Raw genomic sequence first — 57,671 nt, forward strand, 5'->3', positions numbered from 1 at the left:
TGCATAACGAGGGTCTTCAATAATGGCTAAGCGTTCCATTTTTGAAACTTCAATTGTTACACAATCAAACTCAACCATTACTTTACCTATAATGCTATAAATTCCTTTACCTCTAAACGGATATTTGGCTGCAATAGGCGGAAAGTGAACGGTGTCTAAAAAATCGCCATCGCGATCCAAAAAGGTTCCAAAATGCATTATTTTTCCATTGGCTGTTTTAGTGTTTTTTGTGGTTATTAAATAGCCTTCAATAATAATCAACTTATTTTCAAGCTTTATAAGGTGTTTGGCTCTTAAGTTACTAATCGAAGGTTTTTCTAGTAAAAAGAAAGGATTACAAAGTGAAAAACCGAGTAATTCAATAGAATCGAAAGCGTTTTCAAGGTCTGTACTTGGCAATTCTGGTGTATTATAGTTAATTCGTTGGGTTTTAAATAGTGTAATGACGTCGTCTTGAATTACGGTTTTACTAATCTTTAAATGGGCTTCCCAGAGCAATTCGCGTTTATTGATATTTGTAAATCTAAAGGCGTTGATTTTTATTAAAATAGATATCTGCTCAATAGAAATGGGTACACGCTCAATAAAATCATCTAAGGACTGAAACGTCCCGTTTTTTTCACGTTCATTAAGTATACGATGGATGGTTTTAGATTCTAGAGACTGCAAAAACATAAAGCCTAAATAAATGGTTGTTCCTTTTATAATAGCTTGGTTAAACGAACGATTAATACATGGTGCTTCAATGGTTGCATTGTGCATTCTTGCTTCGTGGACGTAGAGTTCTGTACTGTAAAATCCGCCAAAATTATTGATGGTCGCCGTCATGTATTCCAACGGATAATAGGCTTTTAAAAACAAACTTTGGTAGCTTTCTACAGCATAAGAAGCAGAATGCCCTTTGGCAAACGCATAACCTGCAAAACTTTCTATTTGTCGCCAAACGTCTGCCACTAAGGCTTCAGGCTTCCCATCTTTTATACAATTGTCGAAGAATTTTTGCTTCACTTTTAAAAACTCATCTCGTGAGCGGAATTTTCCAGACATACCACGACGCAACATGTCAGATTCGCCTAAATCTAATCCGCCAAAAAGGTGTGCTACTTTTATCACATCTTCTTGGTACACCATAATTCCGTAAGTTTCTGGCATAATTTTCTGCAAAACAGGATGTGCTTCTTTTCGTTTTTCGGGATAACGATAACGCAGAATATATTCGCGCATCATACCACTTTTGGCTACACCAGGTCTAATGATAGAACTCGCAGCAACCAAGCCCAAATAATTATCGACTTGCAATTTTTTTAAGAGCATACGCATAGCTGGCGATTCTACATAAAAACAACCAATGGCTTTAGCGTTTCTGAGTAAATCTTTTATGCGTTCGTCTTTTTTAAACCCTTTAATATCATGGATGTCAATAGGTGGTTGTTCCGTATAATTGGCATCAATAATTTCTACAGCTTCCTTTATTTTTCCTAAGCCACGCTGACTTAAAATATCGAATTTATACAAGCCAATATCTTCGGCAACTACCATATCAAATTGTGTGGTAGCAAATCCTTTTGGTGGCATAAATGTGGCGCAATAGTAATGAATAGGTTGTTCTGAAATTAAAATACCACCAGCATGAATCCCTAAATAATTAGGAAACCCTTGAATGTAGGTTGCGTATTTAATAACCAATTGCGAGAGTTTATCGAGTTGGTTAAGCTTATATTTTCCTCGGGTTAATTTGTCCATTTCTGCCTTTGGTAAGCCAAAAACTTTCCCTAATTCGCGTACAGAAGCCTTAAATTTAAAGGTATTATAAACCGCAATAAGCGCTGTATGTTTAAAGGTTTTGAAAATATAATTGGTAATATCATCTCTATCGCGCCAAGAAAAATCGAGGTCAAAATCGGGTGGATTCTGGCGAAATAAATTAATAAAACGCTCAAAATATAAGTCGAGCTCAATTGGGTCTACATCTGTAATCCGTAATAAATACGCAATAATACTATTGGCACCACTACCACGACCAACATAGTAATAATCTTTGCTGCGTGCGTATTTTAAGATTTTCCAATTGATTAGAAAATAAGACACAAAGTTTTGTTGTTTTATAATGTTAAGTTCTTTTTCAATGCGGTCGTACACTTTTTGTTCTACATCAGTGCCATAACGATAGGGAATGCCATCGTAAGTCAATTGTTTTAACAGTTGGTAATCTGAAGTTTCATTGTCTGTGAGGCACTTTTGGTTTTTAGGCGCTACGTTTTCAAAATTAAAATCGGTTTTACAGCGTTGTAACAGTTGTTCGGTATTACTAATTAGTTTTGGGAATTCGGCATAAGTTTCACACAATTCATTGTAAGGTAACATCACGTCGTTTTCGCTGCCTTCTTCAGACTTTGGTAGTTTACTCAACAGTGTATTATTATCAATAGCACGTAACAAACGATGCGTGTTAAATCCTTTTTTATTTTGAAAGGAAACCGTTTTTAAAACCACAAGTTTATGTTTGAATTGATTCCATTTTGAAAATTTAAGCCGATTAAGATTTTGAGGTGTAATACCTAAAAACTCATTTGGTTTTAATTCGAAATCTTTTCCGGATTGATACGGATAAATCACGAAACTATCTTGTATCGCTTCATCTGGTCGTTCAGGAATTTGTAAGTCTGAATTATGAAGAAATTTTGAGAGGTAGTTATTGATACTGTGAAAGCCATTATTGTTTTTAGCAATAAGAATAAACTGTTGTTTGGCGCGGTTTCTAAAATCTACACCAAGGACCGATTTTATTTTGTATTTTTTAGATAAACGCATCACATCTAAGCAAGCCGATGTGCTGTTAATATCTGTTAATGCAAGGGTTTGTACGCCATTTTCTGAAGCAATAGCGAGTAATTGTTCTGGTTTTATGGTGCCATAACGAAGACTAAAATAAGTGTGACAATTTAAATACATAATAAAAAAAGCTAGATTGTAAAATTAGCTACTATATGTAGTTTTTGTTGCTTATATTTGTAGTAATATTTAAAATAGTGAATAGTGAATAGTGAATAGTGAATAGTGATTAGAGATTAGTGATTGATGAAGGTAGAAGAGAATATGAATTGTAGGGGCTTGCACTGTTAGTATGGCACTTAAAAAAAATGATTAATAAAAATAAAATTATAAATGAAACCCATTCAGGCCAACATAAAACATTTACGCGCGCTTAGAAAGCTGTCTCAAGAGCGTTTTGCAGACGAACTTAATTGGACACGCTCCGTTGTGGGTTCTTACGAAGAAGGGCGTTCTGAGCCACCAATAGACCGTTTAATAGACTTATCTAATTTTTTTGATATTCCTATTGATATTTTGGTAAAAAACGATTTGCGTAAAGCAAAAGATACCTCGTTTATAGAAGTAGGAAATAAGCGTGTGTTGTTTCCGGTAACGGTTAGCGAAAACAATGAAGATTTAATTGAAATTATACCAGCAAAGGCCTCTGCAGGTTATTTATCTGGTTATGATGACCCAGAGTATATAGAGCAACTTCAAAAAATTAAATTACCATTTTTACCAACAGGTACACACAGAGCATTTCCTATTAAAGGCGATTCTATGCTGCCTGTAAAAGATGGATCGTTTATAGTAGCGAAGTTTGTAGATGATATTACAGATGTTAAAAGCGGACGTACATATATTGTACTAACCAAAGATGATGGTTTAGTTTATAAACGGGTTTATATACCTGAAGGTGATACTACGAATTTGTTATTGAGTTCAGATAATAAAGCATATCAACCGTATTTGGTTAAGCGTGAAAATATATTAGAAATTTGGGAGTTTACCTGCTGCATCAACACTCAAGAGTATGATGAAAAGGAATTGAAGTTAAGTAGCATTATGATGTTGTTTCAGGAGTTGAAAGTAGAGTTAGAGGCTGTGAAGCAGATGTAGATAATTTCAAATAAGACCGCTTTGCTATTAGAACAAAGACTAATGATTTGCGGAAATTACCGAATTAAACATAAAAAAGCGCGAAATATGTATTTCGCGCTTTTATAATTTATATACTGATTGAATTAATCGGCTAAAATAATTAGCTTATTATCTTTCATTTCAAGTGTTCCAGAATTGATAGCTAACCAAACGCCTTTATCAGATTTAGTGAACTTTTCTTCAACCTCTTTTTCAAGAGTAATAGAACCAGCAACTTTTACATGTCCTTCCTTAAGAATAGAGACAATAGGCGCGTGGTTAGTTAACATTTCAAACTCACCATTTACACCAGGAACTGTTACTGAAGTAACTTCTCCGCTAAATAATGTAGCTTCTGGTGATACAATTTCTAAATACATAGTAAAACTTGTTTTACTACCCTGAATTTAGTTCAGGGTCTTTTTAATTTTTATTCTGGTTCTTTTGAGAATACTGAAATAAGTTCAGCTCTTGCTTTGGCTTAAGCTTCGGCAAGCATTTTCTCTCCTGCTTCAATAGCTTCTTCAATAGAACCTTTAAGGTTAAATGCCGCTTCTGGTAAGTGATCTAATTCACCATCCATAATTTGGTTAAACCCTTTAATCGTTTCTTTAATGTCTACTAATACACCAGGAATACCTGTAAATTGCTCAGCTACATGGAAAGGCTGTGATAAGAAACGTTGTACACGTCTTGCTCTACCTACGGCTAATTTATCTTCTTCAGATAATTCTTCCATACCTAAGATGGCAATAATATCTTGTAATTCTTTATAACGTTGTAATAACTCTTTTACTCTTTGCGCACAGTTATAGTGATCATCTCCTAAGATATCTGCAGTTAAAATACGAGATGTAGAATCTAATGGGTCTACAGCAGGATAAATACCAAGCTCTGCAATTTTACGAGATAATACTGTTGTTGCATCTAAGTGCGCAAACGTTGTTGCTGGAGCAGGATCCGTTAAATCATCCGCAGGTACGTAAACCGCTTGTACAGATGTAATAGACCCTCTTTTTGTTGATGTAATACGCTCTTGCATTGCACCCATTTCTGTTGCTAATGTTGGTTGGTAACCTACCGCAGAAGGCATACGACCTAATAATGCAGACACCTCAGAACCAGCTTGTGTAAAACGGAAGATATTATCTACGAAAAATAATACATCTTTACCTTGCCCTTCACCAGCACCATCACGGAAATATTCTGCTATAGTTAATCCTGAAAGTGCCACACGAGCACGAGCTCCAGGAGGCTCATTCATTTGTCCGAATACAAAAGTTGCTTTAGAATCTTTCATAGCTGATTTATCAACCTTTTGTAGATCCCATCCACCTTCTTCCATAGAATGCATAAAATCATCACCATATTTGATAATTCCTGACTCTAACATTTCACGCAATAAATCGTTTCCTTCACGTGTTCTTTCACCAACACCTGCAAATACAGAAAGTCCACCGTGACCTTTTGCAATATTGTTAATCAACTCTTGAATTAATACTGTTTTACCAACACCAGCACCACCAAATAAACCAATTTTACCACCTTTTGCGTATGGCTCAATTAAATCGATTACTTTAATACCAGTAAATAAAACTTCAGTAGATGTTGATAAATCCTCAAATTTAGGCGCTTGTCTGTGAATAGGTAAACCTGCTTCACCAGCTTTAGGTAAATCACCTAATCCATCAATGGCATCACCAATTACATTAAAAAGACGTCCGTAAACATCATCACCAATTGGCATTTGAATTGGAGCACCAGTTGAATGAACTTCTGTTCCTCTACTTAAACCATCTGAAGAATCCATAGCAATAGTACGTACAGTATCTTCACCAATGTGAGATTGTACTTCTAATACTAATTTTGAACCATCTTGGTTGTTAATTTCTAACGAATCATAAATCTTTGGAAGCTCTGAACCAGCAGCGAATTCTACATCGATAACTGGACCTACGATTTGTGCAACTTTACCTGTAACTTTTGACATTACTTATATGTTTTTGTTTTGCAATAGTTTAAATGTGAAAAAACAGTTAACTCCATCTAGTAGAGTGCATGCGTTTTTTGCGCTGCAAAGATATGAGTTTTAATTTAAATACCACATCAATTTTTTTGCTTTTTTAAACATAGAAAACGCTCCCAATAGGAGAGCGTTTTTATAAATATATTTAATTTGAATTTACTGTAATGTTGGTGGGTAATTTGTAGGATATTCACCAGCATCAATTAAATTACCTGATGCTTCAAAATTAGAACCATAAGTTAAATCTATAGCTTTCATCATTTCATTTGCCATTAAAGCATAACCTCTAGATGTTAAATGTACACCATCTAAACTAATTAATCCTCCTGTAACTAGGTCTGTAGTTAGAATAAAGTTACCTGATTGAAAACCAGTGGTTGATGCTTGCTGTAAAATAGATTTAAAATCTACCAAAGCTAAGCCTTTAGTTGCAGCTATTGCTTCAATTGTAGTATTGTAAGCATCTGTTGCTGTTTGTATTGCTAATTGTTCGCTTGGAATTAATACCCATTTATCTTCTAAAGGAAGCGTAATACCTTCCGTTGCAAACTGAGCAGCAAGAGCTGTTGGTAAACCTTGTAATTCTAAAGCGCTAGCATAATCTTCATTTACAGTGCCTATTACAGAACTACTAGGTAAAACAAATAAATCATCTTCAGTAGCTTGCCTTGATTGTCCGTAACTATTACCTAATAAACTAGCAACTAGTGGTGCGGCTTCTGCCGGTAATCCAAATTGTGCAATAAAAGCAGGAAACGTAGGGCTAGCAACTAAAGTTTCTGTAATTATTGAAGAAATATCTGTAAGAGTTTCGTCTTTTATAACAACAGGACTTGCAGCAGTTTCAGAGAATACAATAGCTCTACTAGAATCTACAGCATTAAAAATTGGATTTAAAGCACCAAAAATTGAATTTAATAATGGTATTTGTGGGCCAAAGGCGTCGTCTGTTGGATCCAAAGGATTGTATGGTACCGTTGTAAAATGAGCTAAAGATGTAATATAAGGTAGATTTGCAATAACTCCTTTTGCACCATTAGCTGTTAATGCATCTACACTTGCACTAAATGACGCAGCAAATACATTAGGGTCTGTAATATCATAACTTCCATAAGTTGAAGGGTCTAAATTTCCTGTTTGGTCAACTCCAATTCCTCCTGAAGTTGCATAACCTAACACGTCATTTCCTCCAATTTCCGAAAGGGTAAAAAATGTTGGGTTTTGGGCTACTGCATCTCCTAAAACTGTTGCGGCAGCTGAGGATGCCATTCTTCCGAAATATGGATTTAATGTACCGTATCCTGCAATACCGAGATGAAAACTTTTAGCACCAGGAATTCCATAATTATTAAAATTACCTGTTAATACATCAGTAACTTGTGTTGTTGGTGTTGCAGGAAGGGTTGCAGGACCGCTTCCATCAAAGTATAATCTTGGATCAGATACTACTGTTGTACCTAAAACAAATCCTCCAATATTATCATTCATTAAAGGTTGTGTAAAATCACCGCCACCTACTAACGCAAATTTTTGTGATAATAAATTTGGAAATGAACTTTCTTGACCTGCAATAAACAATGCGTTATCTGTAAAGCCTCCAGAAAAAGATGCACCTACAGCAATATATGTTGAGAAATCTGCCGAACCAGCTGTTAGTTCTGGATAAATAACTTCTTCTGTAGGATTATCTAATTGATCTTCGAAATCTGCTTCATCATTACATGCTGTAAACCCTAAAAGGACAGCTGATAATAATATATATTTTATATTTTTCATTATGCTAATTTTATAAGTTATTAATTGTCCAAGACACGTAGTACATTGATCCTATGTAACCAGATCCAAATACAGTGAAGTATTCTTGTCCACCAATGTTAGTACCACCTATTTTTACTATAGATTTTAACTTTGGAATTTTGTAATTAACCTGTGCATCAAATGTGTGGAATTCTGGTACAATACCATCACCAAAAGTTGCTTCCCAGAAATAGTCATCACTAAATTTATAGGCAACATTAAATCCAAAGTTTTTGAATAATTCTGTATTACCAAAATGCGCTTTAAACTTATGCTCAGGTGTATTAAAGTATGTTTCAAAATTAGGATTTGCAGCTTGATCGAAATCTTGCTTAGTAAATGTGTAACTACCTCCTAGATCAAAATCTCCGAATATTTTTGTTGATAACCCTAAAGATGCACCATAAGAATTAACATCTACATCTGAGTTGGTATATGTACTATACGTTACAAAATCACTATTTGCAATCGCAGCAATTGCTGTTCCGTCGGTTACAGAACCGTATAATGGTGCTATAACTACTTCTGAAGAAATGAAATCTTGATATTTGTTGTAATAAGTACTAAAATCAACAGTTAGCTTATTAAATTTACCTCTATAACCAACTTCAAAAGATGTTACTTTTTCAGGTGAAACTAAATCTGGATTAGCAATTTCTAATACCGTAGGGTCACCAGTTTCTGACAATTCTTGAACCGAAGTTGCTGAATAAGAATTATTATATGCTGCAGCACCTGTTTGTGTATACGTATTACCATCGTTTCCGGTGTAATCTCTAGAATAACGATCTAAATTATCTGGAGCACTACCAACTAAAATTGCTCTACCTGCATCTAATCCTATAAATAAATCTTGAGTGGTAGGATTTCTAAACCCTGTTTGGGCAGAGGCTCTTATGTTATGGTTTTCATTTAGTGTTAAACCTAACGATAATCTAGGAGAAACAAATCCATCAAAAAATTCTGATTTGTCATAACGAGCAGAAGCTGTAACTTTTAAAGCCATCATATCGTTTAATTCTACATTCTTTTGAAGTTGGGTGTAAAAACCGTATTCGTTGTATTTAATTGGACCATCGAAATCTGTATAAATTGATCCTAATGAATTAAGATCGTATTGTCTAAATGAACCTCCAACTTGAATATCTGCAAAATCGATTAGATGACTAAAGTTGTAGTTACCATCTGCATGGTAATATTTAGATTGATCTTGAAATTTTGAACCAGTGGCTAAATCTGGATCTTTAATAATTCTATCAAAAGCATTATTAAATTCTTCAGAACCTGGCTCAAATCGTCCAGTTTCTGCTGCTGCTCTTGCTGCGGCATGCGCTTGTTCATCTGTAGCACCACCACCAAGGGTTGCAGCTACATAGGTGTTGATGTAATCTCCAAACCATTCTTCATCACTTTTCCAAGATCTGTTAATATTGATACCAGTGAATACCATATCATAAGAGTCACCAGCTCTATCAGCTACAACATAACCTCTTAAGAAGTAATTATCATTTTTTACTTCTAATTTATGTTGTTGTTGAAAAAAACCGTCAATATTATATCGGTTTGTACCTTGGTAGATTGTTGTACCAGTACCTACTTTACCAACATATTGTATTTCGAAATTACTACCATCAATAGGTCGGAAATATAATCCCCAATCTGCTTTTACGCTCTCGGCTTTATGTTCTGTTAAATCACGTTCATTATAACCTGTTCTACTTACAAAAACATCTGGTACAATTCCGGTTCCACCTGCTAAATCATTTAAATTGGCAGAAACTTCATCACCATAAACATTGATACCATTATAGTTTAGGTTAGTAGCTCTTGTACCTCCAAACGTATCGCTATCTACCTCACTTGTAGCCGCCCAATCTGTTCCGTGTAGGTAGCCGAAGTTAACTTTAGCGGCAAATTTATCACTAAATTTATAAGCCATTCGTATACCTAAATCCGTATACTCGTTATCTCCAGCAGCCTTTTGAGACGTTATACCTTTTTTAACAAAAGCACTAATACCTTGGTGATCAAATGGATTTTTACTTTGCATAAAAAGAATACCATTAAATGCATTTGCACCATAAAGTGCAGAAGAGGCTCCAGGAAGTAATTCTACACTTTGAACATCAGTTTCAATCATACCAACTAAGTTTCCTATTGGGAAGTTTAGAGCTGGAGTTGAATTATCCATACCATCTACTAATTGCATAAAGCGTGTATTAGCAGTGGTTGCGAAACCTCTTGTGTTAACCGATTTAAATGTTAAACTACTTGTATTAACATCCACACCTTTAAGGTTTTCTAATCCAGCATAGAAATCTGCGGAAGCAGTATTTTTAATTTCTTTTAAACCAAATCGTTCTACTGTAACCGGAGATTCAAAAATACGTTCTGGAGTACGTGATGCTGAAATAACTACTTCATCTAGTTCATTTCCTTCAGATAATGTGATTTCAAGAGTTTGATTGTTACTGGTAATCTCTATTGTTTGAGATTCGAATCCAGCATAACTTATTTGAATTGAAAAAGGAGGGACTTCAGATACTGTTAAAGTAAAGTTTCCATCAAAATCCGTTACTGTGCCCGTACTTGTACCAAGTAGTACAATATTTGCGCCAGGTAAGGGAAGCCCAGTATTGTCATTAATTTTACCTTTTACTGTGGTTTGGGCAAAAGATACCACACAAAAAAGCATTGTGAAAAGCTTTAAGATTGTCTTCATTTTCGAATATTAGTTAATTTATTAGACGAGCAATTTAATTAAATATATGGTAATTTGGTAAGAAATCTGTAAAAAAGTATGCGTGCATAACAAAATATTGAAAAATAAACGCCTTAAAATTGCATATTTCACAATCTTAAGACGTTTAAATAAACCTCTTAAAGTATAGTTTCAGTTACTCTACTGTCACTGATTTTGCTAAATTTCTTGGTTGATCTACATTTTTATTAAGCATTACAGCAATATGGTAAGATAATAGTTGTAATGGTATTGTAGTAAGAAGTGGTGTTAAACATTCTATAGTTTCTGGTACTTCAATCACATGGTCGGCTAATTCTTTAACACTAACATCTCCTTTAGTAACTATACCAATAATTCTACCTTTTCTAGATTTTATTTCTTGAATGTTACTAACCACTTTTTCATAATGCCCTTTTTTAGTAGCAATTACAATAATTGGCATTTGCTCATCTATTAATGCTATTGGTCCATGTTTCATTTCTGCAGCAGGATAACCTTCTGCATGTATATAGGATATTTCTTTTAGTTTTAAAGCACCTTCTAAGGCAACAGGGAAATTAAATCCACGTCCTAAATACAAGCAGTTTTTTGAATCTTTATAGATATCTGCAACGGTTTTAACGTAAGCATCTGATTGCAACGCTTCTTCAACCTTACCAGGTATAGTTTCTAACTCAATGAGGTGATGTCTAAACTCTGAGCTAGACATTGTTCCTTTAGCTCTAGCTAAACGTAATGCCATTAAAGTTAATACGGTTATTTGTGTGGTAAATGCTTTAGTAGATGCTACACCAATTTCTGGTCCGGCATGGGTATAAGCACCTGCATCAGATTCTCTTGCAATTGACGAACCTACAACATTACAAACACCAAAAACAAAAGCGCCTTTAGATTTAGCTAATTTTATTGCGGCTAATGTGTCTGCTGTTTCTCCAGACTGTGAGATTGCTATAACAATATCTTTTTCAGTTATTACAGGATTTCTATATCTAAATTCTGAGGCATATTCTACTTCAACAGGTATTCTTGCTAAATCTTCAAAAATATATTCAGCAACTAGTCCTGCGTGCCAAGAGGTTCCACAAGCTACGACTATAATTCTATCTGCTGCTAAGAATTTTTTCATATTGTCTTCAACACCAGCTAATTTAATTACAGCCTCGTTACTTAATAGACGACCTCTAAAAGTGTCTAAAATGGCGCTTGGTTGTTCATAAATTTCTTTTAGCATAAAGTGATCGTAACCACCTTTTTCAATTTGCTCTAAATTAAGTTGAAGCTCTTGCATGTAAGGGTCAACTAAGGCATCAGTCTTAATTTTTCTAATTTTTATGTCTTTACCTCTACGAAGAATAGCCATTTGTTCATCTTCTAAATAAATGGCATTTTTTGTAAATTCTATAAACGGAGAAGCGTCACTTGCAATAAAATATTCATCTTCACCAATTCCAATAGCTAATGGGCTACCTAATTTGGCGACAACAATTTCATTAGGTTTATTTTTATCAAAAACAGCAATAGCATAGGCACCAACAACTTGGTTTAGCGCTATTTGTACAGCTTTACCAAGTTTTAGGTTTTCATTTTTCTTTACGTCTTCAATGAGATTAATTAAAACTTCAGTATCAGTATCTGATTTGAAAGTGTAACCACGGTTTATTAATTCTTTTTTTAATGAATCATAATTTTCAATAATACCGTTATGAATGATAACTAAATCTCCAGAGTTGGAGTAATGTGGATGAGAATTTACATCGTTAGGGACTCCGTGCGTTGCCCAACGCGTATGGCCAATTCCTAAAGTCCCAGATGTAGAAATTTCATTTTCTAATTTTTCTTTAAGGTCTGCAACTTTTCCTTTGGTTTTAGAAAGCTTAATAGATTCGCCATCGTATAAAGCAATACCAGCACTATCATAGCCACGGTATTCTAGTCTTTGAAGTCCTTTTATAATAATGGGATAAGCCTCTCTATGGCCTATATATCCAACAATTCCACACATAGGTTATTTTTATTAATTTGGTTTAATCACAATCTTGACCTTCTGGGCAACAATTTTCACCATTAATGCAAGTGTAATATATTTCTAAATAAACTTTTTTACTTTCTTCACTGGTACTATTACCATGTAAAATAATTCCTCTTGGAGAAACCGTTGAACTTGCGGGTACTTTAAAATCAATATCTGAATCGGTTTGAACTTTTCGTTGTGTATATAAATCTTCTATATTCACATTTAACGAAACGGCTAAACCTAACTCAACATTTGTAGAGTCTCTAATTAATAAATTATTAATATGTTCAGTTATTCTAAATTTATATTTAACTCCAGCACTTGTTGGGTCGTCTTCATCTTCACGCTCTAATGGTCCAAGATGGTTTATCTTTGAAAACGAAGGTAAGCCATTATTGGTGCCATCTAAATAATAATCTACCAACGGTATATTATTATCTATGTCATACAAGAATAGGCGATTAGGTTCGTTAACTGGGTTGGAAACTTGGTCTACATAAAAAACAAGATTAGCTTCATTTATTAGTCGTTTGGAGCTTTCAAAAGTTCCGTCAGAAGGATCTAGGTTTACAAATTCACTTCTAAAATGGTCAAAATTGGTAATGCCTGCATCTTCATCATAGAAGCCTTCGAACAATTTTATTGCGGCTATTGCCCCTTCACCACCTTTTAAATAAATTTTACTATCACCCAATTCTGCATCACCTTCATTTATTGGTTGTAGGTATTCATTATCAAAAAAGTTTATTTTATTTGGACTAAAATTCAGTACATAAGTACCTGTATTTATGGTCTCTTCTTCTTCACCATCGTCTCCAGTTGTTGTGGTGATGTTTTTATAGTAGATTGTAACATTTGCATCGGTACTACCAGTGTTTAGAAGTAAAAAACTACCATCATTTGCACTATTAGGTTCTGCTTTAAAATATAAGCCTCTAAAATATTCCGCAAAATTATTTTGACTACTTAAAACAGCGTTATCTTCCATATCTAAAATTTTAGATTGCCAATACGTAGGGTCAAGTCTTAGTCTAATACCCGGAGCTTGTCTTTCGATTACCTGAGGTAAATCGTCTTCATCGTCTTCGTTATCTTCTTCTTCTAATATAAATACGTCACTATTTATAGTAACTTCGTTATTTGTTCCATTATAATAAGAGGTTTGAGGCTCATCTAAAAAAACGAATTCATGACCTTCTAAATTAGAAATAGCCTCAGACGTAGATGCTGTTTTATTAGAAAAATAAATTTGATTATCGTTAAAATCACCAGTTGGGTCAAAATCTCTAATAAAATAGTTGTTTTCAAATATTCTTAATCTAAGGTTTTCATAATTTTCAGATTTAGGTAAGATGGAATCGATTTCATAAATGATATTACCGTCGTCATCAAAATCTGATGCTGTACTGTAAAATGGAATGGTAACAACAACAGAATCTATGCTAGCATTATCTCCAAATGTTGGGTCTAATGTGCTTGGAGTTAATTGGGTTACAAAACTAGCCGTAGTTCTTCCATAAATATCATCGTAAATTCCTAAGGTGCTTAAATTTAAACCAAAATCATTGGATTGTACGGGATTAATAGGTTTAGTGTATGTTATTATTTCATTAGTGTTAGATTCAATTCTAAAACTTGTAGCATTATCAGGATTTATAACATCAGATTCAATGGTAGAAAAATCATGATCACAAGCTATAAATGCTAATATTATTAGGCCAAACGATATTATCTTTAAGATAAAATTATTCTTTTTCATAAAATATATTAACTGTTAAGTACAGTATTGGTGTAAAAATCGGTGTATGGATCTGCAAATTCTTCAATAGAAAAATAATCTAATACTGGTTTTGTTAAATCGTTTATATAAGATTCTAATTCTGCTGGTAATTCTTTAGATCCCTTTATTATAGCATCAGAATTATCTATTGCAATTTTCATTAGGTTATTATAGTCTGGTTCCTTTAATAATTTGGATGCTTCTGCATCAATACCGTCAAAATTAACTTTATCTATCATAGTATTATCTAACGTACCTTCAAAACTTTGATTGTATACAGAGGTTACAATTTTACTTTCTGTAAATAGTGGTTCTGTTTTGTAAAACTCTTTTAAGTATAAAGGTAATAGCGAAGCTAACCAGCCATTAACGTGTATAATGTCTGGAGCCCAGTTTAATTTTTTAACAGTTTCTATTACACCTTTTGCAAAGAAAATGGCGCGTTCATCATTATCTGAAAACAATTTACCATCTTCATCAGTTAAAGTTGCTTTCCTTTTAAAATAATCTTCATTGTCAATGAAGTAGACTTGAATGCGTTCTTTTGGTATGGATGCTACTTTAATAATTAACGGCATATCCAAATCGTTAATTACTAAATTAATACCAGAAAGCCTTATTACTTCGTGTAATTGGTGTCTTCTTTCGTTGATATTACCAAAGCGAGGCATAAATATTCTTATCTGACCTCCTTGTTTGTTTACCATTCGAGGTGCTTCAAAAGACATTGAAGAAATCTCTGTTTCTGGTAAATATGGAACGACTTCAGAGGACACATATAATATTCGTTTATCTTTCATAAATCTGCTGCTTTTGAAAATTGAGAGTAAAAAACATGCAAAATTACAAAATTTTGGGCAGATTGCTAGTATTATATTATGTTTGCACGCATTAATTTTTAGTGGTCGTAGTGAAAAATTTCGAAAATAAATCTGATTTATCAGAATATCTAAATAGTCTAAGAGCTCATATTGGTACTATTGGCTTTGTTCCAACTATGGGAGCACTCCATAAAGGGCATTTATCTTTGGTAAAAAAAGCACTAGATGAAAATGATTATGTTGTTGTAAGTATTTTTGTAAACCCAACTCAATTTGATAATGAAGAGGATTTAATAAAATACCCAAGGACATTAGATAAAGATGTGACCTTGCTAAAAACGGTTAATAAAGATAGGATTATCGTTTATGCGCCTAGTGTGGAGGATATTTACAATACAAATGTTAGATCTAATTCATTTAGTTTTGATGGTTTAGAGTTTGAAATGGAAGGTGCTTTTAGAGATGGGCATTTTGATGGTGTTGGTACTATTGTTAAACGTTTATTTGAAATTGTAGAACCAACAAAAGCTTATTTTGGAGAAAAAGATTTTCAGCAATTACAAATTATTAGAAAACTTGTAGAACTGTACCAATTGCCAGTTAAAGTAATAGGTTGTCCTATACATAGAGCTACAGACGGTCTAGCAATGAGTTCTAGAAATACGAGGTTAACAAAAGCCCAAAGAGAAATGGCGCCATTTATTTATAAAACATTAGTAAATGCCAAAATAATGTTTGGCACAAAAAGTGCTAAATACGTAACAGAGTGGGTTGAAAAGCAATTTAGTAAACAGCCGCTATTAAAGTTAGAATACTTTATTATTGCTGATATAATTACGCTGAAACCTATAAAAAGAAAATCAAAAAAGAAATCATATAGAGCTTTTGTGGCTGTATATGCGGGCGATATAAGACTTATTGATAATATCGCATTAAATTAATTATCTTTGCCATATGCAAATACAAGTAGTAAAATCGAAAATTCACCGTGTAAAGGTTACAGGTGCTGCATTAAATTATATTGGTAGTATTACTATTGATGAGGATTTAATGGATGCTGCAAATATTATTCAGGGTGAAAAAGTTCAGATTGTTAATAATGACAATGGAGAACGTTTAGAAACCTATTGTATACCAGGTCCTAGAAAAAGTGGAGAAATAACTCTAAACGGTGCAGCAGCAAGAAAAGTTGCTATTGGTGATACCTTAATTTTAATTACTTATGCGTTTATGGATATTGAAGACGCTAAAGTATTTAAGCCATCACTGGTGTTTCCTGATGAAGCTACAAATCTTCTAAATTAGAAAGTTGAGTAAGCTTAAATCTATCCTAAAAGTTGTTTTACCTCTTCTCTTAGGTATTGGTTTGGTATGGTATTCCTTATCTAAAATTTCAATTTCATTATTAATTAAGTATTTTAGAGATGCTGATTATAGTTGGATAATTCTTGGTGTTTTTCTTGGTTTACTGAGTCATGCATCAAGAGCATATCGTTGGCTTTTTATGGCAGAACCACTTGGTTATAAACCAAAGTTTTTAAATAGTTTTATGTCTGTGTATTCGGCATATCTTATAAATTTAACAATACCAAGAGCTGGAGAAATTGCCAGAGCAACCATTATTTCTAACTACGAAGAACTCCCTTTTGATAAAGGTTTTGGTAGTATTGTTGCAGAACGTGTTGCAGATACAATTATGTTATTTCTAATTGTAGCTATTGCATTTTTTTTAGAATTTCAATTTATATACGAGTTCTTTTCATCAAAATTTAATTTTTTAACGTTAATAATAGGTGGAATTGTTCTGGTTATTGTAGCCATAGCTTTATTACTGTTTTTTAGAAAAAGTAATTCAAAGTTGGCAATAAAAGTGAAATCGTTTTTATCTGGGATAATAGAAGGTGTGTTAAGTATTTTTAACATGAAAAAGAAATGGGCATTTATTGGCCATACCATTTTTATTTGGGTTATGTATGTGCTAATGTTTTACATCACTACTTTTGCCCTCCCGGAATTGCATAATATTTCACTGGCCGCTGTACTTATTGGTTTTATATTGGCTAGTTTTAGTATAGCCGCAACAAATGGTGGTATAGGCTCTTTTCCAGAAGCAGTGGTAATTGCCTTTTCTTTGTTTGGTATGGCAACAGAACCAAGTAGAGCTTTTGGTTGGATAATGTGGTCTACACAAACATTAGTTATTATTGTGGTAGGTGGTTTATCCTTGCTATATTTACCTGTATATAATAGGAAGAAAAGCTCAGTATAGAAATATTTATTAAATTGCTATAATTATTTACAACAAACATGAAGAATTTTTATTTCCTTCTTTTAGTGCTATTTTTTGCAACAAACTTGAATGCACAAGCAATATATAAAACTCTTAATTCTTATAAGCTAGGGGCTGATCGAGAGTTAAAAATTCAGTTACCTAGAAACTATAACCCAGAAGAAAAGCGTAATTACCCATTAATTATTGTTTTAGATGGTGATTACTTATTTGAGCCAATTGCTGGTAATATAGATTATCAGTCCTATTGGGAAGATATACCAGATTGCATAGTTGTTGGCGTAAAACAAGGAGATTCTAGAGAAGATGATTTGTTATATGACGAGGAGACTTATTTTCCTAAAGAACAAAGTGCGGCTTTTTATGAATTTATATCTTCAGAATTATTGCCATACATTGAAGGAGAATATAAAGCATCTAATTTTAGAATTATAGTTGGGCACGATCTCAGTGCAAATTTTATTAATTATTACTTATTTAAGGATAAACCAATATTTAGAGCTTTTATTGCATTAAGTCCAGATTTTGCCCCAGAGATGACTACTAGGTTACATCAGCGATTAAAAATTTTAGATCAAGAAACATTTTATTATTTGGCTACTGGAGATGCTGATGTAAAGGCCTTGAGGACTTCAATAATTAAAAGCGACTCATTAATTTCTTCTATAGAAAATGAAAAAGTGCTTTATAAATTTGATGATTTTGATGATGCAAATCATTATGGCTTAGTAGGACAAGGAATTCCCAAAGCATTAAACCAAATTTTTGGGCTTTTTAAACCCATAAATGCCAGAGAATATAAGGAGAAAGTACTGACTTACGAGGAATCGCCTTACGATTACCTTATAAAAAAATACCAAGACATCGAATATTTTTACGGTTTTGAAAAAAAACTTATTGAGAATGATATTAGAGCAATTGCAGCAGCAAGTAATAAAAAAGATGACTTCTATTCTTTAGAAAAGTTAACAAAATTAGTGAAGAAAGTTTTCCCTGAATCTATGTTAAGTGCCTATTATTCAGGTATGTTATATGAAAAAGAAGGGAATTATAGAAAAGCTTTAATTCAATATAAATCGGGTTTATTATTACAGCCTTCTCAATTTATTGATAAGGAAATTATGCTCGAAAAAATGTACGATACTCAAGAAGCATTAAACGATTAAGTGCATTTCATCGAAAAAAATTGACTATTTAACGATAATTGACTATGTTTGGAGTCCCAAAACTAAACCTACTCAATTATGAGAAAAGCTATTTTAATAGTATTTACATGTTTTATTTGTTCGTTAACATATGCGCAAATATCTTACGAAGAAATTTCGTCTTCTAGATTAAATTCTAAACGTCAACTAAAAATTAAGCTTCCTGTAAATTATGATGCAGAAGCAGATATTAAGTATCCTTTAATCATTGTTTTTGATGCCGATTATTTATTTGAGCCCGTAACTGGTCAGGTAGATTTTCAGACCCATTTTGATGATATGCCAAGCTCAATCGTTGTTGGTATTATGCAAGGTGAAGAGCGTGTTTATGATAGTTATTATGAGCCGCAAACAGGATTACCTACCGAGTCTGGCATAAGATTTCACGAGTTTATTTCAGACGAATTATTACCGTATTTAGATGATAAGTACAACACAAGTAACTTTAGAGTGGCTGTTGGCCATGATATTATGGGTAATTTTATAAACTCGTATTTATTTAAAGAAGATTTAGAATTTCAGGCTTACGTATGTATTAGTCCGGATTTTGTTGGGTCTTTAAGAAACTTTGTTTCTAAACGTTTGGCACTTTATAAGACAGATGTGTTTTATTACATGGCTACTGCAGAAAAAGATATTCCACAAATCCGTCAAAATATACTATCAACCAATGAGCAAATAAAAACGGTAGAAAACAAATATCTAACTTATTATTTTGATGATTTTGATGGAGAAACGCATTACACGCTTGTAACTGGTGCAATTTCTAAATCATTTGATAAGATTTTTTCTATATATAACCCGCTTCGTGAAAAAGAATTGGAAGAAAAAGTGCTGCCATATGAAGGAACTTTAGATGAATATTTGGTAAATAGATATAAGAGAATAGAAAAACTATTTGGTATTACAAAGGAAATAAGTGAGGAAGAGTTAGAAAAAGTAGCTAAAGTTGCCGAGAAAAGAGAGGATTTCAAATCTTTATTTAAATTAGGGCTTTTAGCTAATAAATTGCATCCAGAGACTTTATTGGGTACATTCTACTTAGCACAATCTGCAGAAAAATTAGGAAAAACTAAGAAAGCTAAAAAACTATATGAAGAAGCTTTAACATTAAATGATGTTAGCCATGTAGATAGAGATTTTATTTTTTCTAAAATAGATGAACTTAATTTATCATTAGTAGATACAGATGATGAAGAGATAGAAGAAAAGGTAGACGAGATAGACGATGAAGAGAAGTAACAAGCATAAGAATTCAACAGATTACTTTTTCGAATATATTTTTAAGAAATCAAAGGATTTTTTAATGTCTAATCTGCCGTTAAAATTATCTACAATAAAAATTTTAGCAATTATGTCGTGGTTTAAAGATGTTAACTAAATTAATATTTGTTGGTTTAAAAAGTTAAATCTTATGATATAAATATATACATAGACCCAAACATGTCGTTGAAAGAAATTCTTTAATTTAGCTATTTTAAAAATTGATAATCCTAATCTAATATTTAGGTTTATAAAACTAGAACATGGCTAAAGTTAAAACAACTTTTTTTTGTCAGAATTGTGGAAGTCAGTATGCCAAATGGCAAGGGCAATGCATGTCTTGTAAAGAATGGAATACCATTGCAGAAGAAGTAATTCAGAAACCAGAAAAAAGCGATTGGAAAACACCAAAAGCAACAACTAAACGCGTATCAAAACCATTATTAATTAATGAAATTGATACGTCTCAAGAAGCGCGTTTAGATATGGAGGATGGTGAGTTTAACCGTGTTCTTGGTGGCGGAATGGTTAATGGATCTTTAACCTTATTGGGTGGCGAACCAGGTATTGGAAAAAGTACACTTTTGCTTCAAATCGCCTTAAAATTACAATATAAAACACTTTATGTTTCTGGAGAAGAAAGTCAGAAGCAGATAAGAATGCGTGCGGAACGTATTAATCCTAATAGCAATAATTGTTACATTCTTACAGAAACCAAAACTCAAAATATATTTAAACAGATTGAAGCTTTAGAGCCAGATATTGTTGTAATAGATTCAATACAAACGTTGCATAGTGATTATATTGAATCATCTGCTGGTAGCATTTCTCAAATAAAAGAGTGTACAACCGAGCTAATAAAATTCGCAAAAGAAACCTCTACACCAGTGCTATTAATTGGCCATATAACAAAAGATGGGAATATTGCAGGTCCAAAAATTTTAGAACATATGGTAGATACTGTTTTGCAGTTTGAAGGTGATCGAAATCATGTATTCAGAATTTTAAGAGCTAATAAAAACCGATTTGGCTCTACTAATGAACTTGGTATTTACGAAATGCATGGCAAAGGATTACGAGAGGTTTCTAATCCGTCTGAGATTTTAATTTCGGAAAAAGACGGCGAGCTTTCTGGTAATGCAGTGGCAGCAACTATTGAAGGTTTAAGACCTTTAATGATTGAAGTACAAGCTTTGGTAAGTACAGCGGTTTATGGTACGCCACAACGATCTGCAACAGGTTTTAATGCAAAGCGCTTAAATATGTTATTGGCGGTTTTAGAGAAACGCGCAGGTTTCCGATTGGGCGCAAAAGATGTATTTTTGAATATAACAGGAGGCATCACAGTAGATGATCCTGCAATAGATTTGGCTGTTGTTGCGGCTATTTTATCCTCAAATGAAGATGTCGCTTTAGAAAGCGACTATTGTTTTGCAGCAGAAGTTGGCTTGTCTGGTGAGATTAGACCAGTACAACGTGTTGAACAGAGAATATTGGAAGCAGAAAAACTAGGATTTGCTGTTATTTTTATTTCAAAATATTGTAAGATAACGTTAAAAACCTCGTCTATTAAAGTGAAATTTATTTCAAAGATTGAGGATTTGGTTAATGAATTAGTTTAATTTGTAAGAATTTATTTGCAAATAAAAACGTTTTATCGTATTAAATTGTTTTTTGACCGCGATTTTTTTTAAAAATCATTTTTAAATCCTATCCTTGTATTGTAAAAACAACAGATAACTGCCCCCTCAAGTCTATCTAAATTTATGCTATTGGTTTATGAAAACTTATACTCTGTCTGTTAATAGAAACAATTTTCTTTTGTTTCTGAGTCTTTTGGTTTATTCTTCCTTATTGTTTGGTCAGTATTGTACGCCAACCAATATTAATAATTATAATATTTATTACATTTCTGAAGTTTCACTTGGCACAATGAATAATGCTAGTAGTGGTACTACTGGAGGTTATGGATATTATTCTAGCGCTTCAAATATAAATGTTAACGCTGGTGAAACATTGACAGGTACCGTCAAAGTTGTTCTCAATGGATGGAATACTAATATTCATACATTAGCGGTATGGGCCAACTTTAATGTAAATGATGATGAGGATTTTGAAGATGTTGGCGAAGAATATATAATTACTTTTCAAGATTCTAACAATACAGGAGGTACAAAAGTAGTTGAAGTACCAGTAAGTATAGCCATACCTTCAAATGCACAAACAGGACTTTCTCGTATAAGGATAGGTTTAAGAGATGGTACAGAAGCAGGTTATTCGTCTTGTAATTATAATTATAAATCTGGCGAAATTGAAGATTATAACTTAAACATTAGTTCTGGTACTAGTGGAGGAACTTCGCCAGGATTAATAGTGCCTGAATATTGTGATCCGGCTAATATTGGCTCATACAATGTAATGTACATTTCAAACATAAACATTGGCGCTATTAATAACGCATCGACAGGAACTACTGGCGGTTATACAGACTACTCAACAAGCGTACCTGCAGAGGATGTCGCTATCGGTGAAACATTAACAGGAACAGTAAGTGTAACGCTTAATGGCTGGAATACAAATACAAATACGGTTGCTGTATGGGTTAATCTAAATGAAAACACAGATGATGATTTTGAAGATGCAGGAGAGCAATTTTTATTTACGTTTCAAGATAGTAATAATGTAGGAGGTACTAAGGTGGTAGATGTTCCGATTAGTATTTTTGTTCCTAATGGTACAGATCAAGCTCTTTCAATACTTCGTGTAGGTGTTAGAGGAGGGTCGGATACTAGTTTTAATTCTTGTGATTTTGGATACACTAATGGAGAAGTAGAGGACTATTTAATAAATTTAGGAAGTAGTACACCAGAACAAGATATTGCATTATATGGTAATTCACAGTCAATAGCTTATGGATCTACAACAACTACAGAAGCAAACTTTACTAATTTTGGTGTTAAAGATATTAGTTCTGGCGTATATTCTCAGATTTTCGAAATTACAAATGATGGTATTTTAGACCTTACATTAACAGCACCTTTTGTTAGCCTTTCAGGTGATTCTGAATTTTCTATAATAAGTTTTCCAGATGTATCAAACTTAGTTTTGTCTCCAGGCGAAACTACTACATTTACTATAGGATTTGATCCTAGTACTGAAGATAGTTTTTCTGCAACATTAAGTGTTTATTCAGATGATCCAGATGAATCTGTATTTTCATTTTTAATAGAAGGTGATGGCGCGCAATTATATGCAGATACAGATGGTGATGGTATTGCGGATATTTATGATTTAGATGATGATAATGATGGATTATCAGATTCGTATGAAGCATCTTTATGTATTTCGAGATCAGTTGCAAACCAAACATATGTTTATTTCCTTAATGAAACTTTTGGTACTGGTACAAGCCGAACAGAAATAAATGGTCAGTATGTTGGGGCAACAACAGATTATTGTTTTGAAAATGGAACGGGTTCTAATTGCCCTGACCCAAGTAATTATCACAACCCAAGTGTTAATGATGGAGATTATACCGTGTCATATACAATACATAATAATAATGGTAATACTAATGATGATTTAGCAATATGGGCAGAAAGCGATTGGTCTACTGGAGCAGATCATACGCCAGGTGATACAAATGGTAGAATGGCTGTTTTTAATGCAAATGAAGATCCAAGTGTTTTTTATAGTCAAGAAATAATTGGTGCAACACCAAATGTAGATATTGAATTTGGTTTTTACGTTGTTAATTTAGATAAAACCGAACGTATAAATCCAATAATTAGAATAACAGTTTATGATAATTCTGGTAATGTTATAGCTAGTGAACTTTCAAATGAAGTACCTCATTCTGATGGGAATTTAGAAGGTGATTGGCATCTAATAGCACTTTCTGCGTTTCAAACTTCTGAAACAGATTTCACAATAGAATTAAGAAATGAAAATATTGGTGGTTTGGGTAATGACTTAGCCATTGATGATATTTATGTTAGACAATTACTTTGTGATTTAGATGGTGATGGTGTTGCAGATGTTTTAGATTTAGATAACGATAATGATGGAATTCCTAATGTGGTGGAACTTGGTTTAATTGACGATAATTTTGATGCTACAGTGTTTGGAGATTCAACCAATCCTTGGGTAGATATAAACGGCAACGGAATGCATGATGCTTATGAAAATGTTACACCACTAGATACAGATGGAGATGGTGTTCCAGATTTTATAGACTTAGATAGTGACAATGATGGAATTTTTGATAGTTTAGAAAATGATGGTTTTGGAGATATAGATATTACTGGTGATGGTTTAGGAGATGGTTCAGATTATCAAGACACTATAGAGAATATTCTTAATGACGATCAAGATGGAGATGGTATTCTCTCTCTAATTGATGACAACGATGATGATAGTGATACAGAAACTTCTAGTGATCATGGTACATTTAGTTATAGTTTACCCGTTGACTCAGATGGAGATGGGCTTCCAGATTATTTAGATATAGATAGTAACGATGCTAGTAATGATATTACTAATGGTAGTGATATAGATAGTGTATTAATATTCTCTGATTATGATAGTAATAATGATGGGATTGTCGATGGTTCAAATGATTTAGATGGAGATGGACTATTAGATACTTTTGATACAGATAATAATTTATTTGGTTCACCAAGAGATTTTGATGACTCATTTAGTTTGTATTTTGATGGACGAAATGACTATATCGAAGAATCTACCAACATTATACATGGGTTAAATAAAGTTACCCAAATGGCATGGGTAAAGTTAGATTCAGATTTTAATATAGCAGGAGCATTAATTGGTCAAACACATTATTGGCTATATATTGATAATAGTAGAAGGTTAAGAGTAGAGATTAATGGAACTACTATTAATGTTGGTTCTAGTAATAAAATAAATTTAAATGAGTGGGCACATGTTACAGCTGTATATGACGGACAGGCACTAGATAATAATCTCAGTTTGTATATCAATGGAGAACTTGTTTTAAGTTCAGATTCAGTTACAGGACCTATATTAACCGATGTCAATAATGAAGCTTACAGAATAGGTAGAAAGCCATATAATTCAGGAAATCAAGTTTATTTTAAAGGAGAAATTGATGAAGTAAGAGTGTTTAACACTAATCTTACAGAAGAAGAAATTCAACGTATTGTTTACCAAGAATTAGATGAAACTGAAAATTTTAACCAAGGAAAAATAATACCAAAAGATATATCCTCAAACAATATTGGTTCTAACCTTATTAGATATTATAAAATGGACGTGTTTAAAGATGATGTCACTGATGATAAAGTTACATCTTCAATAGATTTATCTGCAGGTGCAAGATTGTATAATATTAAGCATATATATCCTCAAACAGCACCATTACCTTATGTTTCTAGTCAAGATGGTAATTGGTCAAATCAATCAACATGGTTACATGGAGATGTTTGGGATATAGAGGATGTAGATTCTAACAAAGATTGGTCAATTGTACAAATAAATAGTAATGTAGAAACAACGGATTCTCATACCAATTTGGGTTTATTAATAAATTCAAATAATGAATTAAAAGTGGTTAATGATAATTTTATAGAAAATAATTGGTATTTAGAACTTAATGGTGCGTTAGATTTAACATCAGATTCTCAGTTAGTACAAACAGAATTTAGTGATTTAGTTACTTCTATTAATGGTAGGATTTTAAGACGTCAAGAAGGTACAGCTAATAAATATTGGTATAATTATTGGGCTTCTCCAATTGGAGAAATGGGCCAGACAGCCCTAATAGATAACAATACAAGTGCTAATAATATTGCAAATTCAACATATAGTCTCAATATGTTAAAATTTGATGAGACTAATAATGTTGAATTCACCCACCAATACGATGAGCAAGACAAGGTTAGCAGATATTGGTTACATACCTATAAAAATGGTTTAAATTATTACGATTATGAGTCAATTAATGAAAATACAATTTTACAACCTGGTGTAGGATATACGCAAAAAGGAACCGGAACATCATCTAATAGCCAGCAATATTTATTTGAAGGAAAACCAAATAATGGTACCATTTTAGTTAATGTTACAGATGTAGGAGGCAATGGTTCTGTACCTACTGTTTCTAAGACAGATTACTTATTAGGTAATCCATATCCTTCAGCAATAGATATTCATGAGTTTATAGATGATAATGTTGGCATTATTGATGGGACATTAAATTTATGGCAACAATGGAGTGGAGACTCTCATATTTTAAATGAATATAATGGAGGTTATGCCCAGGTTAATAAAACAGGCTCAGTTAGAGCTTATCAATTTGTAGGTCTTGAGGGAGATAACAATGGAAGTCAAGACGGAACAAAAATACCAACAAGATATTTGTCAGTGGGACAAGGTTTTATGGCAGAGATAGTTTCTACTGGTAATGTAACTTTTAAAAACAGCCAAAGATTATTTATTAAAGAAGTTGATGCAGATGGTACTTATGATAATGGTTCTGTTTTCTTTAGGGGAACCGTAGCCGATGAAGAAGAGGTCAATTCAAAAAGTTATATTTCAGAAGAAAATTTAATGCAAAAGATTAGATTAGAATTTAATTCAGTTGACGGACCTTCAACTAAAAGAGAATTACTTCTTGGATTTAGCGAAGCTACAAGTGATCAATACGATTATGGTTATGAAGCTAAAAATGTTGCTGAAAACGAGGATGATCTCAGCTTAATTTTAGCAAATGAGTTAATGACAATCCAAGCTTATGCACCAATAAATGAAGATAAAGTAATTCCTTTAAGCTTAAAAACTTCAGGAACTTATAATTATACATTAGAAGCTACTGAAATTGAAGATATATCTGAAGATCAAGAAATTTATGTAAAAGATAATTTAACTGGAGAATACTTCGATTTAAGAAATGGATTGCCTTTTCAATTTTCATCAGAGCATGGTGATTTTGATGATAGATTAGAAATAGTTTTTAAAAATAGTTCTGAAACTCTTTCTCAATCAGACGAGATAATATCATCGTTAGATTTTTATTATGCTATTGGTCGCAACAAAATTGTAGTATTAAACCCATATAATATTGATATAACTGGCATAGAAGTATTTAATACATTAGGGCAATCGGTGTATTCTTTTCAAGAATATCTAGATGGTTCTTACAAAGAGTATGATATTCCTAAAACAAGTGCTGGTATATATCTTGTTAAGCTTACTTCTACTAATGGAGAACTAACAAAAAAAATAATTATAAAATAAAATAAAGGATATTGAATCATTTTCAATATCCTTTATTTGTATTCAATTTTTGTGTAACAACGTATCTGCTTAGTGTTATGCTATTCATTTAAATAAATCTTTCTAGTTTTCTAGTCTAAATTTTAATAGTCTTTTTTCCTCAAAATTCATTATTTTCGCACCTCGAAAAGAAAACAGAATAATGAGTACAAAGTTCCCTGAATATAAAGGACTTAACTTGCCAAAGGTTGCGGAAGATATCGGTAACTATTGGGAAGCTAACAACATCTTCGATAAAAGTGTAACTACAAGAGAAGGAAAACCACCTTTTGTGTTTTTTGAAGGACCACCTTCAGCCAACGGACTACCTGGTGTGCACCACGTTTTAGCTCGTGCTATTAAAGATATTTTTCCACGTTATAAAACCATGAAAGGTTTTCAGGTAAAACGTAAAGCGGGTTGGGATACACACGGTTTACCGGTAGAACTTGGTGTAGAGAAAGAACTTGGTATTACCAAAGAAGATATTGGTAAAAAAATCACAGTAGAAGAGTATAACGAAGCTTGTAAAAAAGCCGTAATGCGTTATACTGATATTTGGAATGACCTTACACAGAAAATGGGTTATTGGGTAGATATGGACAATCCATATATTACGTACAAATCTAAATACATGGAATCAGTTTGGTGGTTGCTAAAACAGATTTACGAAAAAGATTTAATATACAAAGGTTATACCATTCAGCCCTATTCGCCAAAAGCAGGAACAGGATTAAGTTCTCATGAGTTGAACCAACCAGGAACGTACCAAGATGTTACTGATACAACGGTTGTGGCACAGTTTAAGGCTAATGCAGAGTCGTTACCAGATTTTCTTCAAAATGAAGGCGATATTTTCTTTTTAGCTTGGACAACAACACCTTGGACCTTGCCAAGTAATACCGCATTAACGGTTGGGCCAAAGATTGAATATGTCTTAGTGGAAACCTATAATCAATACACCTTTAAACCTATGAATGTGGTGTTGGCTAAAAATTTAGTCAATAAACAATTCGATGGAAAATATAAACGTGTTGAAACTAAACCAGAATTAATTGAGTACAAAGAAGGTGATAAAAAGATACCTTACTTTGTAGTAAAAGATTTTGTGGGTAAAGATTTAGTTGGCATCACATACGAACAATTATTACCATACGCCTTACCAAACGATAATCCTGAAAACGCCTTCAGAGTCATTTCTGGAGATTTTGTAACGGTCGAGGACGGAACGGGTATTGTACACACCGCACCAACGTTTGGGGCAGATGATGCCATGGTAGCTAAGCAAGCTACACCAGAAGTACCACCAATGTTGGTAAAAGATGAGAATGGTAATTTAGTACCATTAGTAGATTTACAAGGAAAATTCAGACCAGAATTAGGAGAATTTGCTGGTAAATACGTAAAGAATGAATATTATGATGATGGCGAAGCACCAGAACGTTCTATAGATGTTGAGCTTGCCATTAAATTAAAAACAGAAAACAAAGCCTTTAAGGTTGAAAAATATAAGCACAGTTATCCAAATTGTTGGAGAACTGATAAGCCAATTTTATATTACCCATTAGATTCTTGGTTTATTAAAATCCCAGATGTAAAAGGTAGAATGCATGAGCTAAATACCACAATTAACTGGAAACCTAAATCTACAGGAGAAGGGCGTTTTGGTAATTGGTTAGCAAATGCAAACGATTGGAATTTATCACGTTCGCGTTTTTGGGGAATTCCATTACCAATCTGGAGAACCGAAGACGGAAAAGAACAATTATGTATAGGTTCTGTTGCCGAATTAAAAGAGGAAATAGCAAAATCTGTTGAAGCAGGCATAATGTCTGAAGATATTTTTGCTGACTTTGAAGTGGGTAACATGTCTGAAGCCAATTATGAAACCATCGATTTACATAAAAATGTAGTGGATAAAATCGTATTAGTTTCAGCATCAGGTCAACCAATGACACGCGAAAGCGATTTAATTGATGTTTGGTTCGACTCTGGTTCTATGCCTTATGCACAGTGGCATTACCCATTTGAAAACAAGGATTTTATTGATAAAAACGAAGCCTTTCCTGCAGATTTTATTGCAGAAGGTGTAGACCAAACGCGTGGTTGGTTTTATACGCTTCATGCTATCGGAACTATGGTTTTCGATTCTGTGGCTTACAAAAATGTTGTGTCTAACGGATTAGTTTTAGATAAAAACGGCCAAAAAATGTCTAAGCGTTTAGGTAATGCTGTTGACCCTTTTGAAACCTTATCTAAATATGGTGCAGATGCCACACGTTGGTATATGATTAGTAATGCCAACCCTTGGGATAACTTAAAATTTGATAGTGAAGGCATTGCTGAGGTAAGTAGAAAATTCTTCGGAACGCTTTATAATACCTATTCATTCTTCACGCTTTATACCAATATTGATGGTTTTAATTACAGTGAATCAGATATTGCTTTAGAAGAACGACCAGAAATAGACCGTTGGATTCTTTCAGAATTAAATACCTTAATACAAAAAGTAGATGAGTATTATGCAGAGTACGAACCAACAAAAGCTGCGAGAGCCATTTCAGACTTTACTCAAGATTATTTAAGTAACTGGTACGTACGTTTAAGCAGAAGACGTTTCTGGAAAGGCGATTACCAAACAGATAAGATTTCGGCATATCAAACGCTTTATACCTGTATGGAAACCATTGCTAAGTTAGGCGCACCAATTGCACCTTTCTTTATGGACCGTTTGTATTTAGATTTAAATGCAGTGACTAAAAAAGAAACGTTTGAGAGTGTGCATTTAGCAGATTTCCCTGTTGCAGATACCACTATTATAGATAAGGTATTAGAACGAAAAATGGAAAGTGCGCAAACTATCTGTTCACTAGTATTATCGTTGAGGGCTAAGGAGAAGATTAAAGTTCGTCAGCCGTTACAAAAAATTATGATTCCTGTTGATAATCAACAACAAACGGAAGAAATTAAGGCGGTTTCAGATTTAATTAAACACGAAGTAAATATAAAAGACGTTGAACTTTTAGAAGACGCTTCAGATATCTTAGTAAAACAAATAAAACCAAATTTTAAGGCTTTAGGCCCTAAGTTTGGAAAAGAAATGAAGCTAATTTCTAGCGTAATTAATGCCTTTACTGCAGATGATATTAAAAATATCGAGCAAAATGGAAATATTGATGTTGAAATTAACGGAAAAAATATTATTTTGGGACTTGATGATGTGGAGATTACATCGCAAGATATTGAAGGATGGCTTGTTGCTAACGAAGGTGCATTAACTGTGGCTTTAGATGTTACAATTAATGAAGATTTACGTAAAGAAGGGATTGCTCGTGAGCTCGTAAACCGTATTCAAAACTTACGTAAAGATTCAGGATTTGAAGTTACAGACAGAATTGACGTACAACTTCAGAATGATCCGCAACTAGCAGCAGCAATTGTTTCAAATGAAGCGTATATTAAATCAGAAACATTGACGGAAGATTTAAAAATTATGGACACTGTAAACAATGGTATAGAAATTGCTTTTGATGACGTAAATACCAAATTGTTTATTAAAAAACATTAAAAAAATATGGCAACAGATACAACAAACAGATATTCTGATAAGGATTTAGAAGAATTTAAAGCGATAGTTAAAGACAAAATTCAAAAAGCTGAGCACGATTTGCAATTAATTAAAAGTGCTTATATGAATGATTTTGATAATGGAACTGATGATACTTCGCCAACTTTTAAAGCGTTTGAAGAAGGAAGTGCAACGATGAGTAAAGAAGCAAACTCGGCTTTGGCTATTCGTCAAGAAAAGTTTATTAGAGACTTAAAAAATGCACTAATCCGTATTGAAAATAAAACGTATGGTGTTTGTCGCGTTACTGGTAAATTAATTAAAAAAGAGCGTTTAAAATTAGTACCTCATGCTACCTTAAGTATTGAAGCTAAAAACATGCAGTAACATTCCTGCGAACGCAGGAATCTCATTAAATTGAGATTCTATTTTGATAAGAAAACAAATCATAAAGCCATGGACTATTAATTTCATGGCTTTTTTTGTGCTTTTTGTTTTGAGTATAACAACTGTAGATGCTCAGAATATTATAGAAAAGATAGTACAATTAGATGATATTACATCAATTGCTATTAACGGAAATGATATATTTAATATTTCCGTTTCAACTTCAAAAACAGATAAAATTAAAATTGCTTCAACTTTAGATGGTGAGTACCAAAACGATTTTCAGATTGTTGTACATGAAGAAAAATCTACTTTAAAGCTAAGCTTAGAGCACGTATCCTTAGAAGAAATACCAGATGATAAACGTAACGCGCATAAAGTCATTGCAGCCACATTGCATATTGAAATTCCAGAATCTCTTAACGTAAATATTCTTAGTGATATTGGTTCTGTTAACTTATTAGGCACTTTTAATGTGCTAAATGTTGAATTATTACGAGGACAACTCAATATAAAAGGAAAAGTTAAAACAGCAACTGTAAATACGTTAGACGGAAATATTCACGTTATTACTAATAGTGCAACAATTGAAGCAAATTCTAATCATGGAGAAATAGAATTAGATGAATTTTCTAATACAATTTCTATTTGGAGATTGACTTCAATTCATGGTGATATTAAAGTAATAAATAGCTAATTATATATGAGAAACTTAATATTAACTTTTTTATTAATTCTAATTAGTTTCTCAACAAATGCCCAAGCCAACGATACCGAAGCCGCCTTATATAATGTAGGTTTTGGAGCTGAGTTTGGTACTGTAGGAGCAATAATCAATAAATCTCCAGATGAGCCTTTAGGTAAAGTGATTAAAAAATCGTTGTGGCAAGGTGCATTAGGTGGTTATATCACTTTTGAAAGTAAACGGATTTTAAGAGAAGCGAGAAGCAAGAGCAATGGGAATATTTTTGGGCTGCAAAATTGGTAAACTCGGCAGGCACTTCTATTAAAGAAAATGCAGCTCTAAACAAAAATTTTTACGACAGATGGCATTTAAATATTGGTTTTAGTAGACTAGAATTTAATACAAAAGACAAGTTCTCTGTAAAATATAAATTGATGCCAGTAGCATTTGTTTATAATGTATATGCTCTTTTTCGATATAAATTTGAATTAAAGCATAGTTTGCGTGTAGGCGAGTTTGTTTATTCAATTAATCGAAGATTAGAAAATAGTAATTATGATGAAATTGTGGCTTCTTCTACGGCTGGCTATATGATTTTTCTATTTTTAACACTTACCTTAATAAGCCATTAACAAAATGGTCAGCAAAAAACAAGTCAGTTAATTGGATAAATGAACACCTTTATACAGAATATCATTATTTAATTTTAAGACCACTTTATATATTTGAGACAAATAATGCTAATAGGTATTTTGATAATTTCTTTGAGCATGAGGCTGGTTATTTTGGTGGGAATTTAAATTAGTTATAAATATAATCCTATTTTTGTTTTTCAAATTTTTTAGATGTCTTTAAAAAAAGCCTCAATACTCATACTCATAATACTTCTGATTGATCAAATCAGTAAAATTTACATAAAAACTCATTTTCAGTTGGGTGAAGATGTTACTGTTTTTTCTTGGTTTCATATTACATTTATAGAAAATGATGGTATGGCTTGGGGAACAAAATTGAGTGATTTCACAACCTTAATTTCAGACCGTTCTGCAAAGCTTATTTTAACTTTATTTAGAATTATTGCGGTTACAGGTATTGCCTTTTGGTTACTAGATGTTATTAAAAAGCAAAAATCTAAAACGTTAATATTTGCAATCTCTATAATATTTGCTGGTGCTTTAGGTAATATTATAGATTCTGTGGTTTATGGTGTGTTGTTCAGTGATAGCATAATGCAAGTGGCTACATTTTTACCAGAAGGAGGTGGTTATGAAAAGGTTTTTCATGGTAATGTAGTAGACATGTTACATTTTCCACTGTGGAGAGGTGTGTTGCCAGAATGGTTACCATTAGTTGGAGGTAAGATGTTTTCGTTCTTTGACCCTGTTTTTAACGTAGCAGATGTTGCTATAAGTACAGGTATTGGAATACTTATAGTATTTAATAAAAAAGCCTTTAAATAAAAAAGAGGTTATGCTGTTTTGTTAAATACAGCTTCTAACTCATCAATTTTTACGGGTTTAATAAGGTAGTTTTGCACAGAAGATAAAGATTTTGCTTTCTCTATATCTATTGCATTTATAGAAGAACTAACAACGTATAGTGTTATTGGGCTATTAAATTTATTCTTAATTTTTGTAAATCGTTCTAGAAATTCCCAACCATCCATTACTGGCATATTAAGGTCAAGTAGAATAACCTCAGGTAATTGTTCTTTATCAAAATTTTGAAGTAATGTTTCAAAATAATCTATACCTTCTTTACCGTCTTTAAAGATAAGAAGATGGTCACAGAGTTTTTTAGTTTCTATAATTCTTCTTACTAGGTTAACATAGATTTTATCGTCATCTATAATACAGGCTAGTTTTATTTTTTTATTCATTATAATTAAAATTTTATTGTGAAAGTTGTACCAATATTGGGTTCACTTTCTGCAAATATCTCACCATTTAAAGATTCAATTTGGTTTTTTGTTATAAACAAACCAATGCCTCTTGCGTCTGCATTATAGTGAAATGTTTTATACATTCCAAAAAGTTTGTCGCCAAATTTATCCATATCTATACCAGAGCCATTATCTGAGATTTTTAATACAACCCTATCATGGTTTTTAAAATCTCTAGTAGTACTGATATTAATTATTGGATTTCGGTCTTTATGCTTGTATTTAATAGCATTGGTAATTAAATTTAAAAAAATACTATCTAAATAAGCCGGAATATATTTAATACATTTTGCTTTACTAAAATCTGAATTTATAATGACGTTATTGTTTTCTATGATTTGATTAACCGAAGTTTTAACCTGTTCTAAAGTATCTTCAAAATTAACTGTAACCCTAAGCTGATTAGAATTGGTTTGTATAGAAACTACTTCGTTTAAATGTTCTATGGTGGTATTTAAACTCTCGGATACATGAGATATGTTATCTAGAAGTTCTAGTTTTTCTTGTAGAGTGTCTAAGTCGTTTATAAGCTGTACTATTAAGGTTAAATTACTAGAGTGCGACCTTAAGTTATGAGAAACGATATGAGCAAAATTGAATAATCTAGAGTTTTGTGATGCTACAATTTCTGAAGCTTTTTCTAAATTTATTTCTTTTTGAATGATGTAGTCTATATCTTGAAAAATACCACGTACGCCAATAATTTTTTCGTCCTTATTATACACAGGTTTGCCAATGGCTCTAGCCCAAAATTTCCTTTTGTTTGCGGTTAACATTAATACTTCAGTATCAAAAGCAATGCCTGAAAGTGCACATTCTGAAAACGTATTAGCTATAAAAGCATGATGCTCTTCTGCAAATAAAGACATAGCTGTTTTTAGCGATGGCATAAAATCAGATGAATATTCTAATAGATTTCTAGTAATATCATCCCAGTAACTTTTCTTATTTTCATAATCTATATACCAACTTCCTGTAGAGGTGAGAAGGGCAGATTCGCGATAGTTAAAGTTATCGTCCTCCAAATTTTCGTTAGGTATAAAATGCCTCTTAAGGTTAGATTCCATCGTGCTATAGTAAGTTAGAACTCAGATTTTGGGGTCAATATGAATACTTGAGGTTGCAAGATATGAAAAATTTACAGTTTATCTGCATTATATGTACTTTAACGATGATTATTTTTAACTAAATTGATAAACTTTTTCAGTGGTAACACAAAAGTCTAATTGTATATCGTTTATTGAGGTATCTATAATTTCAGTTTCGGGTTCAAAAAAGGATAAACCAATTTTTATGGTTTCGGGTTTACATGCTTCTAAAAAACGATCATAAAATCCTTTGCCATAGCCAACTCTATGACCTTTACTATCAAAAGCTAAAAGAGGAATAAAAACAACTTCTAATTGCTTAGATTGAATTTCTATACCATCTACTGGTTCTGGTATATTGTAGCTGTTTTTTTTAATTGATGTATTGTCGGTAAGTAAAAAATGAGACATGCTATAATCTTCAAAATTACTTTTAGAAATAACAATGTGCTTGTCTTTTCCGGCTAAAATATTTAAGATATAATCCGTGTTAATTTCCTTTTGTTCTTCTATAGTTAAAAAGATGTGGTAAAAATCCTTATTCCAAATGTCTAGAGATAATAACTGATTGGCAATGGTTAAGCTATAATCATCAATTTGGTGTTCCGTTAACGCTTGCCTTAAAGCTTTATATTTCTTTCTTAGGTCTGCTTTTGTCACTGTTTTACTTTTGTAGAGATATGAAAAATGGCATCACCTTGATAAATAATAGGTGATTCATTAATATTAATTATATAACCGTCGTTTGGCGCTTTTACAAAGTGATTAAAACTTCCGTAAGGGTCAGTTATATTGCCTATATCATCACCTTTTTTTACTTTAGAGTTAATTGTAATTGTGGCTTTAAACATACCAGAATATTTAGCTCTTATCCATTTGCTTTCTAAAAGATGAATACAGTCTTGTTTTGGCTGCGATACTTTAAATTTTCTGTTCAGCATACCAAGATGATTTAAAACACGTTTGGTACCATTAACGGCTGTATTTGTAATGGTATTATCAATACTGGCTGATTTTCCACCTTCAAATAATAACGTAGGTATGCCTAATTTATGGCATGTGTTTCTAAACGATTTATTTAGATTTTTGGAGTAAAAAACAAATGGAGCTCCAAATACATTAGCGAGCTCGTCTAGTGTTTTTTCGTTCTTTATAATTCTAATTTGCGCCGCATTGTAACGGTCTGCACCACCTGTATGAAAATCTAAAACCAAATTAGCGTGTGGTAATATTTCTGTTACCAATTTAAACGCAACTCTACTTGCTAATGAGCCGCCTCTAATACCAGGGAAAACACGGTTTAAATCGCGACCGTCTGGAAATTCACGATTCATATTTAAAAACCCAAATACATTGATAACTGGGACACAAATAATGGTTCCTCTTTTAGGTTTGTTAATGCCTTTAGAGATAATTTGGCGTACAATTTCTACACCATTAACTTCGTCACCATGTATGCCAGCTGTTATTAAAACGGTTGGCCCAGGTTTTTTAGAGCGCTCAATTATTACAGGGACATCAATGGTGTTTTGAGTGTGTAGTTTTGCTACATTAAAACTAACCTGTGCGCTTTCTCCTAATGCAACCTCTTTACCTAAAATATGTAAAACGTCTTTTTCGCTCATAATAAAATTGTAATATAAACTAGAATTTATTACTTACTACGTTCAATAAAAGTAATAATTGCTCTGGCTATATTTTTTTCTGTAGCAGCTTCAATACCTTCTAGTCCAGGTGTTGAATTCACTTCTAGTAACAATGGTCCGCGTTCAGATTGTAGCATGTCTACTCCACAAACTGGGAGTTTTAAAACTTTGGCAGCATTCATGGCTAATTTAAGTTCGTCTGAATTTAATTTTATAATGTTGGCAGAACCACCTCTGTGCAAGTTAGATCTAAACTCGCCTTCTTTACCTTGGCGTTTCATGGCACCAACCACTTTACCATCTACCACCAATGCTCTTAAATCTGCACCTTTTGCTTCTTTTATAAATTCTTGTACAATAACTCTTGCTTGCAAACCATTAAAAGCTTCTAAAACGGATTCGGCTGCGTTTTTACTTTCTGCTAATACAACGCCAAGTCCTTGTGTGCCTTCTAGTAACTTAATAATTACAGGTGTTCCGCCAACGTGCTCAATAACTTCTTCTACATCTCTAGAATAATTTGTAAAAACAGTTTTTGGCATACCAATTCCGGCTTTACTTAACCGTTGTAAACTTTTTAGTTTATCTCTAGATCTTAAAATAGCCTCAGAAGAAGCAATTGTAAATACACCCATTTCTTCAAACTGCCTTACAACTGCACAACCATAAAACGTTACAGAAGCTCCAATTCTTGGTATAATGGCATCAACATAATCTAAATAACGATCTTTATAATAGATAGATGGTTTTTCTTTTTCTATTATAATATCACATTTTAGAGGGTCAATAATCTCTACAAAATGGTTTCGTTTTTCAGCCTCTTCAACAAGCCGTCTTGTTGAGTAAAGTTCTGGATTTCTAGAAAGAATTACTATGTTCATTTAACTTTAGTTTGTTTAAAGGATTGGTTATCTAAATCTACATCAACTAAAAATTTGTTTTTTAAAAATTGGCGACCTATTAATACTGGAAACCTCATGTCTTCTCTAGTGCTTAAAGTTAAGTTAATCTTATAGCTTTTTCCAAAGAAAATAACGGTTGTTTTAATTTTATAGCGGTTTTCTTTATGCCCGTTACTACTTTTTACATCAGTATACGTATAGGTGTTAAAAACTACTTCTTCACTTTTAAAATTAGGATGTTCTTTACTGTAAAAAATACAATACAATTTGCCATCAACTTCTCTAATTTTTGAGCAGTGAATGGCAGACGTATAAGCGCCTGTGTCTATTTTAACATCAATGGTGTTAAGTTTTAATTCGGGAAAATCTACTTTATCTACACGTCCCAAAATTTTTTTTATCATCAGCATAATTTTTAAAAAGAGGCGAAAGATAGGATAAGTTTAAATACTTGTAACTTTAAATTTAGAACTTTTATTTACCTTTGGTTATATGCCAGAATCTCCCTTAGAAATACAAATAAAAACCTTACCACATCAACCTGGTGTTTATCAATATTTTGATGTTGATGAGCGTTTAATCTATGTAGGTAAAGCTAAAGATATAAAAAAGCGAGTTAGCAGTTACTTTAATAAGCATCACGATTATGGTAAAACCCGTGTATTAGTTAAAAACATTGCCTCTGTAAAACATATTGTAGTAGAAACCGAAAACGATGCTTTGCTTTTAGAAAATAATCTTATAAAAAAGTATAAGCCAAAATACAATGTTCTACTAAAAGATGATAAATCGTATCCTTGGATTTGTATTAAAAAGGAACGGTTTCCTAGAGTGTTTCCAACAAGACGGGTTATAAAAGATGGTTCAGAGTATTTTGGGCCTTACACAAGTATGAAAACCGTAAAAACACTTTTAGGCTTAATAAAAGGGTTGTACCAATTACGGACTTGTAACTATGATTTGTCTGAATCTAAAATTGAAGCAGGTAAGTATAAAGTCTGTTTAGAATATCATTTAGGAAATTGTAAAGGTGCTTGTGAAGGCTATGAAACGGAAGAAGAATACCAAGCAAATATTATAGCTATTAGAGAAATTTTAAAAGGAAATTTTAAAGATTCATTACAACAATTTAAAATTCAGATGCGTCAGCATGCCGAAGCAATGCAGTTTGAAGATGCTCAAAAAATAAAAGAAAAACTTGAAGTTTTAGAAAACTACCAAGCTAAATCTACTATTGTAAACCCTAAAATTAGCAATGTAGATGTGTTTTCTATTGTAAGTGATGAAACTTATGCTTATGTTAATTTTTTACAGCTTAGTTACGGTTCAATAATAAGGTCGCATACGCTAGAATTAAAGAAGAAATTACAAGAATCTGATACTGATTTATTAGAGCTAGCAATTATAGAAATTAGGCAGCGTTTTAATTCTACTTCAAAGGAAATTTACGTGCCTTTTAAAGTAAATTTAGGAAATGACTTAAAGATAACAGTGCCGAAACTTGGCGATAAAAAAAGTATCCTAGATTTATCAATTAGAAATGCGAAGTATTTTAGAATGGATAAATTTAAACAGGTAAAACTTGTAGATCCAGATAGGCATGCTAATAGAATTATGGCACAGATGAAAGCAGATTTGCGTTTGTCTGAAGAGCCAAGACATATTGAGTGTTTTGATAATTCTAATATACAAGGTACAAACCCAGTCGCTGCGTGTGTAGTGTTTAAAAACGGAAAACCGAGTAAAAAAGATTATCGCCATTTTAATATAAAAACGGTTGAAGGTCCAGATGATTTTGCATCTATGGAAGAAGTGGTTTATAGACGTTACAAACGTTTGCTTGAAGAAGCGCAGCCCTTACCACAACTTATTATTATAGATGGAGGAAAAGGTCAGTTATCTTCTGCGTTAAAAAGTTTAGATGTTTTAGGATTACGAGGAAAAATCGCTATTATTGGTATAGCTAAGCGTTTAGAGGAGTTGTTTTATCCAGAAGATCCAATTCCGTTATATTTAGATAAGAAAAGTGAAACCTTAAAAATAATACAACAATTAAGAAATGAAGCCCATCGTTTTGGTATAGAACATCATAGAAATAGAAGAAGTAAAGGTGCTTTAACAACTGAGTTAGAAAATATTTCTGGTGTTGGAGAGCAAACCATTGTAGATTTAATGAAACAGTTTAAAACCGTAAAACGGATTGCTAATGCAAAATTAGACGAACTCGAGGCTGTTGTAGGTGTTTCTAGAGCTAATAAAGTTTATAATTATTATCATAAGGAATAGAACAATTCATTTGTTTATAGCTAATGCATAAAAAATACATCATATTATTCCTGTTTTTTGCAGTTTTTTCGCATGTAAAGGCTCAAGACACTTTAGTAAAAAAAGAACCTAAGGTTGGCTTAGTGTTGAGTGGAGGAGGTGCTAAAGGATTTGCACATATTGGTGTGTTAAAAGTCATAGATAGTTTAGGTCTAAAAGTAGATTATGTTGCAGGTACAAGTATGGGAGCTATTATTGGGTCTTTATATGCTTCTGGTTATTCTGGTAAACAATTAGAAGAATTATTTGAATCTCAAAATTTCGAAGAGTTAATTAATGACGCCTTCCCTAGACGTGCAAAGTCTTTTTACGAACGCGAAAACGCAGATAAATATGCTGTAACCTTACCTTTTAATAATTTTAAAGTTAGTTTGCCTTCTGCATTATCTAGAGGTCAAAACGTTTATAATTTATTATATCACCTTATGCTACCAGTTGATACTACTGAGGATTTTAGCAAATTACCAATTCCGTTCTTTTGTATTGCTACAGATATAGAAACAGGTGAATCATTGGTACTTGAGGAAGGTAGATTAGCAGAAGCAGTCTCGGCAAGTGCAGCATTACCTTCATTATTTCAGCCAGTGGTAATAGACGATAGAATTCTTGTAGATGGTGGAGTAACCAATAATTTTCCAGTAGAAGAGTTGCGAGCAAAAGGTATGGATATTATAATTGGTGTTGATGTGCAAGATGGATTAAAGGATAGAAAATTACTAAAATCGGCTCCAGATATATTGTTTCAGATTAGTAATTTTAGAACAATAAACGCTATGAGAGTTAAATCTAAGTTAGCAGATGTTATTGTAAAGCCAGATATTAGAAATTACTCAGTAATCTCATTTAATGAAGGCGAAAATATTATTAGTAATGGTGAGAAAGCGGCAAGAGTACAACTTGTAAAGTTACAAGAGGTTAAAAAGCAACAAAGAGCAACAAGAACTCATAATAAAATACCAATTTTAGATAGTCTTAAAATAGATGCTGTTAGGTTAGAAGGAAACGAGCGTTATACAAGGTCTTATTTAATAGGTAAACTAAAACTAAAAGGCGACGGAAAGATAAGCTATAAAGATTTTAAACTAGGCATTAATAGTCTAGTTGCAACTAATAATTTTGACACCTTTAGATATCATTTAACACCTACAGAAAATGAAGGAGAATATAATTTTTCAGGAAAAGTTGTGGAGTCAGAAACCTCTATGTTGTTGCGATTAGGAATACATTTTGATGAACTTTATAAAAGTGCCATTCTAACTAACCTAACAAAAAATAAGTTGCTTTTTAATAATGATATCGCTTCTTTAGATATAATTTTAGGTGATAATTCTAGGTATAATTTCGACTATTTTATAGATAAAGGGTATTATATAAGTTTGGGCGCTAAATCCAAGTACAGTCAATTTACTAAGAGTATTAGTCCTTCATTGGCCTTAGAAGAATCATCGCCATTATTAGCAGATGTAAATAAGCTAGAAGCAAAAGTATCAGATTTTACCAATCAGCTTTATATGCAAACCATTTTTCAGAAAGATTTTGCTTTAAGATTGGGAGGTGAGCATCGTCGTTTTAAAATAACATCTGAGACCATTACAGAAGACGAACAATCTGATGAATTTACTTTTGATAATACTAATTATTTTAGTGTTTATGGTAATTTAATTTATGATGATTTTGATAATGCGTATTTTCCTAAAAGTGGATTTTATGTAAATGCAGATTTTCACCTTTATTTAAATGCAACTGGTTTTAATAAAGATTTTAATGAGTTTTCTATTGCAAAAGCAGATTTTGGTTATGCTTTTAGTTTTAACGATAAATTAGCTTTAAAAACAGAAGCAAATGGCGGTTTTAAAATAGGAAGTAAATCTACCAATACTTTAGATTTTGCTTTTGGAGGTTATGGCGCTAATTTTTTAAGTAATTTTTATTCGTTTTATGGTTATGATTTCATCTCAATTACAGGAAACAGTTTTGTAAAATCTACCTTTACCTTAGATTACGAATTTCATAAAGGGCATCATATCCTTGGTGCAGCTAATTTTGCTAACATTGATGATGACTTGTTTGAAACAGGTGATTTTTTCTCCTCACCAGATTATACAGGTTATGCTTTGGGATATTCGCTCGAAACATTTATTGGGCCATTAGAAGGTAAATTTTCGTATTCTCCGGAATCTGGAAATAGTTATTGGTATTTTAATCTTGGATTTTGGTTTTAGAAAGACGGAGTTTTTGCAATACTAAAGGTGTTTCAGAATTTCAAATAATTTTTCGATATTTGTAGAACATGAAACCATTCTGGCAAAACATAAAACTACACTTACACTTCCTTATTAAAAGGAATCCAGAATGACATTTATGTCATACTGAACTAGTTTCAGTATCTTTTTAAATAATTTTTACCATTTTTTGTACCTTTAGATATAGTCTATAGTTAACTGAAAATTACATCAGTTAATTATAAGTCAACTTTGAACTTAAAACAAAAAGCAAATGCCATTCTATCATAAATTAGGGAAAATTCCACCAAAACGCCACACACAGTTTATAAAACCAAACGGCGATTTTTATTACGAGCAATTGTTTGGTACCATTGGTTTTGATGGTATGTCTACCAACAGTTACCATGAGCAACGCCCAACACAAGTAAAAGATATAAAAAAACAATATAGTGTTGCACCTAAAATTGCGAAAGCAAACAATATGCAATCCTATCGCTTACATGGTTTTAAAACAAAGCCAGAAAACGATTACTTAGAGAGTAGAAAAATTGTGCTCACTAACAGTGATTGCCATATTATTTTGGCTGCACCAAAAGAATCTACACGAGATTATTTTTATAAAAACACAGATGCAGACGAATTAATTTTTATTCATAAAGGTACTGGGAAATTAAGAACACACTTAGGAAACTTAGATTTTAAATATGGCGATTATTTATTAGTGCCAAGAGGTGTCATTTATAAACTAGATTTTGATACGGAAGACAACCGACTTTTTATTGTAGAATCTCGCAGACCAATTTACACACCAAAACGCTATAGAAATTGGTTTGGTCAGTTGTTAGAACATTCACCATTTTGTGAGCGCGATTTACGTCAGCCACAAGAGTTAGAAACGTATAACCAATCTGGTGACTTTTTAATTAAAATAAAGAAACAAGGCGATATTTTTGATATGGTTTATGCCTCGCATCCTTTTGATGTTGTAGGTTACGACGGTTATAATTATCCTTATGCCTTTTCAATTCATGATTTTGAACCTATAACAGGACGCGTACATCAGCCACCACCTGTGCATCAAACTTTTGAAACCGATGCCTTTGTGGTCTGTAGCTTTGTACCAAGATTATATGATTATCATCCATTAGCTGTACCAGCACCTTATAACCATAGTAATATAGATAGTGATGAGGTATTGTATTATGTGGATGGTGATTTTATGAGTAGAAATGATATTGCTGCAGGTCATATTTCTTTGCATCCTGCAGGTATTCCGCATGGTCCACATCCTGGAGCTATGGAGCGTAGTATTGGTAAAGTAAAAACAGATGAGCTGGCTGTTATGGTAGATACTTTTAAACCATTAAAAGTTACAGAAGAGGCTATGAAAATTGCAGATGAGGATTATTATAAATCTTGGTTAGAGCATTAAAAGAAATTAAATGAATAGAAATAAATTATCCGCAGATCCATTATCTCTTGTTTTAGGTGTATTGGCTTTGATTATTGGTTTGGTTGGTTGCTGCTGTTATGGTGTTACTGCAATTGTTCCATTAATAATGGCAATAATTGGGTTAGTAACGGCTAATAAAAGTATTAGAGATTTTCATAATAATCCTGAAGCTTATGAACCGCAGTCATTAAGTAATGTTAATACGGCAAAAGTCTTAAATATAATAGCGATTATTTTAAACGGAATAATTTTTCTGGTTGCGTTTGCAGCATTAATTTTTTATGGAACTATAATATCCTCAGCAGTGTTAGATGGTATTAGAAATGGAAATTTTGAAGCAGATGAGTTTTATTACGAATACGAAACAGATAGTTCAGATGTTTGGGAGGAAGACGATTATATTATAGAGTCAGAACTAGATTCAATTTAATAGGTTAAAAACAATTATAAAATTTTTAAAGAAGCATATAATTTTTAAATATAAAATTATGACTAAAGAAATAGAAAACGTTAACTACGGACTAGAAAAAATATTTGAAGACGCTCAAGATTTCTTACCGCTTTTAGGTACAGATTATGTTGAGTTTTATGTTGGTAATGCCAAGCAAGCAGCACATTTTTATAAAACAGCATTTGGTTTTCAGTCGTATGCTTATAAAGGTTTAGAGACAGGTTCTACGGATTCGGTAAGCTATGTTTTAAAGCAAGATAAAATCCGTTTAGTGCTTACAACACCATTACATAGTAAATCTGAAATTAATAACCATATTGTAAAACATGGCGATGGCGTAAAAGTGGTTGCGCTTTGGGTAGAAGATGCTCGCAAATCTTACGAAGAAACTACAAAAAGAGGTGCAAAGTCGTACATGGAACCTACTGTAGAAAAAGACGAATTTGGTGAAGTGGTACGAGCAGGAATTTACACTTATGGAGAAACGGTTCATATGTTTGTAGAGCGCAAAAACTATACAGGAACTTTTATGCCAGGTTTTGTAGCGTGGAAAAGTGATTACAATCCAGAACCAGCAGGTCTAAAATATATAGACCATATGGTAGGTAATGTAGGTTGGGGAGAAATGAACACTTGGGTAAAATGGTATGAAGATGTTATGGGCTTTGTTAATTTCTTGTCTTTTGATGATAAACAGATTCATACAGAATACTCAGCATTGATGAGTAAAGTAATGAGTAACGGAAATGGTAGAATTAAATTCCCTATCAATGAGCCAGCAGAAGGAAAAAAGCGTTCTCAAATAGAAGAATATTTAGATTTTTACGAAGGCGCAGGCGTGCAGCATATTGCAGTAGCAACCGATGATATTATCACAACCGTTTCTAAATTAAAATCTCGTGGTGTAGAATTTTTATCAACACCTCCAGAGGAATATTACAGGGCTGTTCCTGGTCGTTTAGAAGAACACAGCCATGCATTACGTGAGGATATCGAAACCTTAAAAAGTTTAGGTATTATGATAGATGCAGATGAAGAAGGGTATCTACTACAGATATTTACAAAACCAGTAGAAGACAGACCAACCTTGTTTTTTGAAATAATACAAAGAATGGGAGCACGCGGATTTGGTGCAGGTAATTTTAAAGCTCTTTTTGAGTCAATTGAGCGCGAACAAGCTAAAAGAGGGACGCTTTAGTCTGATTTTTAATGTTTTATTAGATTTGGAATAGTAATTGTATTTAAGATAATTGTAACATTAAAAATGAGTTACATTAACTATATTTACAAACTAGGAATTATGAAACATTTATTTACAATAATATTATTCTTTGTTGGCATTGAAGCTACTAATGTAGAAAAGCAATCAGCGTTTCAAGATGGTGAGTGGTTTAAATTTGAAATGAGTTACAGTGGTTTTTTAAAAGCTGGCAATGCTACACTGGCGGTTAAAGAATCTAATTTAGATGGTAAAGAAGTATTTCATGTGGTTGGTAAAGGATGGACAACAGGCGCCATTAAATGGTTTTTTAAAGTAAAAGATCGCTATGAAAGCTATTTTGATAAAGAAACCGGAGTGCCATATAAATTTATTAGAAAAATAGATGAAGGAGGCCATACAAAAGATATTGAAATTACCTTTGATCACAACAACCAAAAAGCCAAAGTACATAATAAAAAACACAAAAAAGTTATTACAGTAGCCACTGAAAAAGATGTGCAAGATATGGTGTCTATGTACTATCATTTGAGAAATAAGATTGATATAGCATCTTTAACGAAAGGTGATGAAATAAAAACCAACATGTTTTTTGATGAAGAAAACTATGGTTTTAAACTTAAATATTTAGGAGAGGAAACTATTAAAACTGAATTTGGTAAGGTAAAAACCCTAAAGTTTAGACCATATGTAATGGCAGGTCGTGTATTTAAGGAAGAGGAAAGTTTAACATTATGGGTAAGTGCAGATAAAAATAAAATTCCGTTAAAAGTAAAAGCAGATTTAGCTGTTGGTTCTTTACGTGCAGACCTAGTTGCTTTTAAAGGATTAAAGCACTCCTTCAAAATAGAGATTTAAGATTATTAGTATATGGCAGAACAAGCTAATTACGATGACATTATAAAAGAGCTTCAAGAGAAGTATACAAAAATAGATCAAGATACTGATGACCATTTATACGGCTTGCTTTACAGCAAGCCGATTACGTATTGGGATTATATACAAACAGACGCATTATTAAATTTACAAATTCAGAGAACTACACTTCCAGATGAAATGGTATTTATTGCCTATCATCAAATTAACGAGTTAATTTTTAAAATGATACTATGGGAAATTTCTCAAGTAGCAGAAAAAGAAGATATAGAGGTAACTTTTTTCGAAAGTAAACTCATGCGCATTAGTCGCTATTTCGATATGTTATCTACCTCTTTCAATATTATGAGAGAAGGTATGGAAGTAGAGCAGTATATGAAATTTAGATACACACTAACACCAGCTAGTGGTTTTCAAAGTGCTCAATATAGGTTAATTGAATTTGCATCTACAGAGCTGATAAACCTTATAGACTATAGATTTAGAAAAGATATAGACAGAGATACGCCATTTACACATGCTTTTGAACATTTGTATTGGCAAGCAGCAGGAAAAGATCATAAAACAGGAAAAAAATCAACACTTTTAATTAATTTTGAAAAACGTTATAAAGATGAGTTTTTAAGGTTTATGAAAAACTACAACACTAAAAATCTTTGGACACGTTTTAAAGAACTACCTGAAGAAGACCAAAAAGACAAAGAGCTTATCAGTGCAATGAGACATTACGATTATACAGTAAATGTATCGTGGGTAATGGCACATTATAACGCGGCAGTTCACTACATAGAAAGTGGTATAGGAGATGGTGAAGCAACAGGCGGAAGTGATTGGAAAAAATATATGCATCCAAAATATCAGAAACGAATTTTCTTTCCTGAATTATGGAGTGCAGAGGAAATTAAAAATTGGGGAAATAATTTATAATTAGCTAAATTAATGCGTTTAAACACACTTGTAATAATAGCAATTGGCGCTATTAGTATTTTTGCATGTAAAGAGGATAATTCAGCCGAAATAGAATATAATAAGAATCTTGCTGAAATTGTTGAAGAGGAAAAGATTCTAGAATTTGGGTTTGACCGTAAAAACTATGAATTTAAACGCGATACCATAAAAAATGGTGATACGTTTGGTGTAATTTTAGAACGAAACAATATTGGGTATCCTGATATTTTTCAAATTGCTGAAAAAGCAAAAGATACGTTTGATATAAGAAAACTTCAAGTAGGTAAACCGTATACTTTACTTTATGCTAAAAAGAATAAAAAAGACAGCATACAGAAACCGACTACCTTTATATATCAAAACAATTTAGAAGATTATGTGGTTATTGATTTTAGAGACTCTATACAGGCATATAAGAGTAAAAAACCTGTAAAATATGTTGAAAAAACAGCTACTGGTGTTATAGAGAGTAGTATTTCTTCAACCCTAGAAGAAAAAGGTTTAAGTCAGAAATTAGCCTATAAAATGGCAGATGAAATATACGCTTGGACCATTGATTTTAGAAGATTACAAAAAGGAGATCGCTTTAAAGTGATTTACACAGATAAATACATTGATGATACTATTTATGCAGGTATTGAAAATGTAAAAGCTGCATATTTTGAACATAATGGAGATTCATTATACGCTTTTGAGTATGAGACTGATCCCGAAAAAGGAATTATAGATTATTTTAATGAAGAAGCCAAGAATTTAAGACGTGCGTTTTTAAAGGCACCTGTTAAATTTAGTAGAATCTCATCAAGATATAATTTAAAGAGAAGAATAGCCTATTACGGTAATAAAGTAAGACCACATAAAGGAACTGATTTTGCGGCACCAATTGGCACACCTATAATGGCAACGGCAAACGGAACCGTTGTAGAATCTACTAGAAGAGGAGGTAATGGAAAATATGTTAAAATTAGGCATAACGATACATACTCAACGCAATACCTTCACATGAGTAGACAAGCTGTTAAAAAAGGAGAGTTTGTAAAACAAGGTGATATAATCGGTTACATTGGTATGACAGGTAATACTGGTGGGCCACATGTGTGTTATCGATTCTGGAAAAACGGAAAACAAGTGGATCCATTTAAACAAAAATTACCAGAGGCAAAACCTATTTCAGACAGTTTAAAGTTAGAATATTTAGAATTTATAAAGCCAATAAAACAAAGATTGGACGATATCTTTTTCTTAGAGGCTGAACCAAAAATAAAAGAAAATACAATAACTGAAGATCCAATTTTATAACAACAATAATGGCATTAAAATCTACTAACCCAACTACAACAGACGCTTGGAAAAAATTACAAGCACACTTTGAAATTATTAAGTCTAAACATTTAAAAGAGATGTTTAAATCTGATGCCAAAAGGGCAAACGATTTAACATTAAAGTGGGACGATTTTTATGTAGATTTTTCTAAAAATAGAGTTACAAAAGAAACTATAGATTTATTAATTGAATTAGCAAATGAACTTGATTTAAAAGATGCTATTTCTAAATATTTTGATGGCGATATTATAAATGCTACAGAAGGACGAGCTGTTTTACATACTGCTTTACGAGCACCAAAAGAGGCTGTGGTTTTGGTAGATGGTGAAAATGTGATACCAGAAGTACACGCTGTAAAGAAAAAAATAGAAGAATTTACAAATGCTGTGGTTAGTGGAACTCATAAGGGGTATTCTGGCAAGGCAATTACTGATGTTGTAAATATTGGCATTGGTGGTTCTGACCTTGGACCTGCAATGGTAGTAGACTCGCTTCAATTTTATAAAAACCAACTCAATACACATTTTGTTAGCAATGTAGATGGTGATCATTATAAAGAAGTGATTAAGGATTTAAATCCAGAAACCACTTTGTTTGTAATTGTATCAAAAACCTTTACAACTCAAGAAACCTTATCTAATGCTAATTCTATTAGAACTTGGTTTTTAGAGTCCCAACCAAAAGAAGCCGTGGCAAGTCATTTTGTGGCTGTATCTACAAATATTGAAAGTGTAAAGAACTTTGGTATTGATGAAGCAAATATTTTTCCTATGAAAGATTGGGTTGGTGGTCGTTTCTCATTGTGGAGCGCTGTAGGTTTATCTATAAGTTTAGCGTTAGGTTATGAGCATTTTGAAAGCTTGTTAGATGGTGCACACAAAATGGATGAGCATTTTAAATCTACTGATTTTAATGAAAACATTCCTGTAATTGCGGCTTTACTAACGGTTTGGTATAATAATTTCTTCGAGTCAGAAAGTGAAGCTATTATTCCTTACACACAATATTTAAATCAGTTTGCAACATACCTTCAACAAGGTATTATGGAAAGTAATGGTAAAAGTGTAGATAGAGAAGGTAATAAGGTAAATTACCAAACAGGTACCATAATTTGGGGAGAACCAGGAACTAATTCTCAACATGCATTCTTTCAGTTAATTCACCAAGGGACAAAATTAATACCAACAGATTTTATTGGTTATGTTGAATCGTTGCATGGTAATAAAGATCATCACAATAAGTTAATGTCTAATTATTTTGCTCAAACAGAAGCTTTAATGAATGGTAAAACAGAAGAAGAAGTTTTAGCAGAGTTAAATGAGCAGTCTATTTCAGAAGAAGAAATAAAACAGTTATTAGCTTTTAAGGTGTTTGAAGGTAATAAACCAACAACCTCATTATTAATTCAAAAGTTAACTCCAGAGAGTTTAGGGAAGTTAATTGCTATGTATGAGCATAAGATTTTTGTACAAGGAATCGTTTGGAATATTTACAGTTATGATCAATTTGGGGTAGAGCTTGGTAAACAATTAGCTAAAACGATCTTAACGGAACTTAATTCTGGTAGTTTATCAGTAACCCATGACGCATCGACCAAAAATTTATTAGCATATTTTAGGGAAAATTGTTAAAAATTGTTAAAAACATTTAATAAAATCTACTATGCATGCATAAAATTTAAGGATATTATAATTAATTTCGTTTTGCAGAATTGTTAACATTAAGTTAATATACTAGCCCAAGTAGCTATGTAATTTTGCCACAATTATAAAACCAATTAACTTAAATTTTATATGAAAAAATTTAGTCATTTTTTATGTTTTGTTGTACTAACATGTTTGTCAACATTTGCATATGCCCAAACCACTATAACGGGTAAAATAATTGATAGTGACATGAACTCACCACTTCCTGGTGCTAATGTATTAGTTAAAGGAACTTCAAATGGTGCTACAACAGATTTTGATGGTGATTTTACTTTAAAAACTGATGTAAAGTCAGGAGAAGTGGTAATCTCTTATGTAGGTTTTATTTCTCAAACTATTGCTTTTAGTGGAAATACTGATTTGGGAACAATCACATTACAATCTAGCGATTTAGGTTTAGATGAGGTTCAGATTATTGCTTCTGTTGCAGTTGATAGAAAAACACCTGTTGCTGTTTCAACGGTAAAAGCTGCAGATATTGCTTTAAAATTGGGTACTCAAGAATTTCCGGAGGTTTTAAAATCTACACCAGGTGTATATGCTACCAAATCAGGTGGTGGATATGGTGATGGTCGAATTAATTTACGTGGATTTAGTTCAGAGAATGTTGCTGTAATGATAAATGGTGTTCCTGTTAATGATATGGAGAATGGTGCTGTTTATTGGAGTAACTGGGCTGGTTTAGGTGATGTAACAAGTTCTATGCAGGTTCAAAGAGGTCTAGGTGCGGCTAAAGTAGCGGTTCCTTCTGTTGGTGGTACTATTAACATTTTAACAAAAACTACAGATGTAGAAGAAGGTGGAAATGTTATGGCTTCTATAGGTAACGATGGTTACAGAAAATATGGAGTAACTTATTCTACTGGCTTAATGGAAAATGGTTTTGCAGCTACAGTTTCTGCAGCAAAAACGGATGGAGATGGTTATGTAAAAGGTACTTCTTTTAATGCCGTATCATATTTTCTTAATGTTTCTAAAGAAATAAATGATCAACATAAGTTGTCTTTCACTGCTTTTGGTGCAAAACAACGTCACGGACAAAGACAAAATAGACAATTAATTGAGACGTATAGAGAAAGTGAAGATGGAATTAAATATAACCAGGATTGGGGTTATAAAAATGGACAAGTAACATCTATTGAAGATAACTTTTATCATAAACCACAGATTTCATTAAATCATTATTGGAATTTAAGTGATAATACAACTATATCCACTGCAGCTTATGCTTCATTTGGTTCTGGTGGAGGTGGAGGAACTCTTGGTAGTGATGCTGAGACTCCAGGTTTCGAAGGAGATGCAAGGTATAAGTTTACAAGTGCTGATTACCGTATTGGAGAATATGGTCCTTTAGATTTTGATAGAATTGTTGAAGAAAACATTGCTCATGGAGCTAATGGTTCTAGTGCTGCTTTAAGAGCTTCAAGAAATGATCACAATTGGTATGGTGTTTTATCAACATTAAAATCAGATTTATCAGATGATTTAGTTTTTCTAGGTGGATTAGATTTTAGAAACTATAAAGGGATTCACTTTAGAGAAGTTACAGATTTATTAGGTGGTCAATTTATTATTAATGAAGATAATGTTAACAATCCTTCAGGTGTATCTAAGGTTGGAGATAAAGTTTCTTACTATAACGATGGATTAGTAGGCTGGTTAGGAGCTTTTGCTCAAGTTGAGTATGATGTAAATGAAGATTTTAATACATTCGTTTCTTTGTCGGCTTCAAATACTTCATATAAGAGAGTTGATTATTTCCAATATACACCAGATGATCCTTTAAGAGAGACAGATCGTTATAACTTTTTTGGATTTGGTGCTAAAGGTGGTGCAAACTACAGGTTAACAGAAAATCATAATGTGTTTGCTAACGTAGGGTATTTTGAAAAGGCTCCAGATTTTGATGCTGTTTTTCCTAATTATAATAATGAGGAAATAAATGGAGATGCTGAAAATCAAAAGATTTTAAGTTTTGAATTAGGTTATGGATTTAGAGGTGATAAATTGTCTGCTAATGTTAACTTATATAGAACGACTTGGAGAGATAGAACCGAAACAATTCCTTTTCAGTTAAATGAGGATGAAACAGGTTTTGCTAACATTTTAGGTATTAATGCAATTCACCAAGGTATAGAAGTTGATTTTGTTTATAGAGCAACAGATAAATTAAACATTACAGGTATGGTATCTTTAGGAGATTGGAGATGGGAAGATGATGTAACTGATGTTCAGATATTAAATGAAGAACAAGAAGTTGTTGAAACGTTAGATGTTTATATTGCTGACCTTCACGTAGGTGATGCAGCCCAAACTACTTTAGCACTTGGAGCAACTTATAAATTTACTGACAAAACAAGATTTACAGTAGATTATAATTACTTTGATAATCTTTATGCAGATTTTGATCCAAGTGATCGTAACGATCCTGATTTTAGAGAAGATGCTTGGAAAGTGCCTGCTTATGGAGTTTTTGATACTGCATTTACTCATGGTTTCAAATTAGGAAGTTTTGATGCTTCTTTAACTGCTAGATTAAATAATGTATTTAATACTACTTATATCGCTGATGCACTAGATGGTACAGGTTCTACTGCTCAGACTGCACTAGTATATTATGGTTTTGGAAGAACTTTTAGTTTCGGAACAACAATTAAATTTTAAAAAAAAGTAATATGAAAAAAGTTATTTATTTATTAGCCTTTATAGGTATGGCTTTTGTGGGTTGTAATCCCGTAGAAGATATTCATAATGAAATTGACTCACAAGATGACTCTGTTGTAGGAGAGGCGGAATATACCTTGACTGACGATGATTATGATGCTTTAGGATTGATATATGGAACCTTTGATTCAGAGCAACAAGCTAAGGATTCTATACCACAATTATTGGAAGATTTATATCCTTTTTGGGGTAATGGATCATCGGTTTTAGTTGGTTATGACCTATATCTTGGAAGTTCTGACGGTGTTAACGATTTTGTTTATGCTGACACATATTCTTTAGGTCTACAAGATTACCCTCAAGGTTCTCTAAATGCCATAGCATTTTATCCTAATGAAAACCCTTCTGATTATATTCCTAATATACTGGCTTCAGAAATTGTTAACCCTACTGAGGGACAAATAGTACTCGCTTCTTATAAACAATATACAGAAGAACCGGTTGAAGGTATTGCAAATATTTACGAAGCAGACTTCGTTGCAGCAGGAACGCTTTTAGATTATACAGCGATTAGTGTTGTTGGTGATCAAGTTTGGGAAGGTTCAAGTTATGGAGCTAAAATGAGTGGATATGCAGATTCGAGTAGTAATATAAATGAAGATTGGTTAATTTCTGCTGAGATTGATTTAACTGGTCAAGTTAATCCGTTATTTCAAGTAACCCAGGTTTTAAATTATGCGAATGAATTAGATTATTACAATATTTATGTGTCTACAGATTTTACTGGAGATGTGACAACGGCAACATGGGATATAATTGATGTGAATCCTGTTCCTGCTGGTGATAGTTGGACTGCGGTTACATCTGATGACTATAGTTTTTCTGCTTACGAAGGAGAAACTATACATATTGCCTTTAAATATGAATCTGACTTAAATGTTAGTGGTACTTGGGAAATTGAGTTGGCTACTATTAAAGTTGCTGGTGTTGAGGGAGAAACTGTTGACACAGAAGTATATTATACTTATACTGATGGAGAATGGGTATTGTCTGAAGGTGTATATATTTTAAGTGAAGAAGATTTTGAATCAATGGGGTTAAGTAATTTTGGTAGTTCTATTCCTGCTGATAATTATTTACCTACTTTTTTAAGTATTAAATATCCTTTTGCTCAAGAAGAAGATGAATTGATTGTTATTTATAAGTATGTATCAAGTAGTAGTGGTGCTCAATTAAGAGGTAATTTGTATTCTGTAGTAGGAGGTGAATGGACAGGATATGAGTCTACTATTTCTACAACCTTACAATTTGGAAAAGAAGATGGAATATGGGTGCCAGATAACACTATTAGATATACTGTAATAAGTTCTGATTATAGTTTAGTTGCTTCAACATTATTAACCGAGCCTGGTTTTGAATCTGCAGCAAGCAATTTAGATAGTTATGGAAACTTTAATAGAACTACTGGTAGCTCTGGTTGGACTGATGCTCAAATGAAAACGGCAATGGGTGTTATACTAGATAATTTAGATCCTAATGCGGAAGAAGGGCAAAAATATATTGTTACTGTTGATATTTATAATGGTGCTAGCGGTACTGAAGACTTTGCTGTAATTAAAACAGATGGTGTTTGGGAATGGCAAAATCCAGAAGATTACGACGAGTAAATTAGAATATTTTCTGAAACAAAAAATGCCACTGAATTTCAGTGGCATTTTTTATTGTTTTAAACTTATTTTACTCCTTCCATTTAACACTTTCCATAATATGTTTAATATCCTTTTTTAAATACTCTGAAGCAGGATATATAGAATCATAATTTGGTTTTGCATAGAAGTACAAAGAACCGCTTAAAAAGTGTTTAATGCTATCTGTAACGTAGAATTGTGATTGCGATGCGGCATCACCTCCAATTTCGTATAACATACCGTAAACTTTGTTTTCTTTATTTTCAAAATCTTTATAAGAAATTTCATCTGCCTTAATGGTATGTTTTTGTGTGAGGTTTTGAGCATCACGCAGCAGGCTATCTAAATTTCCGTTTTTAATTTCTTTATAGGTTAAATAAATAGTGGCTTTTAAAGCAGGATATTTAAGATCTACACCATTGGAGGATGACGTAGATTTTACGCTACTAATGGGATTTGCCAATTCATTTTTTTCAAACGTAAATGGTAATGGCACTAAGGCTTCTTTATATTTAGCAGTTGGGTACTCTAATCTTAAATAACCTTTTGGTTTAGGTAATGGGTCGTTACCACAACTTAGCATTAATAAGCTTAATAAAGGTAGTGTTAATCGTTTCATTGGTTTAATATTTATAAGCATATAAAATTTTCTATTATTAAGTCTTAGAAAATAGGTTATATGTTTTTTCCGCTCTCGTTAATCTAACAAGGTAAGTTTTATTTGTTTTATTCGCTTTCGTTCTAAAGATTCTATAGTAAAATCGTAGTTTCTAAAATTTATTTTACTTCCTATTCTAGGGAAACCACCTGAAATTTCTAATACAAATCCTGCTAAGGTTTCGGCTTCCCCTTTTTTACTTTCAAAATATTCAATATCTTCAGTAATACCGACTATTTTGTAAACATCTTTTAAGGGAGTTTTACCTTCAAAACTAAAGTTTTTGTTATCTAATTTAGTGTATATTAAATCGTCGTCATCATATTCATCACTAATATCGCCAACAATTTCTTCAATAATATCTTCTAATGATACTAAACCAGAAGTGCCTCCATATTCGTCTACAACTACAGCTAAATGAACTTTCTTAGTTTGAAACTCTACCATTAAATCGTCTAATTTTTTGTTTTCAGGTACAAAGAAGGGTTCACGAAGTAAGGTGGTCCAATCAAATTGTTTCTTGTTAAGATGTGGTAATAAATCTTTTACATAAAGTACGCCATTAATTGAATCTATACTTTCATTATAAACAGGGATTCTAGAATAGCCATTATCTATAATTTCTTTAATTATTATTTCAAAAGGTGTGTCAATACTTAAAGCAAATAAGTCCATTCTTGGTCTCATAACTTGTTTGGTATCTGTGTTACCAAAGGAAACTATGCCTTGTAATATTTTCTGTTCTTCTTGTGTGGTGTCTTCTTGGTTGGTTAATTCTAACGCTTGTGATAATTGGTCTACACTAAGATTAGAGCGTTGTTTACCAAAATTATTCTGAATTAAAATAGTTACGTAACGCATTGGAAGACTTATTGGAGATAGCAAAATATCTAAAGTCTTTAATGGCCTAGACATAAACGAGGAGAATTTTACACTATTTCTATTGGCATAAATTTTAGGAATAATTTCACCAAAAAGTAAGATTAAAAATGTTGCTGAAACCACTTCAATTAAAAACCTTAATAATGAATTTGTAATATCATTAAATAAAGTTTCACCGATATACGCAAAGAGCAGTACTACGGCAATATTTATAAAATTATTAGCTACTAAAATGGTGGCTAATAGCTTTTTAGGTCGTTCTAGGAGCTGCGCAATAACTTGCATTGCAGGTGATTGATTCTCTAAACCTTCATTTAGATCAGACTTAGTAAGCGAAAACAAAGCAACTTCTGCTCCTGAGATTAAAGCAGAACAAATTAATAAGACCACAAGTAATACAACACTCCAAATAAACGAGGCATTGATGGCTAAAAAAGTTATGAATAAAACCGTGGGTTCTGGGTCCAAGATAATGTTTGTTTAATATTAAAAAGGTAAATCATCATCGACTTCTGGTTCCGTGTTGGTTGGCGCAGAAGATTGTGGCTTAGGATTAGAGCTGGGCATTGTAGGCTTTTGTACTTGTTGCTCTGTTTTGGGTGTTAAAAAGGTAAACTCATCACATTGTATTTCTGTAGAATAACGTTCCATACCTTTATCATCTGTCCATTTTCTAGTTTTAATACGGCCTTCAATATATACTTTATCTCCTTTAGAAAGATATTTTTCACAGATTTCAGCAGCTTTATTTCTTACTACAATATTATGCCATTCCGTATTTGTGATACGTTCATTGGTTTGTTTACTAACATAAGACTCACTTGTAGCTATAGGAAAACGACCAACACAATTTTTATCGTCAAAATAATGCATTTTTACTTCGTCGCCTAAGTTTCCGATAAGCATCACTTTATTTAAGGTTCCAGCCATAATATTTAAATTTAATATACAAAGTTACTCATTTGTACAACACTAATTTAAAAGTACTAAAAAAATGTGATTTCTTTAAGTTTCTAAAATTTGAAATTTTCTATAAACGTACTAATAAGCACTGGCGAAGGATATTTTGTAAGAGCATCTATTGAAATGGCTTCTTTAGAAAGCCTGTCCACTTCTATAATCCAGAATTTAGTATATAAGTGCTGGTGAGATAATTTGTGCACAATATCAGTTTCATTATATAAAGCGTAATCTTTAATATAAGTATTAGATAAAACATTTTTAATATCTAAAAGTTGAAATTCTTCTAAAGAAAGGCTCTTCTCTGTTTCAATCAGTGGAAACTGGTAAAGATTTTGCCAAATACCTTTATGCGTTCGTTTTTGAAAAAGCGTCTTATTAGAAGAATCTATACAAACTAAAAAGTTGAAATATTTAGTGGACACTTTGGTTTTTTTTACTTTAACAGGGAGTGAGTCAATTGATTTTTTTTGAAGAGCGACACAACTTTTACACAATGGACAACTATGGCAATTAGGATTTTTAGGCTTGCATTGTAATGCTCCAAACTCCATAATAGCTTGGTTGTAAATATCTGGTTGTTTTGTGTCTATTAGGTTAGAAGCTAATTTTTTAAATTCTTTAATGCCTACAGTTGAATTAATAGGTGTCTTAATACCAAAATATCGAGATAGTACTCTGTACACATTACCATCAACCACAGCGGCAACTTCATTAAATGCAATAGAAGAAATAGCACTAGCCGTATAATCACCCACACCTTTAAGTTTTAAGAGGTCTTTGTAAGTATTAGGAAAAACACCATTAAATTCATTTACTATATGTTTTGCAGTTGTATGAAGGTTTCTTGCTCTAGAGTAATAACCTAGCCCTTGCCATAATTTTA

The 57,671-nt window shown here is 32.5% G+C and carries 43 protein-coding genes (2 of these 43 cut by a window edge); 25 read left to right on the forward strand and 18 right to left on the reverse strand.

The window, feature by feature from the left end; translation table 11 throughout:
- A protein-coding gene (locus GN138_RS08620; protein WP_157363403.1) for a DNA polymerase III subunit alpha crosses the window boundary here: on the reverse strand, positions 1 to 2,952 show its 5' portion. Its footprint begins 69 nt before the window's first position; 2,952 of the gene's 3,021 nt are visible here — the first part of the coding sequence; the start codon lies at positions 2,950 to 2,952; its stop codon lies off the left edge, out of view.
- Positions 2,953 to 3,165: 213 nt separating this feature from the next.
- On the opposite strand from GN138_RS08620, the gene GN138_RS08625 reads away from it, so the two are divergent.
- Positions 3,166 to 3,933, forward strand: a complete 768-nt coding sequence (locus tag GN138_RS08625) for an XRE family transcriptional regulator (RefSeq protein WP_157363404.1) — start codon at positions 3,166 to 3,168, stop codon at positions 3,931 to 3,933.
- A 125-nt stretch (positions 3,934 to 4,058) separates the two neighbouring features.
- Here the strand turns inward: GN138_RS08625 and GN138_RS08630 are convergent, their stop codons facing one another.
- The 7 genes from GN138_RS08630 to GN138_RS08660 form a co-directional block, all read right to left on the reverse strand.
- Positions 4,059 to 4,334, reverse strand: coding sequence for a F0F1 ATP synthase subunit epsilon (locus GN138_RS08630; protein ID WP_157363405.1), 276 nt, complete (start codon positions 4,332 to 4,334; stop codon positions 4,059 to 4,061).
- A gap of 101 nt (positions 4,335 to 4,435) precedes the next feature.
- A complete protein-coding gene (gene atpD, locus GN138_RS08635; RefSeq protein ID WP_157363406.1) occupies positions 4,436 to 5,944 on the reverse strand; it encodes a F0F1 ATP synthase subunit beta in 1,509 nt (502 codons plus the stop codon).
- A 192-nt stretch (positions 5,945 to 6,136) separates the two neighbouring features.
- The gene (locus tag GN138_RS08640; RefSeq protein ID WP_157363407.1) at positions 6,137 to 7,756 is read right to left on the reverse strand and encodes an SGNH/GDSL hydrolase family protein; all 1,620 of its coding nucleotides are present in this window, start codon (positions 7,754 to 7,756) and stop codon (positions 6,137 to 6,139) included.
- A 10-nt stretch (positions 7,757 to 7,766) separates the two neighbouring features.
- Complete coding sequence (locus GN138_RS08645; RefSeq protein ID WP_157363408.1) at positions 7,767 to 10,499, reverse strand: TonB-dependent receptor; 2,733 nt, start codon at positions 10,497 to 10,499, stop codon at positions 7,767 to 7,769.
- A 175-nt stretch (positions 10,500 to 10,674) separates the two neighbouring features.
- Complete coding sequence (glmS, locus tag GN138_RS08650) at positions 10,675 to 12,522, reverse strand: glutamine--fructose-6-phosphate transaminase (isomerizing) (protein ID WP_157363409.1); 1,848 nt, start codon at positions 12,520 to 12,522, stop codon at positions 10,675 to 10,677.
- A 22-nt stretch (positions 12,523 to 12,544) separates the two neighbouring features.
- Positions 12,545 to 14,293: a DUF4270 domain-containing protein gene (locus GN138_RS08655; RefSeq protein ID WP_157363410.1), complete on the reverse strand. Its 1,749-nt coding sequence runs from the start codon at positions 14,291 to 14,293 to the stop codon at positions 12,545 to 12,547.
- 8 nt (positions 14,294 to 14,301) lie between these two features.
- Entirely contained in the window at positions 14,302 to 15,114 is an 813-nt protein-coding gene (locus GN138_RS08660) for a glycogen/starch synthase (RefSeq protein ID WP_157363411.1), read from the reverse strand.
- Between the two features lie 110 nt (positions 15,115 to 15,224).
- On the opposite strand from GN138_RS08660, the gene panC reads away from it, so the two are divergent.
- From panC to GN138_RS08725, 13 genes are all read left to right on the forward strand, one after another.
- Positions 15,225 to 16,076 (forward strand): pantoate--beta-alanine ligase, encoded by an 852-nt coding sequence (gene panC, locus GN138_RS08665; protein WP_317162723.1) that lies wholly within the window; start codon positions 15,225 to 15,227, stop codon positions 16,074 to 16,076.
- 13 nt (positions 16,077 to 16,089) lie between these two features.
- Complete coding sequence (panD, locus tag GN138_RS08670) at positions 16,090 to 16,440, forward strand: aspartate 1-decarboxylase (RefSeq protein WP_157363412.1); 351 nt, start codon at positions 16,090 to 16,092, stop codon at positions 16,438 to 16,440.
- A 4-nt stretch (positions 16,441 to 16,444) separates the two neighbouring features.
- Complete coding sequence (locus GN138_RS08675; RefSeq protein ID WP_157363413.1) at positions 16,445 to 17,404, forward strand: lysylphosphatidylglycerol synthase transmembrane domain-containing protein; 960 nt, start codon at positions 16,445 to 16,447, stop codon at positions 17,402 to 17,404.
- An 86-nt stretch (positions 17,405 to 17,490) separates the two neighbouring features.
- A complete protein-coding gene (locus GN138_RS08680) occupies positions 17,491 to 18,591 on the forward strand; it encodes an alpha/beta hydrolase (protein WP_231743058.1) in 1,101 nt (366 codons plus the stop codon).
- A gap of 78 nt (positions 18,592 to 18,669) precedes the next feature.
- Positions 18,670 to 19,872, forward strand: a complete 1,203-nt coding sequence (locus GN138_RS08685; RefSeq protein WP_157363415.1) for an alpha/beta hydrolase — start codon at positions 18,670 to 18,672, stop codon at positions 19,870 to 19,872.
- 284 nt (positions 19,873 to 20,156) lie between these two features.
- Complete coding sequence (gene radA / locus GN138_RS08690) at positions 20,157 to 21,515, forward strand: DNA repair protein RadA (protein ID WP_157363416.1); 1,359 nt, start codon at positions 20,157 to 20,159, stop codon at positions 21,513 to 21,515.
- Positions 21,516 to 21,672: 157 nt separating this feature from the next.
- The gene (locus tag GN138_RS08695) at positions 21,673 to 27,171 is read left to right on the forward strand and encodes a LamG-like jellyroll fold domain-containing protein (protein ID WP_157363417.1); all 5,499 of its coding nucleotides are present in this window, start codon (positions 21,673 to 21,675) and stop codon (positions 27,169 to 27,171) included.
- Positions 27,172 to 27,352: 181 nt separating this feature from the next.
- Positions 27,353 to 30,757 (forward strand): isoleucine--tRNA ligase, encoded by a 3,405-nt coding sequence (ileS, locus tag GN138_RS08700; protein ID WP_157363418.1) that lies wholly within the window; start codon positions 27,353 to 27,355, stop codon positions 30,755 to 30,757.
- 6 nt (positions 30,758 to 30,763) lie between these two features.
- Positions 30,764 to 31,144: a TraR/DksA family transcriptional regulator gene (locus GN138_RS08705; protein ID WP_157363419.1), complete on the forward strand. Its 381-nt coding sequence runs from the start codon at positions 30,764 to 30,766 to the stop codon at positions 31,142 to 31,144.
- Between the two features lie 43 nt (positions 31,145 to 31,187).
- The gene (locus GN138_RS08710; RefSeq protein WP_157363420.1) at positions 31,188 to 31,841 is read left to right on the forward strand and encodes a DUF4097 family beta strand repeat-containing protein; all 654 of its coding nucleotides are present in this window, start codon (positions 31,188 to 31,190) and stop codon (positions 31,839 to 31,841) included.
- Positions 31,842 to 31,847: 6 nt separating this feature from the next.
- The gene (locus tag GN138_RS08715; RefSeq protein ID WP_157363421.1) at positions 31,848 to 32,132 is read left to right on the forward strand and encodes a hypothetical protein; all 285 of its coding nucleotides are present in this window, start codon (positions 31,848 to 31,850) and stop codon (positions 32,130 to 32,132) included.
- Positions 32,126 to 32,461 (forward strand): hypothetical protein, encoded by a 336-nt coding sequence (locus GN138_RS08720; RefSeq protein ID WP_157363422.1) that lies wholly within the window; start codon positions 32,126 to 32,128, stop codon positions 32,459 to 32,461. Before GN138_RS08715 ends, GN138_RS08720 begins: the two co-directional genes overlap by 7 nt.
- A gap of 213 nt (positions 32,462 to 32,674) precedes the next feature.
- On the forward strand, positions 32,675 to 33,289 hold the full coding sequence (locus GN138_RS08725; RefSeq protein WP_157363423.1) for a lipoprotein signal peptidase: 615 nt from the start codon (positions 32,675 to 32,677) through the stop codon (positions 33,287 to 33,289).
- Between the two features lie 8 nt (positions 33,290 to 33,297).
- On the opposite strand, the gene GN138_RS08730 is transcribed toward GN138_RS08725, so the two are convergent.
- The 6 genes from GN138_RS08730 to GN138_RS08755 all read right to left on the reverse strand — a co-directional run bounded on the left by GN138_RS08730 (position 33,298) and on the right by GN138_RS08755 (position 37,811).
- The gene (locus tag GN138_RS08730) at positions 33,298 to 33,708 is read right to left on the reverse strand and encodes a response regulator (RefSeq protein WP_157363424.1); all 411 of its coding nucleotides are present in this window, start codon (positions 33,706 to 33,708) and stop codon (positions 33,298 to 33,300) included.
- A gap of 5 nt (positions 33,709 to 33,713) precedes the next feature.
- Positions 33,714 to 34,838 carry a sensor histidine kinase gene (locus GN138_RS08735; RefSeq protein WP_157363425.1) on the reverse strand — a complete coding sequence of 375 codons (1,125 nt, stop codon included), beginning with the start codon at positions 34,836 to 34,838 and terminating at the stop codon, positions 33,714 to 33,716.
- Positions 34,839 to 34,952: 114 nt separating this feature from the next.
- Positions 34,953 to 35,519: a 5-formyltetrahydrofolate cyclo-ligase gene (locus tag GN138_RS08740; RefSeq protein WP_317162724.1), complete on the reverse strand. Its 567-nt coding sequence runs from the start codon at positions 35,517 to 35,519 to the stop codon at positions 34,953 to 34,955.
- On the reverse strand, positions 35,516 to 36,484 hold the full coding sequence (locus GN138_RS08745; RefSeq protein WP_157363426.1) for a succinylglutamate desuccinylase/aspartoacylase family protein: 969 nt from the start codon (positions 36,482 to 36,484) through the stop codon (positions 35,516 to 35,518). Before GN138_RS08745 ends, GN138_RS08740 begins: the two co-directional genes overlap by 4 nt.
- 29 nt (positions 36,485 to 36,513) lie before the next feature.
- On the reverse strand, positions 36,514 to 37,386 hold the full coding sequence (rimK, locus tag GN138_RS08750; RefSeq protein WP_157363427.1) for a 30S ribosomal protein S6--L-glutamate ligase: 873 nt from the start codon (positions 37,384 to 37,386) through the stop codon (positions 36,514 to 36,516).
- On the reverse strand, positions 37,383 to 37,811 hold the full coding sequence (locus GN138_RS08755; protein WP_157363428.1) for an ATP-dependent zinc protease family protein: 429 nt from the start codon (positions 37,809 to 37,811) through the stop codon (positions 37,383 to 37,385). The genes rimK and GN138_RS08755 overlap by 4 nt, the downstream gene beginning before the upstream one ends.
- A gap of 88 nt (positions 37,812 to 37,899) precedes the next feature.
- Here GN138_RS08755 and uvrC point away from each other — a divergent pair, with 88 nt between their 5' ends.
- The 11 genes from uvrC to GN138_RS08810 all read left to right on the forward strand — a co-directional run bounded on the left by uvrC (position 37,900) and on the right by GN138_RS08810 (position 54,264).
- Positions 37,900 to 39,693 carry an excinuclease ABC subunit UvrC gene (gene uvrC / locus GN138_RS08760; RefSeq protein WP_157363429.1) on the forward strand — a complete coding sequence of 598 codons (1,794 nt, stop codon included), beginning with the start codon at positions 37,900 to 37,902 and terminating at the stop codon, positions 39,691 to 39,693.
- 23 nt (positions 39,694 to 39,716) lie between these two features.
- The gene (locus tag GN138_RS08765) at positions 39,717 to 41,954 is read left to right on the forward strand and encodes a patatin-like phospholipase family protein (RefSeq protein WP_157363430.1); all 2,238 of its coding nucleotides are present in this window, start codon (positions 39,717 to 39,719) and stop codon (positions 41,952 to 41,954) included.
- Between the two features lie 274 nt (positions 41,955 to 42,228).
- Positions 42,229 to 43,389 (forward strand): homogentisate 1,2-dioxygenase, encoded by a 1,161-nt coding sequence (locus GN138_RS08770; protein WP_157363431.1) that lies wholly within the window; start codon positions 42,229 to 42,231, stop codon positions 43,387 to 43,389.
- Positions 43,390 to 43,399: 10 nt separating this feature from the next.
- Positions 43,400 to 43,840, forward strand: coding sequence for a CCC motif membrane protein (locus GN138_RS08775; RefSeq protein ID WP_157363432.1), 441 nt, complete (start codon positions 43,400 to 43,402; stop codon positions 43,838 to 43,840).
- A gap of 58 nt (positions 43,841 to 43,898) precedes the next feature.
- A complete protein-coding gene (gene hppD, locus GN138_RS08780) occupies positions 43,899 to 45,059 on the forward strand; it encodes a 4-hydroxyphenylpyruvate dioxygenase (protein ID WP_157363433.1) in 1,161 nt (386 codons plus the stop codon).
- 102 nt (positions 45,060 to 45,161) lie between these two features.
- A complete protein-coding gene (locus GN138_RS08785) occupies positions 45,162 to 45,938 on the forward strand; it encodes a DUF3108 domain-containing protein (protein WP_157363434.1) in 777 nt (258 codons plus the stop codon).
- Positions 45,939 to 45,950: 12 nt separating this feature from the next.
- Complete coding sequence (locus tag GN138_RS08790; protein ID WP_157363435.1) at positions 45,951 to 46,883, forward strand: tryptophan 2,3-dioxygenase family protein; 933 nt, start codon at positions 45,951 to 45,953, stop codon at positions 46,881 to 46,883.
- A 12-nt stretch (positions 46,884 to 46,895) separates the two neighbouring features.
- Positions 46,896 to 48,203 (forward strand): M23 family metallopeptidase, encoded by a 1,308-nt coding sequence (locus tag GN138_RS08795; protein ID WP_157363436.1) that lies wholly within the window; start codon positions 46,896 to 46,898, stop codon positions 48,201 to 48,203.
- Positions 48,204 to 48,211: 8 nt separating this feature from the next.
- Complete coding sequence (gene pgi, locus GN138_RS08800; protein ID WP_157363437.1) at positions 48,212 to 49,858, forward strand: glucose-6-phosphate isomerase; 1,647 nt, start codon at positions 48,212 to 48,214, stop codon at positions 49,856 to 49,858.
- A 162-nt stretch (positions 49,859 to 50,020) separates the two neighbouring features.
- The gene (locus GN138_RS08805) at positions 50,021 to 52,597 is read left to right on the forward strand and encodes a TonB-dependent receptor (protein ID WP_157363438.1); all 2,577 of its coding nucleotides are present in this window, start codon (positions 50,021 to 50,023) and stop codon (positions 52,595 to 52,597) included.
- Positions 52,598 to 52,608: 11 nt separating this feature from the next.
- Complete coding sequence (locus GN138_RS08810; protein WP_157363439.1) at positions 52,609 to 54,264, forward strand: choice-of-anchor J domain-containing protein; 1,656 nt, start codon at positions 52,609 to 52,611, stop codon at positions 54,262 to 54,264.
- A gap of 70 nt (positions 54,265 to 54,334) precedes the next feature.
- Here the strand turns inward: GN138_RS08810 and gldD are convergent, their stop codons facing one another.
- From gldD to mutY, 4 genes are all read right to left on the reverse strand, one after another.
- Positions 54,335 to 54,904 (reverse strand): gliding motility lipoprotein GldD, encoded by a 570-nt coding sequence (gene gldD, locus GN138_RS08815; RefSeq protein WP_157363440.1) that lies wholly within the window; start codon positions 54,902 to 54,904, stop codon positions 54,335 to 54,337.
- Positions 54,905 to 54,982: 78 nt separating this feature from the next.
- Positions 54,983 to 56,293 carry a gliding motility-associated protein GldE gene (locus tag GN138_RS08820; RefSeq protein ID WP_157363441.1) on the reverse strand — a complete coding sequence of 437 codons (1,311 nt, stop codon included), beginning with the start codon at positions 56,291 to 56,293 and terminating at the stop codon, positions 54,983 to 54,985.
- 18 nt (positions 56,294 to 56,311) lie between these two features.
- Entirely contained in the window at positions 56,312 to 56,755 is a 444-nt protein-coding gene (locus tag GN138_RS08825) for a single-stranded DNA-binding protein (protein ID WP_157363442.1), read from the reverse strand.
- 83 nt (positions 56,756 to 56,838) lie between these two features.
- Positions 56,839 to 57,671, reverse strand: partial view of an A/G-specific adenine glycosylase gene (gene mutY, locus GN138_RS08830; RefSeq protein WP_157363443.1) — the 3' portion only. Its footprint extends 208 nt past the window's final position; only the last 833 of its 1,041 coding nucleotides appear in the window; its start codon lies beyond the right edge, outside the window — the gene reads right to left on this strand; its stop codon occupies positions 56,839 to 56,841.

The organism is Winogradskyella endarachnes (genome assembly GCF_009741275.1).
GTDB lineage: Bacteria > Bacteroidota > Bacteroidia > Flavobacteriales > Flavobacteriaceae > Winogradskyella > Winogradskyella endarachnes.

Excerpts from the sequence above, each read along its gene's own strand:
- ileS (WP_157363418.1), top strand. The coding sequence starts at position 27,353 with ATGAGTACAAAGTTCCCTGAATATAAAGGACTTAACTTGCCAAAGGTT.
- GN138_RS08795 (WP_157363436.1), top strand. The coding sequence starts at position 46,896 with ATGCGTTTAAACACACTTGTAATAATAGCAATTGGCGCTATTAGTATT.
- GN138_RS08660 (WP_157363411.1), bottom strand. The coding sequence starts at position 15,114 with ATGAAAGATAAACGAATATTATATGTGTCCTCTGAAGTCGTTCCATAT.
- atpD (WP_157363406.1), bottom strand. The coding sequence starts at position 5,944 with ATGTCAAAAGTTACAGGTAAAGTTGCACAAATCGTAGGTCCAGTTATC.
- gldD (WP_157363440.1), bottom strand. The coding sequence starts at position 54,904 with ATGAAACGATTAACACTACCTTTATTAAGCTTATTAATGCTAAGTTGT.
- GN138_RS08715 (WP_157363421.1), top strand. The coding sequence starts at position 31,848 with ATGAGAAACTTAATATTAACTTTTTTATTAATTCTAATTAGTTTCTCA.
- uvrC (WP_157363429.1), top strand. The coding sequence starts at position 37,900 with ATGCCAGAATCTCCCTTAGAAATACAAATAAAAACCTTACCACATCAA.
- GN138_RS08695 (WP_157363417.1), top strand. The coding sequence starts at position 21,673 with ATGAAAACTTATACTCTGTCTGTTAATAGAAACAATTTTCTTTTGTTT.
- GN138_RS08625 (WP_157363404.1), top strand. The coding sequence starts at position 3,166 with ATGAAACCCATTCAGGCCAACATAAAACATTTACGCGCGCTTAGAAAG.
- rimK (WP_157363427.1), bottom strand. The coding sequence starts at position 37,386 with ATGAACATAGTAATTCTTTCTAGAAATCCAGAACTTTACTCAACAAGA.
- GN138_RS08630 (WP_157363405.1), bottom strand. The coding sequence starts at position 4,334 with ATGTATTTAGAAATTGTATCACCAGAAGCTACATTATTTAGCGGAGAA.
- GN138_RS08790 (WP_157363435.1), top strand. The coding sequence starts at position 45,951 with ATGGCAGAACAAGCTAATTACGATGACATTATAAAAGAGCTTCAAGAG.
- GN138_RS08735 (WP_157363425.1), bottom strand. The coding sequence starts at position 34,838 with ATGGAATCTAACCTTAAGAGGCATTTTATACCTAACGAAAATTTGGAG.
- GN138_RS08755 (WP_157363428.1), bottom strand. The coding sequence starts at position 37,811 with ATGATAAAAAAAATTTTGGGACGTGTAGATAAAGTAGATTTTCCCGAA.
- GN138_RS08770 (WP_157363431.1), top strand. The coding sequence starts at position 42,229 with ATGCCATTCTATCATAAATTAGGGAAAATTCCACCAAAACGCCACACA.
- GN138_RS08810 (WP_157363439.1), top strand. The coding sequence starts at position 52,609 with ATGAAAAAAGTTATTTATTTATTAGCCTTTATAGGTATGGCTTTTGTG.
- GN138_RS08705 (WP_157363419.1), top strand. The coding sequence starts at position 30,764 with ATGGCAACAGATACAACAAACAGATATTCTGATAAGGATTTAGAAGAA.
- GN138_RS08640 (WP_157363407.1), bottom strand. The coding sequence starts at position 7,756 with ATGAAAAATATAAAATATATATTATTATCAGCTGTCCTTTTAGGGTTT.
- glmS (WP_157363409.1), bottom strand. The coding sequence starts at position 12,522 with ATGTGTGGAATTGTTGGATATATAGGCCATAGAGAGGCTTATCCCATT.
- GN138_RS08725 (WP_157363423.1), top strand. The coding sequence starts at position 32,675 with ATGTCTTTAAAAAAAGCCTCAATACTCATACTCATAATACTTCTGATT.
- GN138_RS08765 (WP_157363430.1), top strand. The coding sequence starts at position 39,717 with ATGCATAAAAAATACATCATATTATTCCTGTTTTTTGCAGTTTTTTCG.
- pgi (WP_157363437.1), top strand. The coding sequence starts at position 48,212 with ATGGCATTAAAATCTACTAACCCAACTACAACAGACGCTTGGAAAAAA.
- GN138_RS08805 (WP_157363438.1), top strand. The coding sequence starts at position 50,021 with ATGAAAAAATTTAGTCATTTTTTATGTTTTGTTGTACTAACATGTTTG.
- GN138_RS08655 (WP_157363410.1), bottom strand. The coding sequence starts at position 14,293 with ATGAAAAAGAATAATTTTATCTTAAAGATAATATCGTTTGGCCTAATA.
- GN138_RS08745 (WP_157363426.1), bottom strand. The coding sequence starts at position 36,484 with ATGAGCGAAAAAGACGTTTTACATATTTTAGGTAAAGAGGTTGCATTA.
- GN138_RS08825 (WP_157363442.1), bottom strand. The coding sequence starts at position 56,755 with ATGGCTGGAACCTTAAATAAAGTGATGCTTATCGGAAACTTAGGCGAC.
- GN138_RS08785 (WP_157363434.1), top strand. The coding sequence starts at position 45,162 with ATGAAACATTTATTTACAATAATATTATTCTTTGTTGGCATTGAAGCT.
- GN138_RS08685 (WP_157363415.1), top strand. The coding sequence starts at position 18,670 with ATGAGAAAAGCTATTTTAATAGTATTTACATGTTTTATTTGTTCGTTA.
- panD (WP_157363412.1), top strand. The coding sequence starts at position 16,090 with ATGCAAATACAAGTAGTAAAATCGAAAATTCACCGTGTAAAGGTTACA.
- hppD (WP_157363433.1), top strand. The coding sequence starts at position 43,899 with ATGACTAAAGAAATAGAAAACGTTAACTACGGACTAGAAAAAATATTT.
- GN138_RS08775 (WP_157363432.1), top strand. The coding sequence starts at position 43,400 with ATGAATAGAAATAAATTATCCGCAGATCCATTATCTCTTGTTTTAGGT.
- radA (WP_157363416.1), top strand. The coding sequence starts at position 20,157 with ATGGCTAAAGTTAAAACAACTTTTTTTTGTCAGAATTGTGGAAGTCAG.
- GN138_RS08730 (WP_157363424.1), bottom strand. The coding sequence starts at position 33,708 with ATGAATAAAAAAATAAAACTAGCCTGTATTATAGATGACGATAAAATC.
- GN138_RS08645 (WP_157363408.1), bottom strand. The coding sequence starts at position 10,499 with ATGAAGACAATCTTAAAGCTTTTCACAATGCTTTTTTGTGTGGTATCT.